General features: G+C 54.4%; 49 protein-coding genes (2 of these 49 running past the window's edge). 28 read left to right on the forward strand and 21 right to left on the reverse strand.

All coding sequences use genetic code 11. The features are described 5' to 3' along the window. A protein-coding gene (locus J5069_RS15210) for a zinc-binding alcohol dehydrogenase family protein (RefSeq protein ID WP_264644674.1) crosses the window boundary here: on the reverse strand, positions 1-495 show its beginning. It extends 519 nt beyond the left edge of the window; 495 of the gene's 1014 nt are visible here — the first part of the coding sequence; its start codon is at positions 493-495; its stop codon lies beyond the left edge, outside the window. Between the two features lie 151 nt (positions 496-646). Here J5069_RS15210 and J5069_RS15215 point away from each other — a divergent pair, with 151 nt between their 5' ends. Next, positions 647-1567 carry a GntR family transcriptional regulator gene (locus J5069_RS15215; RefSeq protein WP_264644675.1) on the forward strand — a complete coding sequence of 307 codons (921 nt, stop codon included), beginning with the start codon at positions 647-649 and terminating at the stop codon, positions 1565-1567. 84 nt (positions 1568-1651) lie between these two features. Here J5069_RS15215 and J5069_RS15220 read toward each other — a convergent pair whose 3' ends face one another. Then, positions 1652-3148: a M12 family metallo-peptidase gene (locus J5069_RS15220; RefSeq protein ID WP_264644676.1), complete on the reverse strand. Its 1497-nt coding sequence runs from the start codon at positions 3146-3148 to the stop codon at positions 1652-1654. Positions 3149-4144: 996 nt separating this feature from the next. Here J5069_RS15220 and nsrR point away from each other — a divergent pair. The 3 genes from nsrR (at position 4145) to rlmB (ending at position 7871) form a co-directional block, all read left to right on the forward strand. Then, positions 4145-4570 (forward strand): nitric oxide-sensing transcriptional repressor NsrR, encoded by a 426-nt coding sequence (nsrR, locus tag J5069_RS15225; RefSeq protein ID WP_264644677.1) that lies wholly within the window; start codon positions 4145-4147, stop codon positions 4568-4570. 41 nt (positions 4571-4611) lie between these two features. Beyond that, the gene (gene rnr, locus J5069_RS15230) at positions 4612-7074 is read left to right on the forward strand and encodes a ribonuclease R (RefSeq protein ID WP_264644678.1); all 2463 of its coding nucleotides are present in this window, start codon (positions 4612-4614) and stop codon (positions 7072-7074) included. Positions 7075-7136: 62 nt separating this feature from the next. Continuing rightward, positions 7137-7871 (forward strand): 23S rRNA (guanosine(2251)-2'-O)-methyltransferase RlmB, encoded by a 735-nt coding sequence (rlmB, locus tag J5069_RS15235; RefSeq protein WP_264644679.1) that lies wholly within the window; start codon positions 7137-7139, stop codon positions 7869-7871. Positions 7872-7902: 31 nt separating this feature from the next. On the opposite strand, the gene bsmA is transcribed toward rlmB, so the two are convergent. Next, positions 7903-8211 carry a biofilm peroxide resistance protein BsmA gene (gene bsmA / locus J5069_RS15240; RefSeq protein WP_264644680.1) on the reverse strand — a complete coding sequence of 103 codons (309 nt, stop codon included), beginning with the start codon at positions 8209-8211 and terminating at the stop codon, positions 7903-7905. A 99-nt stretch (positions 8212-8310) separates the two neighbouring features. Continuing rightward, entirely contained in the window at positions 8311-8694 is a 384-nt protein-coding gene (locus J5069_RS15245) for a YgiW/YdeI family stress tolerance OB fold protein (RefSeq protein ID WP_264644777.1), read from the reverse strand. Between the two features lie 265 nt (positions 8695-8959). Here J5069_RS15245 and J5069_RS15250 point away from each other — a divergent pair, with 265 nt between their 5' ends. Continuing rightward, positions 8960-12091 (forward strand): putative adhesin, encoded by a 3132-nt coding sequence (locus J5069_RS15250; protein ID WP_264644681.1) that lies wholly within the window; start codon positions 8960-8962, stop codon positions 12089-12091. 55 nt (positions 12092-12146) lie between these two features. Here the strand turns inward: J5069_RS15250 and J5069_RS15255 are convergent, their stop codons facing one another. Further along, positions 12147-14123: a methyl-accepting chemotaxis protein gene (locus J5069_RS15255; protein WP_264644682.1), complete on the reverse strand. Its 1977-nt coding sequence runs from the start codon at positions 14121-14123 to the stop codon at positions 12147-12149. Positions 14124-14388: 265 nt separating this feature from the next. On the opposite strand from J5069_RS15255, the gene yjfP reads away from it, so the two are divergent. Beyond that, entirely contained in the window at positions 14389-15168 is a 780-nt protein-coding gene (yjfP, locus tag J5069_RS15260; protein WP_264644683.1) for an esterase, read from the forward strand. Between the two features lie 13 nt (positions 15169-15181). On the opposite strand, the gene J5069_RS15265 is transcribed toward yjfP, so the two are convergent. Next, on the reverse strand, positions 15182-16657 hold the full coding sequence (locus J5069_RS15265; protein ID WP_413542237.1) for a glycoside hydrolase family 32 protein: 1476 nt from the start codon (positions 16655-16657) through the stop codon (positions 15182-15184). Positions 16658-17022: 365 nt separating this feature from the next. On the opposite strand from J5069_RS15265, the gene rpsF reads away from it, so the two are divergent. The 5 genes from rpsF (at position 17023) to J5069_RS15290 (ending at position 18988) form a co-directional block, all read left to right on the forward strand. Then, positions 17023-17415 (forward strand): 30S ribosomal protein S6, encoded by a 393-nt coding sequence (gene rpsF / locus J5069_RS15270; RefSeq protein WP_195312177.1) that lies wholly within the window; start codon positions 17023-17025, stop codon positions 17413-17415. Positions 17416-17420: 5 nt separating this feature from the next. Next, positions 17421-17741 (forward strand): primosomal replication protein N, encoded by a 321-nt coding sequence (gene priB / locus J5069_RS15275; RefSeq protein ID WP_222158074.1) that lies wholly within the window; start codon positions 17421-17423, stop codon positions 17739-17741. Positions 17742-17745: 4 nt separating this feature from the next. Further along, positions 17746-17973, forward strand: coding sequence for a 30S ribosomal protein S18 (gene rpsR, locus J5069_RS15280; RefSeq protein WP_000135199.1), 228 nt, complete (start codon positions 17746-17748; stop codon positions 17971-17973). A 41-nt stretch (positions 17974-18014) separates the two neighbouring features. Then, entirely contained in the window at positions 18015-18464 is a 450-nt protein-coding gene (rplI, locus tag J5069_RS15285) for a 50S ribosomal protein L9 (protein ID WP_264644684.1), read from the forward strand. Positions 18465-18610: 146 nt separating this feature from the next. Next, the gene (locus tag J5069_RS15290; RefSeq protein WP_264644685.1) at positions 18611-18988 is read left to right on the forward strand and encodes a DUF488 domain-containing protein; all 378 of its coding nucleotides are present in this window, start codon (positions 18611-18613) and stop codon (positions 18986-18988) included. 6 nt (positions 18989-18994) lie between these two features. Here J5069_RS15290 and J5069_RS15295 read toward each other — a convergent pair whose 3' ends face one another. Beyond that, positions 18995-19660: a LysM-like peptidoglycan-binding domain-containing protein gene (locus J5069_RS15295; protein ID WP_264644686.1), complete on the reverse strand. Its 666-nt coding sequence runs from the start codon at positions 19658-19660 to the stop codon at positions 18995-18997. A 322-nt stretch (positions 19661-19982) separates the two neighbouring features. On the opposite strand from J5069_RS15295, the gene fklB reads away from it, so the two are divergent. Continuing rightward, the gene (gene fklB, locus J5069_RS15300; RefSeq protein WP_264644687.1) at positions 19983-20603 is read left to right on the forward strand and encodes an FKBP-type peptidyl-prolyl cis-trans isomerase; all 621 of its coding nucleotides are present in this window, start codon (positions 19983-19985) and stop codon (positions 20601-20603) included. Positions 20604-20819: 216 nt separating this feature from the next. Here the strand turns inward: fklB and ytfE are convergent, their stop codons facing one another. From ytfE to J5069_RS15315, 3 genes are all read right to left on the reverse strand, one after another. Further along, entirely contained in the window at positions 20820-21485 is a 666-nt protein-coding gene (gene ytfE / locus J5069_RS15305; RefSeq protein ID WP_264644688.1) for an iron-sulfur cluster repair protein YtfE, read from the reverse strand. A 91-nt stretch (positions 21486-21576) separates the two neighbouring features. Further along, entirely contained in the window at positions 21577-22287 is a 711-nt protein-coding gene (locus tag J5069_RS15310; protein WP_264644689.1) for a hypothetical protein, read from the reverse strand. Between the two features lie 319 nt (positions 22288-22606). Further along, complete coding sequence (locus J5069_RS15315) at positions 22607-24556, reverse strand: bifunctional 2',3'-cyclic-nucleotide 2'-phosphodiesterase/3'-nucleotidase (protein ID WP_264644690.1); 1950 nt, start codon at positions 24554-24556, stop codon at positions 22607-22609. A gap of 185 nt (positions 24557-24741) precedes the next feature. Between J5069_RS15315 and cysQ the strand changes: the two genes are divergently transcribed. Continuing rightward, positions 24742-25482 carry a 3'(2'),5'-bisphosphate nucleotidase CysQ gene (cysQ, locus tag J5069_RS15320; RefSeq protein ID WP_264644691.1) on the forward strand — a complete coding sequence of 247 codons (741 nt, stop codon included), beginning with the start codon at positions 24742-24744 and terminating at the stop codon, positions 25480-25482. A 66-nt stretch (positions 25483-25548) separates the two neighbouring features. On the opposite strand, the gene J5069_RS15325 is transcribed toward cysQ, so the two are convergent. Continuing rightward, positions 25549-26130 carry a YtfJ family protein gene (locus J5069_RS15325; protein WP_264644692.1) on the reverse strand — a complete coding sequence of 194 codons (582 nt, stop codon included), beginning with the start codon at positions 26128-26130 and terminating at the stop codon, positions 25549-25551. Between the two features lie 312 nt (positions 26131-26442). On the opposite strand from J5069_RS15325, the gene J5069_RS15330 reads away from it, so the two are divergent. Further along, a complete protein-coding gene (locus tag J5069_RS15330; protein WP_264644693.1) occupies positions 26443-26649 on the forward strand; it encodes a DUF1107 domain-containing protein in 207 nt (68 codons plus the stop codon). A 79-nt stretch (positions 26650-26728) separates the two neighbouring features. Here J5069_RS15330 and J5069_RS15335 read toward each other — a convergent pair whose 3' ends face one another. Both J5069_RS15335 and msrA read right to left on the reverse strand, forming a co-directional pair. Continuing rightward, entirely contained in the window at positions 26729-28069 is a 1341-nt protein-coding gene (locus tag J5069_RS15335) for a hemolysin family protein (protein WP_264644694.1), read from the reverse strand. A gap of 175 nt (positions 28070-28244) precedes the next feature. After that, positions 28245-28886, reverse strand: coding sequence for a peptide-methionine (S)-S-oxide reductase MsrA (gene msrA / locus J5069_RS15340; protein WP_264644695.1), 642 nt, complete (start codon positions 28884-28886; stop codon positions 28245-28247). Positions 28887-29122: 236 nt separating this feature from the next. Here msrA and tamA point away from each other — a divergent pair, with 236 nt between their 5' ends. From tamA to J5069_RS15360, 4 genes are all read left to right on the forward strand, one after another. Continuing rightward, positions 29123-30859: an autotransporter assembly complex protein TamA gene (gene tamA / locus J5069_RS15345; RefSeq protein WP_264644696.1), complete on the forward strand. Its 1737-nt coding sequence runs from the start codon at positions 29123-29125 to the stop codon at positions 30857-30859. Next, complete coding sequence (gene tamB / locus J5069_RS15350; protein WP_264644697.1) at positions 30856-34725, forward strand: autotransporter assembly complex protein TamB; 3870 nt, start codon at positions 30856-30858, stop codon at positions 34723-34725. The genes tamA and tamB overlap by 4 nt, the downstream gene beginning before the upstream one ends. Positions 34726-34727: 2 nt before the next feature. Further along, complete coding sequence (locus tag J5069_RS15355) at positions 34728-35069, forward strand: gamma-glutamylcyclotransferase (protein ID WP_264644698.1); 342 nt, start codon at positions 34728-34730, stop codon at positions 35067-35069. 187 nt (positions 35070-35256) lie between these two features. Further along, entirely contained in the window at positions 35257-36165 is a 909-nt protein-coding gene (locus J5069_RS15360) for a siderophore-interacting protein (RefSeq protein ID WP_264644699.1), read from the forward strand. 175 nt (positions 36166-36340) lie between these two features. Here J5069_RS15360 and ppa read toward each other — a convergent pair whose 3' ends face one another. Beyond that, complete coding sequence (ppa, locus tag J5069_RS15365) at positions 36341-36868, reverse strand: inorganic diphosphatase (RefSeq protein WP_222158056.1); 528 nt, start codon at positions 36866-36868, stop codon at positions 36341-36343. A gap of 94 nt (positions 36869-36962) precedes the next feature. Beyond that, complete coding sequence (gene plsY, locus J5069_RS15370) at positions 36963-37589, reverse strand: glycerol-3-phosphate 1-O-acyltransferase PlsY (RefSeq protein ID WP_264644700.1); 627 nt, start codon at positions 37587-37589, stop codon at positions 36963-36965. 107 nt (positions 37590-37696) lie between these two features. Between plsY and folB the strand changes: the two genes are divergently transcribed. Together folB and bacA are read left to right on the forward strand one after the other, a co-directional pair. Next, positions 37697-38050, forward strand: a complete 354-nt coding sequence (folB, locus tag J5069_RS15375) for a bifunctional dihydroneopterin aldolase/7,8-dihydroneopterin epimerase (RefSeq protein ID WP_264644701.1) — start codon at positions 37697-37699, stop codon at positions 38048-38050. Positions 38051-38201: 151 nt separating this feature from the next. Continuing rightward, positions 38202-39020 carry an undecaprenyl-diphosphate phosphatase gene (bacA, locus tag J5069_RS15380; RefSeq protein ID WP_264626368.1) on the forward strand — a complete coding sequence of 273 codons (819 nt, stop codon included), beginning with the start codon at positions 38202-38204 and terminating at the stop codon, positions 39018-39020. Position 39021: 1 nt separating this feature from the next. Here bacA and J5069_RS15385 read toward each other — a convergent pair whose 3' ends face one another. After that, positions 39022-39750 (reverse strand): Crp/Fnr family transcriptional regulator, encoded by a 729-nt coding sequence (locus tag J5069_RS15385; RefSeq protein ID WP_264644702.1) that lies wholly within the window; start codon positions 39748-39750, stop codon positions 39022-39024. A gap of 111 nt (positions 39751-39861) precedes the next feature. On the opposite strand from J5069_RS15385, the gene J5069_RS15390 reads away from it, so the two are divergent. Next, positions 39862-40617 carry an SAM-dependent methyltransferase gene (locus J5069_RS15390; protein WP_264644703.1) on the forward strand — a complete coding sequence of 252 codons (756 nt, stop codon included), beginning with the start codon at positions 39862-39864 and terminating at the stop codon, positions 40615-40617. Between the two features lie 5 nt (positions 40618-40622). Here the strand turns inward: J5069_RS15390 and J5069_RS15395 are convergent, their stop codons facing one another. Both J5069_RS15395 and J5069_RS15400 read right to left on the reverse strand, forming a co-directional pair. After that, positions 40623-41864, reverse strand: a complete 1242-nt coding sequence (locus J5069_RS15395) for a multifunctional CCA addition/repair protein (protein ID WP_264644704.1) — start codon at positions 41862-41864, stop codon at positions 40623-40625. A 140-nt stretch (positions 41865-42004) separates the two neighbouring features. Next, positions 42005-42625 carry a TIGR04211 family SH3 domain-containing protein gene (locus J5069_RS15400; RefSeq protein WP_264644705.1) on the reverse strand — a complete coding sequence of 207 codons (621 nt, stop codon included), beginning with the start codon at positions 42623-42625 and terminating at the stop codon, positions 42005-42007. Between the two features lie 251 nt (positions 42626-42876). Here J5069_RS15400 and J5069_RS15405 point away from each other — a divergent pair, with 251 nt between their 5' ends. From J5069_RS15405 to J5069_RS15425, 5 genes are all read left to right on the forward strand, one after another. Then, positions 42877-44208: an inorganic triphosphatase gene (locus J5069_RS15405; protein ID WP_264644706.1), complete on the forward strand. Its 1332-nt coding sequence runs from the start codon at positions 42877-42879 to the stop codon at positions 44206-44208. A gap of 44 nt (positions 44209-44252) precedes the next feature. Further along, a complete protein-coding gene (glnE, locus tag J5069_RS15410) occupies positions 44253-47120 on the forward strand; it encodes a bifunctional [glutamate--ammonia ligase]-adenylyl-L-tyrosine phosphorylase/[glutamate--ammonia-ligase] adenylyltransferase (protein ID WP_264644707.1) in 2868 nt (955 codons plus the stop codon). Between the two features lie 85 nt (positions 47121-47205). Next, entirely contained in the window at positions 47206-48639 is a 1434-nt protein-coding gene (gene hldE, locus J5069_RS15415) for a bifunctional D-glycero-beta-D-manno-heptose-7-phosphate kinase/D-glycero-beta-D-manno-heptose 1-phosphate adenylyltransferase HldE (RefSeq protein ID WP_264644708.1), read from the forward strand. A gap of 26 nt (positions 48640-48665) precedes the next feature. Continuing rightward, positions 48666-50696: an NAD-dependent DNA ligase LigA gene (ligA, locus tag J5069_RS15420; protein ID WP_264644709.1), complete on the forward strand. Its 2031-nt coding sequence runs from the start codon at positions 48666-48668 to the stop codon at positions 50694-50696. A 3-nt stretch (positions 50697-50699) separates the two neighbouring features. Beyond that, positions 50700-50915: a DUF3820 family protein gene (locus tag J5069_RS15425; protein WP_222158046.1), complete on the forward strand. Its 216-nt coding sequence runs from the start codon at positions 50700-50702 to the stop codon at positions 50913-50915. Between the two features lie 42 nt (positions 50916-50957). Here the strand turns inward: J5069_RS15425 and J5069_RS15430 are convergent, their stop codons facing one another. The 3 genes from J5069_RS15430 to garD form a co-directional block, all read right to left on the reverse strand. Then, positions 50958-51305, reverse strand: a complete 348-nt coding sequence (locus tag J5069_RS15430) for a FlxA-like family protein (protein WP_264628479.1) — start codon at positions 51303-51305, stop codon at positions 50958-50960. Positions 51306-51561: 256 nt separating this feature from the next. After that, positions 51562-53097: a methyl-accepting chemotaxis protein gene (locus J5069_RS15435; protein WP_264644710.1), complete on the reverse strand. Its 1536-nt coding sequence runs from the start codon at positions 53095-53097 to the stop codon at positions 51562-51564. Between the two features lie 540 nt (positions 53098-53637). Continuing rightward, entirely contained in the window at positions 53638-55212 is a 1575-nt protein-coding gene (gene garD, locus J5069_RS15440; protein WP_264644711.1) for a galactarate dehydratase, read from the reverse strand. 561 nt (positions 55213-55773) lie between these two features. On the opposite strand from garD, the gene J5069_RS15445 reads away from it, so the two are divergent. After that, complete coding sequence (locus tag J5069_RS15445; RefSeq protein ID WP_264644712.1) at positions 55774-57123, forward strand: MFS transporter; 1350 nt, start codon at positions 55774-55776, stop codon at positions 57121-57123. Between the two features lie 507 nt (positions 57124-57630). Further along, positions 57631-57671, forward strand: partial view of an enolase C-terminal domain-like protein gene (locus J5069_RS15450; protein WP_413542238.1) — the beginning only. The gene runs 1300 nt beyond the window's last position; 41 of the gene's 1341 nt are visible here — the first part of the coding sequence; its start codon is at positions 57631-57633; the stop codon falls past the right edge of the window.

Here is a 57671-nt window from a genome sequence, read left to right on the forward strand (position 1 = left end):
CACCAGTACGCTGTCGCCCGGTACACATTCAGCGCGACGGACGGCGTGAGCGCTGATGGCAAAGGGTTCAATCAGCGCAGCAGCGGCCGGATCGATACCTTCTGCCAGCAGCACGTTGCTTTCCGGCACAGCGATATATTCCACCATGCCGCCGTCCTGATGTACGCCGATAACCGAGATATTTTCGCAGCAATTCGGACGATGATTTAAACAGGCACTGCACGTGTTACAAGAGAGATAAGGAATAACCGCAGCCTGCTGGCCAATATGAAAACGAGTGACATTATTTCCTATGGAAACAATATCACCGCAAATTTCATGACCGAGTACGCGAGGATAATTAAAAAAAGGCTGCTTCCCCGCCCAGGCATGAATGTCGGTGCCGCATATGCCGACCGTTTTGACTTTTAATAATACTTCGTTTTCCGCTGGTGTTGGCACGGGTCGTTCTTTATATTCAAATTGTGTTGGTTGTCGGCATATAAGACTTTTCATTTTTTATTCTCTACATCAATTTCACCTGGTGCCGTTATCTTTTCCTAAAACAGGGCCCCATGTTGCAGAGAGTTTTCAGTAATGTGATAAATCACACTGACTTTGGCTCTTAATCGGTTTTTAATGAATAAAAAACCAAATAAGGTCCTGTATGAGTCGTACACCCACCTTACGCCAGCATGTGATTAACCAGTTTATCGATGCGATAAATCAGGCTTCGCTGGTCTCTCCTCTGCCTTCGCAGGCGGTGCTGGCGGAGATGTTCAATATCAGTCGCACGACGGTGATGCATACGCTGGATTACCTGGCCGAGCGCGGCATCGTGGTGCGCGAAGGCGGCAAATATCACATTGCGCGCGTGCCGGAGAACAATGACGGTTTTGATGTGATCGCCGAAACGCTGGAGGAACAGACCGCACTGTTCGAAAAGCGCTTTTATCACATGATCAACCAGCGCCAGATTGTGCCGGGCGATGCCTTTACCGAACTGCAACTGGCACGCCGGTGCCACGTCCGGCCGATGGTGGTGCGCGAGTTTCTGCTGCGCTTCTCACGTTACGATCTGATCGAGAGCCTGCGCCGGGGTTATTGGCGCATGAAACAGTTCGATCAGGCCTATGCCGAAAAACTGTTCGAACTGCGGGAGATGCTGGAAACGCATGCGCTGAACGCCTTTATGAACTTGCCTGACCGCGATCCGCGTTGGATCACGGTGAAAGAGTTGCTGGAGAGCCATCGTGAACTGCGTAACCATATTCAGGAATACTATCGCCTGTTTTCGCCGCTGGATCAGCAACTGCACCAACTGATTATTTCTGCTGCGGATAATCCGTTTTTCGATCAGATGAGCGAGATAATCTCGGTAGTGTTCCACTTTCACTATCAGTGGGACGAGCGTTCGCTCAAACAGCGCAATACGCTGGCGGTGGAGGAGCATTTGGCGCTGCTGAGCGCGATGCTGTGTCGCAACGATCTGCTCGCGATGCGTGAGCTGCGCCGCCATTTGGACACCGCGAAGCAGTCGATGATTGACTCGATGGAGCGGCAAATGCCCGCCAACGCGGCGTCCTGAATACCGCGTTGGCGGGAGGGGGTTATGCCGGATGGAACTCGCAGGTAGATAACAAGGGGCTATAACAAATAGCTCCAGCAGTTATCACCGTAGTATCCACGCCTGTGGCCAACTTGCACCGAAACCTGGCTCAAATTGTGGGGAAGCTGGCGACCATTGCCTACAAAAGCCCTCATTGGGGAATGGACGGCACTCGTAGATAAGGTTATTTCTGGGCTGTAAAACACGTGTTCCTGCTCGGTAGGTGGATAGACCGCTTGGAAACACATGGTCGTAGTTGCCTGTGGGATAACCAGGATCTACAGGATATTCGGGATCGACAGGACCACCAGGATCTTTTGGAAAAACCAGCGCGGCATTGTGGCGTGTTTGATCGACCACTCGCCGGTTATCTTCCATTGTGGTTCCCATGGGGCGACCATTAGGTGCTAATAACGGGCTGGAAAACATATTGATTCTGCTGCAACCGTTGCAACTTGTCATCACTGTGCTAAACCCAGGAACCACTGCCGTATCCCGAAAACCAAATCCCCACGGGAAAAAGCGGTTTTGTTCGGTGTTTCGGTCATGCATGGCACCATAATTATGACCGAATTCATGTACATGGGTAAAATTATCGACGCATCTGTGCCAGACGGTGCTAAACCCCCAATACCTAAAGTGGTGTAAGGAGCCGTCCAAGTGGTTTCCTAACCCACAAACGCCATTATAGGCGACGACTAATTGAACCAGGTCTGCCCGTGCACGGTTACGTTGGTATGCTGCAAATTGACCCAACTCGTTATTGGGGGTCTGCATAGCCGCGAGTAATTGGTGCTGGTTTCGACCTCTCTCTGCGATATTGGTGACGATATCACTGACGGTATATCGTATTCTGAGATTGGTGTTAAGGGCATTTTGTTGCAATGTCTTGGCTGCCATGCTGATAAATCCCCTATAATTAGCTTCACCTATTTGATTAAAAGCTTCAGGGGTTGTGATCATTAAGATATTAATTTCGCTTGTTGCATTGGGGTTAAAAGGTGTTTGTGCTAAGTCTGTGGGTGGCGCTACTGGACTGGTCTCTGTGTCAGGGACATTTATAGGCTCACCCTCATCAGGGAACTTGCTGCTGTCCAGAGTGATAATTGCAACTCTATATTCATCTAATGGCTTGATTGTATATATTTTCCCTCTGATAGAGATCATTCCGGTGAGTCTGTTGTCTGCCCTAATCAGAGTCACAAAGCTGTCTACTGAATTTTGAAATACATTATCAATGTAACCTCCTTTGTTGACTTTTACAATTCTGCCTTGCCAAACGGCGGCCTGTGCATCTGTTGTTTCAAAACTGATAAGTTCTGAGCTAACCACCAAGTTAGTGTTTATGGGTATTTCTAGTTTTTTTATTTCATTGTTTAGCTGATAAATATTTAATTTCGCGACGACTAACTCTTGAGTGGTCGGCTCTCCCAGTAATATTTTTAGACTTTCTACAGAACTACCCTCATCATCAATATTATACAGATATACAGCGTAACTATTTGAGCTGAATGAAAATAATGATATGATTAATATCACTATGGCTTTATAGGCTTGCATACATACCTCTCTATAAATAAAATGAGACTGCTCATTATTTATGTTGGTAACAGATAGAATAACACGTTGATTTCACCTTGATAATTAACAGGTTAAGGTTTTTTGATTCTAAATTATTGTTTTATTTTGTGGTCTTTTTCTTATTTCTCTCTCTGGTTTTTTTAAGGCCCAGAGTTATATTCAGTATAATCTTGTTGTTAGTTTTTGTAGGGGGTTTTATCTATGATTGTTTTGTTATTGATGAATATAAGTTGTTAGGTATTGAATTATTTTTTTATTTATAGGTAGCCTTCAATTTATTTTTAAAGTGGTTTTTGACAATATTCATTGTTTATCAACAAAGTAATAATTAAGAAGTGTGATGTAATGATTAGATGCCTTGACAATATTTTTTCCAGGCTACATTGCGCTTCATTTTGTTTTCAGACATTCAGTAAAAATTTGCACTTAACGATAGCTAAGTAACCAATTGATAGCATAGGAAATTGACAAAGGGAGATAATTGATCGCTTGTCAAGTGTACGATAGATTGTCATTTAAAATGTAAATTCATGTTTACCTCTTTGTTGGCGGTTTGCTTTGCAAGTAGAGCGTTTATCTATGGTAACCGTTTGCTTGCTCGTATCACCCGACTGCTGAGCAGGGATGTCAAGTGAGTGTGTCACGAGGCTCTGAATCTCTCCTCCCGTCAGGTATGAAGTCCCAACCTATGGCAATTCACCGATGTAAGGAAGCAATCAATGCGTAAACCCAGCGAATATGCTAAATAATTCGCCGGATCATTCGCGACTGGTTTATTATTGCTAGTAAATCTAGCTCTTATGTGATTTATCGTCCGTGTTAGCCTCACTTTTGCTTCCTTTGGCTGTGATGCCTTGGTAGTGCAAAACAAGCGAGGGAGTGCTGCCAGCATGGGTTTTGATGATTTGACGAACGTTGATGCGATGAGCATGGTTGCGACGTTCTTACCGATACCCGAGGGTATCCGAGGTTTCTGTGCAGTTAACCAGTTTTACGGATTACGGATTACGCGCGCTTATCTACATGGCATCACTGCCTGAAGGCAAGATGACGAATATTACTGAAGTGACGCAAGTGTATGGCGTCTCTCGTAATCATATGGTCAAAATTATCAATCAACTTAGTCGGGCTGGCTTTGTGATGGCGGTGCGCGGAAAAAATGGCGGCATCCGTTTGGGCAAGCCCGCGGAAACCATCCGCATAGGCGATGTGGTGCGCGCGCTGGAGCCGCTGTCTCTGGTGAACTGCAACCATGAGTTTTGCCACATCACGCCGGCATGCCGGTTAAAACTGGTGCTGCAACAGGGCGTTCAGCGCTTTCTCTCCGAACTGGACCAACATACGTTGGCCGATATGGTGAAAGAGAACCCGCCGCTTTATAAATTATTGTTGGTTGAATGAAGTCCGTTCAGCCTTCTGCTGAAGACAACGGAGGAACCGCAATGTCCCAAGATCCATTCCTGGAACGTGAAGCAGAAAAATACGAATCACCCATCCCCAGTCGCGAATACATTCTGGCCCACATCGAAAAACGCAATACGCCCATCAGCCGTGACGAACTGGCAACCGATTTGGCATTGACGACGGAAGAGCAGCAAGAAGCGCTGCGCCGCCGTTTGCGCGCGATGGAGCGTGATGGTCAACTGGTGTTTACCCGCCGCCAATGCTATGCGCTGCCGGAAAAACTGGATTTGCTGCGCGGCACGGTCCTTGGCCACCGCGACGGCTTTGGTTTCCTGCGCGTAGAAGGGCGCAAGGACGACCTGTACCTGTCGGCTGAAGAGATGAAACGCACCATGCATGGCGACGTGGTGCTGGCGCAACCGCTGGGTGCCGATCGCAAAGGGCGGCGCGAAGGCCGTATCGTGCGGGTACTGGAACCGCGTACCGGGCAGATTGTCGGTCGCTACTTCCTCGATGCCGGTATGGGGTTTGTGGTGCCGGATGACAGCCGCCTGAGCTTCGACATCCTTATCCCGCAAGAGAACATCAACGGCGCTCGCATGGGCTACATGGTGGTGGTGGAGTTAACCCAGCGCCCAACGCGTCGCACCAAAGCCATCGGGAAGATTGTCGAGATCCTGGGCGATAAAATGGGCACCGGCATGGCGGTGGATATCGCGCTGCGCACCCACGATATCCCGCACACCTGGTCGAAACAGGTCGAAGAACAGATCAAAGATTTCAACGAACAGGTGCCGGAAAGTGCGAAAAAAGGGCGCGTTGATCTGCGCTCGCTGCCGCTGGTAACGATTGACGGTGAAGACGCGCGCGATTTTGACGATGCGGTCTACTGCGAGAAAAAACGCGGTGGTGGCTGGCGTCTGTGGGTTGCGATTGCCGATGTCAGCTATTACGTGCGCCCCAATACGCCGCTGGATCATGAAGCGCGGGCGCGCGGTACCTCGGTTTATTTCCCTTCGCAAGTGGTGCCGATGCTGCCGGAAGTGCTGTCTAACGGCCTGTGTTCGTTGAACCCGGACGTGGATCGGCTGTGTATGGTGTGCGAGATGACCATTTCTGCCACCGGCAAGCTGACGACCTACAAATTCTACGAAGCCGTGATGCGTTCCCATGCGCGCCTGACCTACACCAAGGTGTGGCATATGTTGCAAGGCGATGCGGAGCTGCGAGCGCATTACCAGCCGCTGGTAGGCGGATTGGAAGAGTTGCACAAGATGTATCAGGTGCTGGAAAAAGCGCGCGAAGAGCGCGGCGGCATTGCCTTTGAAACCGAAGAAGCGAAGTTTATTTTTAACGCGGAACGCCGTATCGAACGCGTGGAATCGATGGTGCGCAACGATGCGCACAAACTGATTGAAGAGTGCATGATCCTGGCTAACATCTCGGCGGCCCGGTTCGTTGAGAAAAATCAGGAGCCTGCGCTGTTCCGGGTGCACGATCGCCCGAGTGAAGACCATGTGCTGGCGTTGCGTAGCGTGCTGGGTGAGCTTGGGTTGACGCTGAAAGGCGGTATGAAACCGGAGCCCAAAGACTACGCCGAACTGATGACGCTGGTGGCGGAACGCCCCGATCATGAAATGCTGCAAACCATGATGCTGCGCTCGATGAAGCAGGCGATTTACGATCCGGAAAACCGCGGCCACTTTGGTCTGGCGCTGACGTCATACGGTCACTTTACGTCTCCGATTCGCCGCTATCCCGATCTGTCACTGCACCGCGGCATCAAGTATTTGTTGAGCGATCGCCGTGAACGCTGGACGCCGACCGGCGGCTGGCACAGCGATCTGAATGAGATGCTGCAACTGGGCATGCACTGTTCTTTGACCGAGCGACGTGCGGATGAAGCGACACGCGATGTCGCCGACTGGCTGAAGTGTGACTTTATGCAGGACCACGTGGGAGAATCCTTTACCGGGATCATCGCCAGCGTCACCGGCTTTGGCTTCTTCGTCCGCCTCAACGATCTGTTTATCGACGGTCTGGTGCATGTCTCCACGTTGGATAACGACTACTACCGTTATGACAATATAGGTCAACGCTTGATCGGTGAATCGAGCGGGCAAGTCTATCGTCTCGGTGACGAAGTCGAAATTCGCGTGGAAGCGGTCAATATGGACGAACGCAATATCGATTTCTCTCTGCTCTCCAGCACCCGTAAAGTGCGCGGTGAAGGCAAGACCGCACGCGACAAGGCGAAAAAACCTGTCCGCCGTGAGGCTCGGCCCCCACGTCGCGGTGGTAAGAAGCCGGCCAATTTTGAACCTGATAGCGCGTTCCGCAAGGACGAAAGCGCAGGGAAAAAGGCGGCGCCCGATAAGGTGAAAGCCAAGGCCAAAGCGAAGAAAAAGACCGACAAGACGCAGAAAAACGTCGAAAAAACGCGTAAGATCGCCGCCGCCACCAAGGCGAAACGCGCCAGTAAAAAGAACGCGGCACAGTAAATGCCCGCAGCGAACGGCGGAGTTTCCGCCGTTCGTTAACACACCACGTTTGAAGAGTATCAATGAGCGAAATTATTTACGGTATCCACGCAGTCAACGCCCTGTTAGAACGCGATCCGCAGCGTTTTCTGGAAGTGTTCATCCTGAAAGGGCGTGAAGATCGCCGCTTGCAACCGGTGATCGCCGCCCTGGAAGCCAATGGCATCGTGATTCAGGTGGCGAATCGTCAATGGCTGGATAGCAAGGTTGAAGGGGCGGTGCATCAGGGGATCGTGGCGCGGGTTAAAGAGGGGCGCCAGTATCAGGAAAACGATCTGCCGGCTCTGCTGGCAAGCGTAGCACAGCCGTTTTTATTGGTACTGGATGGTGTTACCGATCCTCACAACCTCGGTGCGTGCTTGCGTAACGCGGATGCCGCCGGGGTGCATGCGATCATTGTGCCGCGCGATCGTTCTGCGCAACTCAATGCCACCGCAAAAAAAGTGGCCTGCGGGGCCGCGGAAAATGTTCCGTTGATCCGCGTGACCAATCTGGCGCGCACGCTGCGCGTGTTGCAGGAAAATCAGGTGTGGATCGTTGGGACGGCGGGTGAAGCCGATCATACGCTCTACCAAAGCAAGCTGACTGGCCCGCTGGCGCTGGTAATGGGCGCGGAAGGGGAAGGGATGCGCCGCTTGACGCGTGAACACTGCGATGAGTTGATCAGTATCCCGATGGCCGGTAGCGTCTCGTCGCTTAACGTTTCCGTCGCGACCGGCGTTTGTCTGTTTGAGGCGGTCAGGCAGCGTCTGGCGTAACCACGCCGCTTTTGTACATCAGCGCGCTTGTTTAGCGGTACAGCACGGCGCGTGATGTCCACATGTTGGTCAATGCGTGCTCTTGCTTCAACGTGATGGTGTAATAGCGTGCGCCGTAAGCGTCCGCTTTTTGTTGAATGGCGCGATCGGCGTCGTCGGTACTGCCTCGCACGGTAACCGATATCGAACCCATTTTCTCTAAGGTGCCGGTTTGGGCATAGACGATAAGCTGCGCATGCGGTGTTGGCGGTGGCAGCGGCATGGGTTTGCCTTGAAAAGCGCTACAGGCGTACAGTAGCGTCGTGAGGGAAAGGGCGGTTAACCGCTTGAGCGCAGTCATAAGTTCCTTGCAACAATAAAAAAGGGCGCATGATGTTGCGCAGTGTAGCGCGGCGTGCCCTGAGTGAACAGGGGCGTTAAGCCCCTTTATGGTGACGCGTTATTTTACCAGATGAACGGATTTAACGTCGATTTCAACGCTATTCCAGTCTTTATCCACTTCGCCTTCAATGCGGATTTTGTCGTTGGGTGTGACCGTTTGCCCTGCCCAGCGCTTGTCATCGATATCAACATGGACGGTGCCAGAGCTGTCGCGGAACTCGTACAGTTCATGACCTAACTGCCGTACCAGATGACCTTCCAATACCACCCAGGCATCGTCCCTGAGTGTTTTAGCCTGTTCTACGGTGGTCAAACCGGGCACCGGGCCCTTAAATCCTCCCGAGGTAGCGCCTGCGCTGTTCGGCGCGACAAATCCCCCTTGTTGCGCCATCGCACCAACAGAAACCGCACCCAATAACAGGGCGATAAACGTTCTCTTCATCATGATGTCCTTAAGGGTTATGGCCTGAGGTAAATTGTGGACGGTTATGCTCTTATTCTCAAGAAATGAAACGCTTTATCCTGTCTGTTGCCGGTTTTGTTGTGTCTTATAGCAAGGGTGTTTTCTGTAACATGCTGTTTATTATTTGATTTATCATCCCGCCTTTTTTTCACTCTCTCTTTTGGCGTTTACTTGAGAAAGGTATCTTGTCATGACGTTGTTACTTCCTGTTTCGGGCTCGTCTTGCAGCCCGATGTGTTCTGTAATGTCACCGTCAGCGTGTAAAACCCCACATAAAACGGTCCATGGCGATCTCAAACCGTTACGGCACAAGCTACGTGCGGTTTCGGCTTCCCCACTGACGCTGATGTCCAGCGCTGAAACCTGTTGCACCGCACCCAAACCCGACAATAAGAGGGGGAACAAAGCGACGTCGCGCGTTAAAAAGACGCTGCTATTGGGCGGATTATTGCTGCTGGGCGGCATGGCGTGGCGTGGGGGAACGGCGGGGATCGGCATGCTCCGTTCACGATACCAGGATGAACCGGGGATGATCCCTCACGGTTTTTATCCTGGCAATGAGAGCGTGGCTGCGTTTTATCCCTATTTGCCGCCCTCTGGACATGCCGTTAGCGTGCCGGACCGTTTACCGCTAGCGCCAGAGGCAAGGGAACGCGCCAGCGCACCTGCTAAGGTGGAGAACGGGACGGATGCGCATCGGCATCTCGAGGTGCTATCAGACACAGAGCATGCTGCGCTGGCAGCGTATTTGCGGCAGTTTATGACCCTGGGAGGATGGCACCCGGATAAGGGGGCACGATTCCAGCGCGGTACGGAGAACCTACCTTCACCGGCTTCACGTTTTAGCCAGATGTACGACCGCGCTAAATTACCGGCAGCCGATAAGCCCCATATCATTGCGACATTGAGCGATGAATTTTTGCGTTTTCCGCCGCAAGAGATAAAAGCACGAGAGCCTGCGTACGCCTGGATGGTTCTCGATATGTTATTGCTGGGGTTGGGAGAGAAAGAGACGCCGTTTCGCCTCAGCTATCAAAAGCTGGGACGCGCCTCCCGGCGGCGGCTGACGAAATTCAGTCATATCCGCTACGTCAAACAGTATCTGGATGAAACGCCCCCGCATTTTGCACCGCGCCGCAAGACTGCCTTAGCGCAACAATTGATGAAAAAATATGCGTCAGTGTCGCGCCAGCATGCTATTCAGCACTCCGCTTACTGGCAGGCAAATGCGGCCGGTCTGAACCCGGTGATAACGGGCATCTATGATAAATACTATGCGCAACTGGCGGAGCATTTCCCACCTCCGGCGTTAAATCAATCTCATGACGTGATGCTTGGCCGCCGGATGCTCAACGGGCAGAGGCTCTACCTGCCCGTGCAGTTTACCACCAAAGAAATCTATCTGGGCGTTCACGCGCGCGAAGCCCTTGCCATGGGCGATCCCTCATTTTACTTCCCGCCCAACATCGACCACTTTGTACATCTGGTCAGTGTGGAGAAACCCAATATTGCAGATCGTATTTCCACTGAACTTGGCGCGTTGCTCAGTGAACTGAAGGTCAATGTAAAATTTCAGCGCTTGTTTGAGGCAACGCTCGATTTTCGCGCTATTGGTATTGTGATCCATGCGCTTGAAACGCTTCCTTCATCGGATATTCCCCCTGCCATTCGCTATTTCCTTGACGGGAAACTCAACCCACAACTGGTGACCATGAAGAATAACGTTGTCCCGCATCTTCTCGCCCTGTCTACGGTGCTTGATTCGCGCGTGGTGTATATTTCTCTAGCCCATTCAGAGGTGAAAATCGCCGATCGTTATGCGTTTGATGCTGAATGTGAAGCGTTCATCCGTAAGCATCTTTCGGTCTTTGATGAACAACGTCTGACCGCGGGGGAATTAAAACCCACGCTGATGTGTAATCCGGATATTTACCGGGGTATGGCATTGCCTGACTATTGCCTGCGACCCGCGTTGCAGTTGGAATATCGACCGCATTATCAGCATCAGCTTTATCAGGCGCTGGTGGATCAGTTAGCCAAGAACATTGATGCGGTGGTGTATACCCCTGATGAGTTTAGCCGCGATAAGCAGCTGATGTTTTACAAGCGGGTGTTGGCGACCACGGGCACTATTGCAGGCATACTGCTGATGGCCGTGACCGGGCCTGCGGGCGCTGCGGTTTGGGCGACCGTTGGGCTTTCCTCTGGTATCGGTGAAATTGCCGTCAATCTGCATCAGGCAGCCAGTACTGATAACGGCGTAGTGTATAAAAATGCGCTCTGCGAAGCCCAGATCGGCGCGTGGTTTCTGGCTTTCGGCACCCTGAGCGATGTCATCGGTGTCGGTCGTTTGAGTGTCAAACAAATACAGGCGCGCCAGGCGATGGCCTTTGCGGGCAAGCGTAAACCGCTGGTGCGTACATCTGCCCGAATAAAAGGCAACAAAATCAGGGGGGAGCGGCGCCACGGCGGCAAGCGGCTGTATAAAAACAGCCCCGATTTTACCTCCATCAATATACGCAACGCGCGCGACATTGGCACCGTCGGGTATCGCACTCTGGCGGATAACCATTATGTGCAGTTTTTTACCAGAAACCCCAAAGGGGCCAGGCAACAAGGGAGCAAAACCCTGGTGATTTCCGCCCATGGCGGATACGTCGATAGCGATATGACTCAGCCCAGCATTATGCTTCCCTCGGATATCACGTTGAAGATGCTCTCTCCGCATGGCACCTTTCTTGAGGATCCCGGTCTGGATGCCGTTATGAATGACGAGGCCGGTTTCCGGGCATTTTTAACGGTCAGAGGGAAAAAGCAGGAGACGCATTTTATCCCCCAGCACCACGATGAGTGGCGCTATGCCGACGATTATCAGCCTCACAGGGCAAAGAACAGCATGGGACGCTCGGAGGGGTTGCAAAATTATCGCCATTTCCATTATGAAGGTGACACAAAATGGAAGATCGGTCAGGCGTTGGTGAAAAATCGGCGACTGGCAGCGGAACACAAGGCCACGTTAAGCGATGTGCTGATCGTGAACACCGGGATCAAACTTGAAGTTGATACCGATCCGCTGTTGGCAAGCGTTCAGCGCGTAATTGATCTCGACCGGGAAGGGCAACTGCGCAATATGAAAGGAGAGCGCTATAACACGCTGGTGTTCTCCCATTGCCGCTGTAATTTTGCACTGCCTGAGGAACAGATATCGACGTACCGGTTGACGTATCCGCGACCGCCGAGCCTGACTGAGGGGCAGAGCCTGGTCAGGGTAACACGCACAACCTTGACGCGCGAACACGCGGGTCTGCCCTTCACGCGTAATGATACCGATCTGGGCGACGCCGCGTTATCGTTTAGCACATTACCTGTCGTGTAAACACCACCGGCCTCACGCTGCCTGAACGCAGCGGAGGCCAGGATGATGCCTGCGGTTAGCGTAACTGCGTCAGCGAATGGGTGGCCTCGTTAATCTGAAACACGCTAACCAGTTCGGTAAGATGATGGCCTTTCTGGCGCAATCCTTGTGCGGTGTATTCCGAATTACTCACCAACTCAGTGCTTTTCTGCGTCGCCTGACCAATCTGCACCACGGCGATATTGACCTGTTCGATGCCGGTTGATTGCTCGCGTGAGGCGGTGTCAATTTCATTGATGATGGTGCTGAGCTGATGAATACGTTGCAGCAAATCGTCCATCGCCGACTGGGTTTTGGCGGAGATACGGTAGCCCGCTTCAATTTTTTCCAGCGATTCGTTAATCAGCGTTTCAATTTCCTTGACCGCGGTTGCGCTGCGCTGTGCCAGTGCGCGCACTTCGGCGGCAACCACGGCGAAACCTTTACCGTGTTCCCCGGCGCGAGCCGCTTCTACCGCCGCGTTCAGTGCCAGAATATTGGTCTGAAACGCGATGGACTCGATCACCGAGGTGATGTCGGAAATGCGTTGCGATGAATCCTTGATGTCGCTCATGGTCGAGACGCTGTCGCTCACGCGCTCGCTGCCGTGCTGTGCGGCGTTTGCGCTCTCTTCCGCCAACTGGCGCACGCTGGAAACGTTGTCCGCATTCTGCCTCACCGTCGCTGAAATTTGCTCCATGCTGGCAGAGGTTTCCTCCACGCTGCTGGCCTGGCGGCTGATCTGCTCGCTGATGTTTTCACTATCCTGCGCCAGCGCATCGGTACTGGCGCTGATCTCTTCTGCGGAGGCACGCACCTGTGCGACGATGCGCGTCAGTCCTTGTCCGATGCCGTTAATGGCACCGATCAAGCGGCCCACTTCATCATTGCGTTGCGTGGTCAGCGTGGCTTGCAGGTTCCCGGCAGAGAACTGTTCCGCCACTTTCACCACGTCTTCCAGCGGTCGGCTGAGCCATTGGCGCGTCAGTAACATAAAGAACACGGCGAATATCAGCGTCAATAAGGCACCGCCTGCCAGAAACAGATTGCGCGTGTGAGTGATGTTAGCCAGCAGGCTGCTTTTGCTCAGCGTACCGACGATCACCCATCCCCACTGCGGCACTGCCTGAAACACCATCACTTGTTCCTGTTCGTTCGGCGACACGCTGTTATCTCGGTACTCCAGCGTACCGTCATGGGCGCCCAGAATGCGGTTCAGTGTGCCTTCAGACCAATCAGGACGCTGGTTAGCGCGCGTTGCGTGGTAGAGGTAATTACCAAGTTCGTTGCCTTTTTTCGCATTAATCACGAAGAAATGGCCATCTTCACCGATGCGCTTTTCCAAAATGCGTTGCTGCATCAGCGTGAATTCACGGGTGATATCGATGCCGACAAACTGGATACCGATAATCTGGCCTGACGTATCCTTGATAGGGGTGTATTGGGTGATGTACTGCTTGCCGAACAGCGGAGCCAGTCCGCTATAGGTTCCACCCTTCATAATGCTGGCGTAGGCGGCACTTTCTCTGTCGAGTCGGGTGCCGATGGCGCGGGTGCCATCCTCTTTTTTCAATGAGGTTGTGGTGCGCACAAAGTCATCACCATCACGCACAAACAGCGTTGAAATGGCGCCGGTGCGGCTGAGAAAATCATCCACGATGGCAGTATTCGCGTTCAACTGTGTGTCACCCGCTTTCAGCGTGGGCTGTGAACCCTCGCCGAACGGCACCCGTTGTGTGGTATCAATGCTGTATTGGGTAGGGAGGAAGCTGGCGAACAGCGTACTGTAGTTGCCCACTTCCGCTTGTAACCCGGCATCGTACATAGTGATCATGTCTGTTACACCGGTCACCTGGCTTTGCATATCGTGCAGCGTCAGCGCTTTTAACTGATCGCCCGCAGAACGCGTCAGTGACAGTGTGAAAACCAAAAACAGCACGGCCACACTCAGCGAGGCGATCGCTGAGAGCTTGATGCCTAAACCCCAGTGTCGAAAAGAAGAAAATTGCAGCATGCTATGTCTCTTTTATTAGTGCAATCCGTGCTGGAAAATGACCCATGATGTTGTCAACCGCCGGACCGCCAAGCGCCAGCAGTTAACGCCAGTAACGGCAGAGTAAGTAAATAATTCATCTGATTTGTGTAACTTTACATTGCAGTCTTGGTTATAAATCATTGCGAATTTGTATTTAAAAAAAATTTATTTTTGGTGATAGGGTGTTAGGCAACCCGAGTTTATGCTTAACGATGTGCGGAAAGAAAAAAGAGAGAGAACCCACATGGTAGAAATTTCGCCAGATACGCTGAACGGGATTAATGTCTTGCATGCAACCCCTAGCGGTAAGCAGGAGTATCCGTTACCGACGATATTCTTTTTTCATGGCTATACCTCGTCCAAGGAAGTATACGCCTATTTTGGCTATGCGTTAGCACAAGTGGGGTTTCGTGTTATTTTGCCTGACGCGGCGATGCACGGTGCGCGTTATGATGGCGATGAGGCCCGCCGTTTACGCCATTTCTGGGATATTCTGCAGTTTAACGTGCAGGAATTGCCGGGGTTGGTGGATGCCGCGCGCCAACGCGGATGGATTGCGGATGAGAAAATCGGCGTCGCGGGCGCATCGCTCGGTGGCATGACCGCGTTGGCCAGCATGGCACGCTATCCGTGGATTTCAGCCGTCGCGGCGTTTATGGGGTCCGGGTATTTTTCTGCGCTGTCGCGCTCGCTTTTCCCTCCGGTTCCCGTTGGGAGTCCGGGGTCTGACGATCTGTTGCGCCAGTTGGCGCAAACGCTGGTCAATTATGATGTCACCGATCGGCTGTCTGCGTTGGCAAATCGCCCGTTATTGCTGTGGCATGGCGATGCGGATGATGTGGTGCCCGCCGCCGATAGCGCGCGCTTGTATGAGGCACTGAAAGCGGATAATCAGCATCATAACGTCACCTACCTGACTGAACGTGACGTGGGGCACCGTATCACTCCGGTGGCGCTGACGGCGGGCAGCCGCTTCTTTACCCGGCATTTTGCCTCCGTGCCGCTGCCTGACGTATCCCATTGATGCAGTTTGGTTATTATTCAGGGTAGATGGATGCCATCTGCCAGTGGTTGAAGGCCAGGCAGTACGCCTCTCCATTTTCGGCATAAAGCGCGATACCGCGCCCTTCTGTTGGCGGATAAATGCGGCTGGTGAGACAGGTTTCCCCTTGATTGACAAAGACTTCCACCGAGGAGCGGTCGATAAAAATCCGCAGATCAAGCGTGTCACCGTCGGGCAGTGCCACACTGCGATAGCCGCCGACGCCCAGCCCCGATTGACTGCGATCCAACACCAAACGACGAGACTGGGTATCGACATAAAACCGGGTGATGTAGCGCCGATCGTCGCTAATGGCAATCTCGATGCCGAAGCGCTCCGCCTGGCTTTTTTTAATGTCCCACGTCAGGTGAATTTCTGCCTGAAGTGCGCTGATCCCCAGCCTGCGCCGCTGGTTATTCAGGGAGAAGGCGGGCAGTGAGTGTGCTTCTCGGCGCAGTGCTTCCAGTTCCCGCACCGGCACCATTCTGACGCGCCCTTGCGCATCCAGCGTCAGTTCACGTGGTAACGTGAGGCATCCGGCCCAACCGTCGGCCTGGGTTGGCCTATCGGACTCCCACATATCCATCCAGCCGAACAGCAAGCGGCGTCCATCGGCAGCCACGAAAGATTGTGGCGCATAGAAATCGTGCCCGGCATCCAATTCCTGAAAATGCTGCTCAAGCGTAAAGGGATGGTCCGGTTGCCAGCGCCCTAGAAGATAGCCGCTCTGAAAGCGATTACGGTAGCGATAGCCTTCAGGCGTCATGCCCTGTGGTGAAAACATCAGCAGGTATTTGTCGCCCAGCGGGAAGAAATCCGGGCATTCCCACATATAGCCCAACCAGCGATCGGCTTTAGCCAACACCCCTTCCAGACGCCATTGGAATAGCGAGGTGCCGCTGTAGAGCAAGACCTGACCAACATCATTGGCATCACGTGCGCCGACCACCATAAACCAGCGGCCATGCTGCTTCCAGACCTTGGGATCGCGGAAATGCATGATGCCGTCGGGCGGGGTGGCAATCACGCCGTGTTTGGTGAAATGGAGGCCATCTTCGCTGGTGGCAATGCATTGTACCTGGCGGATCGCGCCGTCATTGCCGACACCCTGTAACCATACGTGGCCGGTATAGATGAGCGTAAGAAGGCCATTGTCATTCACGGCGCAGCCTGAAAAACACCCGTCCCTATCGAACGCATCGCCAGGTGCCAGCGCAATGGGTTGATGCTGCCAGTACACCAAATCGTGGCTGGTCATGTGCCCCCAATGCATTGGGCCCCCGTGTTCATCATAAGGATGGTGTTGATAAAACACATGATAGAGACCATCACAGTACGCCAGCCCGTTCGGATCGTTCATCCAGCCCGTGGGTGGGGCGAGATGGAAAGCCGGGTAAAAACGCGCTTTTCGCTGCTTTTCCAGCAGGCGCTGAGCCTTGCTGTCATCGTGAAGCATTTGGTTTTTTATCATGGCATGCACCTGTCATCGTTGCTGAACAACGGTTCCACTGGAGAGAGCCGCCCGGATTGGATGATAAAAATTGTTGACGTTAACACTGAGGCTGGCAAACGGTCGTATCGGGTAACTGGGAGATATATCACGATTACTGGCGATAACTCGTTAATAATACGTGATTTGTATTGATTTTTGTAAGTTTGGTTTCCTAAAAGCGGCGCAGAAGCCATGACGAAACGGCGAGAGAACGTCTTGCGCTTATTAACAGGGATAAGTATACTGACGCGTCATTTTTTCAGCCGCATACACACACGTTCCTTGCTTCCATGGGCCGCGGCTGACCCTGACAGGAGGCTGAAAAATCCGTAAGGAGCTATTCGATGCGTCATTACGAAATCGTATTTATGGTCCATCCTGACCAAAGCGAACAGGTTCCGGGCATGATCGAGCGCTACACTGGTGCTATCACTGGTGCAGAAGGCAAGATCCACCGTCTGGAAGACTGGGGCCGCCGTCAGCTGGCTTACCCGATCAACAAACTGCACAAGGCTCACTACGTTCTGCTGAACGTTGAAGCACCGCAGGAAGTGATCGATGAGCTGGAAACTAACTTCCGCTTCAACGATGCCGTTATCCGCAGCATGGTTATGCGTACCAAACACGCTGTAACTGAAGCGTCTCCAATGGTGAAAGCGAAAGACGAACGCCGTGAGCGTCGTGATGAATACGCTGAAGCCGGTGATGATGCTGAAGCTGGGGATTCTGAAGAGTAATTGCCGTGGCGACCGCTAATCGTCTGGAACTGTCTGGCATGATATGCAAGGCACCGGTACGAAAGGTCAGCCCGTCGGGCATTCCTCACTGCCAGTTTGTGCTTGAGCACCGCTCGGTACAGGAGGAAGCCGGACTCCGTCGGCAAGCGTGGTGTCGTATGCCCGTGATTGTCAGCGGACGTGAGTCGCAAGCAATTACCCACAGTATAACGGTCGGTATGCACATCAGGGTTCAAGGCTTTATTTGCAGCCATCAAGGTCGCAATGGGCTGAACAAACTGGTGTTACATGCCGAGCAGATTGAATTGATAGATTCTGGAGACTAGCCAAATGGCACGTTATTTCCGTCGTCGCAAGTTCTGCCGTTTCACCGCGGAAGGCGTTCAAGAGATCGACTATAAAGATATCGCAACGCTGAAAAACTACATCACTGAAAGTGGTAAAATTGTCCCGAGCCGTATCACCGGTACTCGTGCCAAATATCAGCGTCAACTGGCCCGTGCTATCAAGCGCGCGCGCTACCTGTCTTTGTTGCCGTACACTGATCGTCATCAGTAATCGGCCACAGTCCACTAACGAGACTTTGAGAGGATAAGGTAATGCAAGTTATTCTGCTTGATAAAGTAGCAAATCTGGGCAGCCTGGGTGATCAGGTAAACGTTAAAGCGGGCTATGCTCGTAACTTCCTGGTTCCGCAGGGCAAAGCTGTGCCGGCAACCAAGAAAAACGTTGAGTTCTTCGAAGCGCGTCGCGCAGAACTGGAAGCCAAACTGGCTGACGTTCTGGCTGCTGCTCAAGCGCGTGCTACGCAACTGACTGAACTGGGTACCGTTACCCTCGCGTCCAAAGCGGGCGACGAAGGCAAACTGTTCGGTTCTATCGGTACGCGTGACATCGCTGATGCTGTTACCGCTGCTGGCGTTGCTATCGCAAAAAGCGAAGTTCGCCTGCCAAACGGTGTACTGCGTACGCTGGGCGACCACGAAGTGAGCTTCCAGGTTCACAGCGATGTGTTCGCTACGCTGAACGTGCTGGTAGTTGCTGAATAAGCAATGCCACTGTGCCTTCGGGCGCTGAGCGTTATGCGTGAAACGCCGACCTTCGGGTCGGCGTTTTGCATTTTATGGATTATGGGTAAGCACAATAAAGGCATTTGGGCGTATGCTAACCCGGTTTATGACGGGAGGTTATCGCTATGTCCGCAGCCGTTGATGTGCCGCGTATTCATTTACAGCGAGTTTATGATGCGCAATTGCCCTTTGCACACCCCGCGTTTCTGGTGGATAGACTCTGGCCGCGCGGCGTTCGAAAAGAGCGCCTGGAAGGCGCGCAGTGGCTTAAAGAGGTTGCGCCCAGCACTGCACTGCGTCAGGCATTCCACGCAGCGCCAGACGGGTGGGACGCGTTTGTTGCGCACTATCGTGCCGAACTGGCGCAGCAAAGCAGTTGGCAGATGATTACGTCGGCGTTAGCCTGCTCGGGTGAAGTCACATTGCTCTATGCCAGCAAAGACCCGCAGCGCAATCATGCGCAGGTACTGCGGGATTTTCTGCTCGCGCAATGCAATGCCTGAAGGATCTTAACGCGTGCGGAGAAATACGCCGTCGGATTGGCGCGTGAAGTGCACCCGTTGGCCATCTGCCGTTTCAATCTCCAGTTCAGACACCATTCCCTGCGCATTGAGCCGCAGCTTGACCTGTTGCCCGGCACGCAGGTTGCTCAGCGGTTTGTCCCTTCCTTCCACCTGAGCCATCGCAAAGACATCATTGACGGGCAGGTTGTTGTCCCTGAACAGTTGCGCCAGCGTTTGCCCTGCGGCAATCGGATAGGTCTGCCAGGCCGGTGCGGCTGTTTCAACCGGCGCTGGCGTGCTATCAGCGAGGTTGGCGTGCATCGGCGCCGATTCATTCAGTGCGATGGGTGTGGCTGATGGCGGAGTGCGTGATGTTGGCGGCGAATAGGGCCACAGCAGCGCAATCAGCAGCAGTGCAAAGGCAATCAGAATCGCACGGCGGTGGAAGGCTGGCAGCGGATCCATCCAGTGGTAGCTGTCAGGGTGATGCCACAGGCTTCTCAATTTATCCCGCACGCGCTCACGCTGTGCTGACAGGATGAGAGAGGGCGCATTACGCTGTTTTTCGGCCCGAGCCAAAGGCAAACGCGGCAGAACGCGTAGAACGCTGCGAATCAGCGCTTGATAATCCCTTGCGGGGGCTACTCGTTTCCTGGGCGCGATTCTGCCCATGGTGACCTCTCTTGCAACGATAGCAACCTGTAAAGCTGCCCAGTATATAGGTAACGCGCCAACGAAAGTAATACAAGAGTCATAATCGCTAACGTGTTGATGCTTAAGGTAACAAATTTGAGAGAAAGTGGAACCCTTAGTATAGAATAGGGCGTGGTATTCGCTCGCCTTTCATACTGGCAGAGCCGGTTTTCTTCGCTGTGCGCCGACTTTCGCGCTAGCCGCGCGCCGCGGACAAGATAACGATCGCACAGAAGATTTTACCCTGCCGTCCAGCGCTGTTATGCTGCGTTTTCATTTTTTTACACAATGAGGAACATCCATGAGCACCCCTTCTTACGAGAGCGTTGAGGCGCAGGCCAGTTACGGTATTGGTTTGCAGGTTGGCCAACAGTTGCAAGAATCTGGCCTGGAAGGGCTAATCCCTGAAGCGTTGGTGGCCGGTCTGCGTGATGCACTGGCAGGCAATGCGCCCGCCGTGCCTGTGGATGTTGTACATCGTGCGCTGCGTGAAATTCATGAACGTGCTGATGCGGTGCGCCGTGAGCGCCAGCAAGCGTTGGCCGTTGAAGGACAACATTTCCTGGCTGACAATGCCGGTAAAGACGGCGTCAACCAGACGGAGTCTGGTTTGCAATTCCGCGTGCTGACTCAGGGTGAAGGGGCGATCCCTGCACGACAAGATCGCGTGCGTGTGCACTACACCGGCCGCCTGATCGATGGCAGCGTGTTCGACAGCTCCGTGCAGCGCGGGCAGCCGGCAGAGTTTCCAGTAAGCGGTGTTATTCCTGGCTGGATTGAAGCGCTGACGCTGATGCCGGTCGGTTCCAAATGGGAACTCTATATTCCGCACGATCTGGCCTATGGCGAACGTGGTGCTGGTGCATCCATTCCGCCGTTCAGCGCGCTGATTTTCGAAGTCGAGCTGCTGGAAATCCTCTAATGCAGGCGCAGGGGGCATTGAATGATGCTCCCTGCAAATGCTGATCAAGACAGTTCAAACGGGCGGATTCACTGCCAGGTGCGACATGATATCGCCGACGGCTTCACCCGGCGTTGATCAACGCCGGAGAGTGTAACGCTGGCAACAAAGACAATGACGCAGGGAACGCTGTGCAGCCTATTACCCGACCGCACAGTGTAATACCGCGATTCTGCGTTATTCGCCGCGCAGCGCCCGGGGGAACAGGATGTTGTTCTCCAGATGGATATGTTCCATCAGGTCGCTGATAAACACGTTGATACCGGCGTACAGCGCGCGCCAGGTGTTGCAGGCGTTTTCCGGCGGAGTCACGTTGTTGGTCAGGTTTTTCACCACTTCCAACTGTTGTCCCGCGTCATCATGCTCATGTTCCATCACCGAGATTGGGCCAGAGGCTTGTGCGCCCATACCCGCCTGAATCATCGGGAACAGAATGCGCTCTTCTTTCATCATGTGCTGCGACAGATCGTCAAGGATCAAGGTTAACTGCGCGGACAGTCCGCGCGGGCACGCCGATTTTTCATGGTGAACGCGCTCCACTTTTTCAGCCATCAGGATCAATTCCGGTAACTGCTCGCGGTGACGATCGTGATAACGCTGGATGATGTGGGGAATGATGTCGCCCAGCGGTGCTGAAGGCCAGTGGGTTTCTGTTGAAGGTTGCTCCGCCAGAGCGCTCAGGCGCGCTTCCAGTGCCTCAATGTCCAGCTCCAGCTTGTTGGCGGCACGCAGCAGCGTTTGCTTGCCGCCGCAGCAAAAATCGAGATTAAATTCACGGAAAAGTACAGTAGCGCGAGGAATGGCAATAGCCAATTCCCCCAGCGTACGATCGCGGTAATGCATGATAAGGCCCTCAGCGGTGAAAACATTAAGATGTATTTTAAATGCATCTTATGGCGATGGATATAACTAAAAAGAGGTACGGTGAGGGGGGTTACTGAGGTTTAAATTTAACCGGGTGATACCCAGACCAGAGCTGTCGCTTTTCCGGTTCCTTGGGTAGCGTTTTCCGCACAAAACTCCTGCCCGTATTGGTGAGCAAGCGGTTCAGATCAATAGGGGTATTGCCTTCGCTTTTGAACGCGCGGTCAAACTTTTTTTCTTTAATCGATTCTGGACTTAACGAGTCGACATAACCAGAAAACGCTTTTGTCTCCCGTTTGAAAGCATTGGCAATTTGTTGGCCCAAAGGGTTCGAACCATCTGCTGAGTAACAAGAAATGACTCTGATGTGCTGATAAAACGCCAGCGTTTCTGCTCGGTAATGATAGTCATACATGTACTTTAGGTCTGCACCATCAACCCTATCCGGTTTTCCCTCTAGTAACAGACTCATTTCTCCCTTGCCGTTGTCGTTAATGCGCCCATGGCCGAGGATGTTTAACCGTTTGGTACCTTTATACGTATCGTCGAACCAATAAATATGGCGTTCGTTTGGGTTGGTTTTTAAGTCACGAAAATCATGGCCCCAGCGGACATAGCGATCGTCCGACTTATCAGTGCTAAGCAGATTAACGTCCGAATCATGCACAATGGAGGCTAAGTTTTGCAAAAAAGACGGCGTAAGTGGTTCTTTGGGAAGCGATGATCGCGTTCCAGATGGCACGTTCATTAGCTGGAGGGGGGGGAATGGCGTAATCGGCATCGTAAATCAATGGTAATCACCTGATGTAAACATGTGTACATTTTGACAGGAGGGTAGTTAGTTAATCATCCATAAACAGATTGCTGGGCTACTGCGCCGTACTCCACGTGGTAATGGGCGAACTCTGCTACATCAATCCGATCGTTGACGCCGTCGATCGCATCAACATGATAGGAGAGAAGGCTGCTCCAATTAAGCAAGGATGAGAGGTAATGCTTTCTTTCTGTGGGAGCTCCTCCGCCTGTGCGGAGGATGCTGTGGGTAGAGTGACGTTGTCAGCAGGTTGAGAACGCCGCATTGAGCGGCGTTCTGTAGCCGATTACTGTTTTTGCAGGTCGAGGCGGTATAACGCAAAGCCCACGTCATCATGACCGAGGGATGTCATCGGGTATTGCGCTTTCTCTTTGATAAAGGCGGCTGCCTTCGCTGATGGCGCGGTTTCCACGCGGATATCCAGCGGCGTGTCACTGTTGATCGGCGCCAAACGCCAGTTGTTGTCCGCTTGAGGTTTCACCTCGCCCTGTTTTTGCGTTTCCGCGCTGATATAGGCAGCCAATACGGAACGGTTTTCATCCGGCGACGCGAAGGCCACGTACTTTTCTCCGGTTCCGGCAAATTTCTCGCCGTAGGCGCGGTAGTTATTGGTGGCAATCAGGAACGTCATCTTGGGATCGATAGGTTTGCCCTGATAGGTCAGATTAACGATCCGCTCGGCGTTGGGGTTCCGCGGCGCACACTCTCCGTCGTAACGGGCAGGCTGCGTCACATCGATCTGGTAGCTGACACCGTCAATCACATCAAAGTTATAGGTGCGGAAACCGTCCCAGTTGATCAGGGATTGCGGTGCCTTGCTGTGTACATCGATTTGATTGAATTGGCCCGCCGAGCACTCCAGCCACTCTTTCACCTGCTGTCCGTTCACTTTCACCACCACCAGCGTGTTGGGGTAGAGATAGAGATCGGCGGCGTTACGGAACGTCAGCTCACCCTTTTCCACTTCCACATAGCTGTTAGGATCGTTCTTTCTGCCGCCCGCTTTAAACGGTGCAGCGGCGGAAAGCACCGGGATATCCGCCAGATCGGGGTCGCCTTGAATAAAGTGCTGCACATAGGCGCGCTGCGCGTTATTGACGATCTGCACGGTGGGGTCATCCTGCACCAGTGACAGATAGCTGTACATGTTGTCAGCGGCTTTACCGATGGGTTTGCCGACAAAGGTGCGCGTTTGCTGATGCGCATCGGACAGCACGTTGACCAATTCTTTATCCGCGTCGGCACGCGATTGTTTTTGTGCCTTGTCGAAAATGGGGCGCGCTTGCGCTTTCCCCTGCGTCACCTGCCATTGGCCGCTGTCATTGTTAACCACCAAATCGACAATGCCCAGATGATCGCCCCATTGGCCGGGCATCACGGCGGGAACACCGTTCAAGGTGCCCTGCGCGATATCACTGCCGGGAATGGCGGCAAAATCTTTGCTGGGGAACACGGCGTGAGCATGGCCGAACAGAATGGCATTGATGCCCGGTATCTGGCTCAGGTAGTACACCGAGTTTTCCGCCATGGCCTTGTATGGCTCACCAGAAAGGCCGGAGTGGGGAATGACGACCACAATATCCGCCCCTTTCTGCCGCATTTCGGGCACCCACTTCTTCGCAGTTTCGGTAATGTCGGCTACGGTGACTTTGCCGCTCAGGTTGGCCTTATCCCACACCATGATCTGTGGCGGTACAAAACCGATATAGCCGATGCGTAACGTATGGGTCTTGCCATCGCGATCTTTTACCGGCGTGTCCTTGATCAGATAAGGCGTGAACAGCGGCTTGCCGGTTTTCGCGTCGAGCACGTTGGCGTTTACATACGGGAAAGCCGCACCGGACAGCGCTTTATGCAGATAATCCAGACCGTAGTTGAATTCATGGTTGCCGATGTTACCGACCGCATAGTCGAGACGGTTCATGGCGAGATAAACCGGATGCACCTCGCCCTGTTGCAGCCCCTTGGCCGCCATGTAATCGCCCAGCGGGCTGCCCTGGATCAGGTCGCCGTTATCCACCAGAACGCTGTTGGTGGCCTCCTGACGCGCACCGTGAATCAAACTGGCGGTGCGTACCAGACCGAATTTATCGGTGGGAGTATCTTTGTAATAATCGAAATCCATCATATTGCTGTGCAGATCGGTGGTTTCCAAAATACGCAGATCGACGGTGGCAGCGTGCAGTGAGGTGGTAACGAACAAGGCCACTAAACCTGGCGCGAGCGCGTGCTTCATATTGCCTGACTCCTTCATGTTGGCGTTGCACTTGGATTTGATACTCGTAAAGTATCCTACCAAAGGAAGTAAATTGGCATAGAATCATGACAGGTCAGTGGCGCACCTCACTCTTTTGACAAACAATAGGTCCGCTACTGCGTTGTAGGGTATACACCACGGGCACCAGAAAGACGAGGTTCATTATGTTGGAACAAATTTGCCAGTTGGCGCGCGACGCCGGTGCCGCCATCATGCAGGTGTATCAGGGCGAACGCCCGGTCGATGTCGCACATAAAAAAGATGCGTCTCCTGTGACCGCAGCGGATTTGGCGGCGCATCACATCATCAAGCAGGGGTTGGCGCAGCTGTTTGCTGATATTCCCTTGCTGTCGGAAGAAGATCCGCCCGCCTGGGACGTGCGCCAGCACTGGCAGCGCTACTGGCTGGTGGACCCGCTGGATGGTACCAAAGAGTTTCTTAACCGTAACGGCGAGTTCACCGTGAATATCGCGCTGATTGAAAACGGCGCGCCGGTGTTAGGCGTGGTGTATGTGCCGGTTACCGGTGTGATGTACGCGGCAGCGGGGGGGAAAGCCTGGAAAGAGGTGGACGGCGTGCGCCGTTTGATCCGTGTGAACCATGCGCATCCGCCGCTGGTGGTGGTGAGCCGTTCTCATCTGGACGCTGAGTTAAAAGATTATTTGCTTCAGCTTGGTGAACACCAGACGGTCGCGATTGGGTCCTCGCTCAAGTTTTGTCTGGTGGCGGAAGGCAAGGCCCAACTGTATCCCCGTTTCGGACCGACCAACGTATGGGACACCGCCGCCGGGCACGCCGTCGCTGCGGCTGCGGGGGCACAGGTGCATGACTGGCAGGGTAAAACCCTCAATTACGTGCCGCGTGAATCCTTTCTTAATCCCGGATTTCGCGTGTCGTTATTTTGATGTGTGCCGCAGTGTGAGCGAGACCGGCGTGGTGTGATGAGCGCCCACGCCGGTTATCTGCCGAGATTACTCTTTCAATAACTGTGGCAGCAGGCCCATCACCTGCTGCACGTCTTGCGCACTGAGCGCCCCGTCTTTGACATAGCGCACCTGCCCGCGCTTATCCAGCACCACGATTGCTGAACTTTTCGGTTCCAACTGCCAGGCTTTGCGGACGTTGCCGTTGCTGTCGACGATAAACTGCGACCAGGGAAAGGTTTTTTTACTCTCTTCAAGGCTGCTGCGAACAAACGGGCCGGTACCGATAATGGCGTCGTCGGTATTGACGATTGTCGTCGTTTGGTAATATTCACGCGCTAGATTAGCGGCCTTGATGGCACTTATCAGCGGATCGTTCATCTCTTTGGCCGATGTTCTACCGGCAATGTGCTGGATGACGCGCACCTTTCCCGCGAGCTGTGCGCTGTTCCAGTTCTGGTAGCTAAACTGCTGGTTTTGATACATCAGTTCCCCTTTATCGGCAACGCCGGTCGGGGGCAGAGTGTTGTTGAGCGTAAGGTTGTGCGCCATGCCGGGCAGCGCCAACAGGGTACACAGGCTAAACAAGGCTATTCGCAGACGCAGCGTCGAGGTGTGGCGGGCAGTCATAAAGTGTCCTCTGGTAGAGAGCAGCGAAGGTTACGCGAAACCGTTGCTTAAGCGTAGAGGAGGATATCTGGTCTGTCCTGTCTAAAATGTGATCGAGCTTCACAATTTTTGTTACGTAAAGGTAAAAATAAAACTATGCTGATCGATAACGGAACTATCTTATAACAGTCTGAAAACCCCGTGAATTATGCTGTTTTTTTGTGTGGAACTAAATGCCATCTGGCGACACTAATAGTTAGGCGTTCTATTAACGCGTTATTTTATACCCCGGTTTGGGGACAAGAGAAAAATGAAAACGGGAGGAGAGATACAATGCGGATCTTCGAACGTTACAACCCGTTAAAAGTCGCGAAGTACGTGAAAACGCTGTTTCGTGGCCGGTTGTATATCAGAGGCATCGGTGCTTTCGAGTTTGATTACGGCAAAATATTACTGCCGAAAACCCAAGACAAACAGCATTTGCTGGTGATGTCTGAGGTGAACCGTCAGGTGATACGACTACAAGCCGACATGGGCTAACGGTTCAAGAGGAACGCTGCTGCCGCCAGTGATGGGCAGCAGCAATGGGCCAGCGGTTCGGGCTGGCGCAGATCGAGGATTAGTTTTTGGGTTCTGCCGTGGATTCTGTATCGGCAATGGACGTTGACGCTGTGTTCTTCTCTTCAAGACGGGTGACCAGCAACTGGTCAATCTTGTAGCTGTCGATATCCACCACTTCAAATTTATAGCCAGCAAAGCGGACATAATCGGTGCGTTTCGGAATCTTGCGCAGCGTATACATCATAAAGCCGCCGATGGTTTCGTAATTGTCCGAATGGGGAAAATCGTCGATATCCAGCGCACGCATCACATCTTCAATCGGCGTACCGCCATCGATCAGCCACGAGTTTTCATCACGCGCCACAATCTGCTCTTCCTGCCCCTGACCGACCAGATCGCCCATCAGCGTGGTCATCACATCGTTCAGGGTGATGATGCCGACCACCAGCGCATATTCATTGAGGATCACCGCGAAATCTTCGCCCGCCGCTTTAAAACTCTCCAGCGCTTCCGAGAGTGTCAGCGTATCGGGCACGATCAGTGCGGTGCGGATTTGAATGCCGCCATTGAGCGCCAGGCTCTGGTTAGCCAATACCCGGTTAAGCAGATCCTTGGAGTCGACATAGCCTACGATCTGATCGATGTTGCCGTTACACACCAGAAACTTGGAGTGCGGCTGCTGGGCAATTTTCTCTTTAATTTGCGCTTCATCTTCGTGCAGATCGAAAAACACTACGCTTTCCCGCGATGTCATCGACGACGGCACGGTGCGTGATTCCAGCTCAAAGACGTTTTCAATCAATTCATGTTCCTGCTTACGCAGCACGCCCGCCAGCGCCCCGGCTTCCACCACTGCATAAATATCGTCGGAGGTGATGTCGTCGTTGCGTACCATCGGCAGTTTGAGCAAACGAAAAATCACATTCGACAGGCCGTTAAAAAACCATACCAACGGACGGAAAAAGAACAGGCAGAAGCGCATGGGATTGATAATCCGGATAGCGACCGCTTCCGGTGTCGTCATGCCAATGCGTTTCGGCGTTAAATCGCCCAACAGAATAAACAGGCTGGTCACCAGCACAAAGGAACAGGCAAAGCTGACGGTATCGGCCATTTCTGGCGCCATAAAGCGTTGGAAGAACAGGGTGAAATAGGGGGAGAATGCTTGATCGCCAATAATACCGGCCAGAATGGCCACGGCGTTAATGCCGATTTGAATAACGGTAAAAAAGATACCGGGCGTTTCCTGGAGTTTGAGCACCATAGCGGCGTTAAGGTTGCCCTCATCGGCCATCTGTTTAAGTTTTATTTTGCGTGAAGCGGCCAGCGATATCTCGGACAACGAGAAAAACGCACTGAGCGCGATCAGAAGAACTATCAGTAATAAACTGTTTAACATATGTTTTCCGGCCGTCGTGGCCAGATCCTCAGGAAGGTCATGAATGCATGAATAGTAATAATCGCATTAGATGACAGAATGAATAACGCCGCCGTAACGGATGTCAGGCGGCGCAAGCATTATAACGGTGTTGATAGGCCATTTGGCAAGCATGGCGTAAAATATGAGCAATTTATCAGGCGTTGGGCGGTAAACACAGGCCGATGCCCGCCAATCCGCAATAGCCGCCGGGATTCTTGTGCAGGTATTGCTGGTGTTCATCTTCCGCGTAATAAAAGGGGCTGGCCTGAACGATTTCGGTGCTGATGGTGCGCGCATCACCGCTGGCGCGCATGACTTGCTGGAAACGCGCCAGACTGGCCTGCGCCAACGTCATCTGTTCTGCGGTGAGCGTGTAGATGGCTGAGCGATACTGGGTACCAAGATCGTTACCCTGCCGCATGCCTTGCGCCGGATCGTGGTTTTCCCAAAACAGTTGTAGCAGGCGCTCGTAGCTGATGACGGCTGGATCGTAGACGATGCGCACCGCTTCAGCATGATCGGTCAGGCCACTACAGACTTCACGGTAGGTTGGGTTCGGCGTAAAACCACCGGTGTAGCCCGCTGCGGTGCTGTAGACGCCTTCCTGCTGCCAGAACAAGCGTTCCACGCCCCAAAAACAGCCCATGGCGAACAGCGCAACGTCCATATTATCAGGAACGTGCGTCATGGAGTGTTGGCTGACAACGTGCAGGCGTGCCAGCGGCATCGGGGTGCCTCGCCCGGGCAGCGCGTCTGATTGACGGATACGTTGGTTTTTATCACTGTGCTGTGCCACGTTGTTACTCCCGCGATAATCCATGTTATTCATAGGTAGCAGAATAACTAAGAAAGTTCACGCTGTCTTTATGGTTAAAGCCCGTTTAAGGTTAAGGTGTTGCGCAACCTGCATTTTTGAAATTACTCATTACACTTTAGAGTGGGTGTAGATGAGGATGTTGAGTGGGATTGTTTTTGACATGATTTTCAACACACGCCTGTGTAGAACAATATAAACGAACGTGGGGAGTTGGCGTGTCACGATACCGTACTTTGCTTTTTGTGTGCCTGCTGGTAACTGCATCGTCCTATGCAGCGAATGTGCGCTTGCAAGTGGTGGGATTGGAAGGGGAACTACAGCGCAACGTGCGTGCGCGGTTATCGACCATCGGCCCTGATGAGGTCAGCGCCGACGGGCGCTTTCGTGCCCGGGTTGATGATGCGATCCGGCGTGGGTTGCGGGCGCTGGGGTATTACGATCCGCAAATCAATTTCGAATACCGCCCGGCAGAAAACGGTGGACGCCCACTGCTGCTGGTGACGGTGACGCCGGGCGAGCCAGTCAACATCGCGGGCACCCATGTTCTGCTGCGCGGCGATGCCAGCAGCGACAGCGATTTCCTCCAACTGCGCCGCCGCAGCCTGCCTGCGATAGGCAGCGTGCTGAACCACGGCGACTATGATGATTTCAAACGGTCATTGAATAACCTGGCGTTGCGTAAAGGGTATTTTGATGCGCACTACGACAAAAGCCAGTTGGGTGTGATCCGCGAAACGCGGGAAGCATTCTGGGATATTGATTATGACGGCGGCACTCGCTACCGTTTTGGCGACGTGCACTTTCAGGGCAGCCAAATCGATGAAGCCTATCTGCGCAATCTGATCCCGTTTAAGCAGGGCGATGAGTACACCAGCGAAGATCTGGGCGAATTTAACCGACGTTTGTCCGCCACCGGGTGGTTTACCTCGGCGGTGGTCTCCCCCAATTTCACGGCGGGAAAAACCGATAAAATGTTGCCACTGGATGCGGTCGTCACGCCGCGTGCGCGCAATTTACTGGAAACTGGGGTAGGCTTCTCCACCGACGTGGGGCCGCGCTTTCAGACCACGTGGCGGAGACCGTGGATCAACGACCGTGGACACAGTCTGGAAAGCAGCCTGAGCGTTTCGGCACCGGAACAGTCGCTGGATTTCAGTTACAAAATCCCCTTGCTGAGAAGCCCGTTGGAGCAGTTCTATTTGCTGCAAGCCGGTTTTAAACGCGAAGACCTGAATGACACCAAATCAGACGGCACCATGCTGAACGTGGCGCGCTTCTGGACGCTTAATCGCGGTTGGCAGCGCTCCATCAACCTGCGCTGGAGTCTCGATCACTTTACCCAAGGCAGTGTCACCGATACCACCATGCTGCTCTATCCCGGCCTGACGCTGAACCGCACGCGGCAGCGCGGCGGGACCATGCCCACCTGGGGCGATTCACAGCGCTATTCGCTGGATATCTCGGACACCACCTGGGGCTCGGATATCGATTTTGCGGTGATACAGGCGCAGAACGTCTGGATCCGCACGCTGGAGGATAAGCACCGTTTTGTCGCGCGTGGCAACGTCGGTTGGATTGAAACCAACAGCTTCTCCCGCGTGCCGCCGTCATTGCGCTTCTTCGCCGGGGGCGATCGCAGCATTCGCGGCTATAAATTCCGCTCCATCTCACCGCGCGATGATGAAGGCAAATTGACCGGTGCGTCAAAATTGCTGACTGGTTCTCTGGAATACCAGTACAACTTTACCGGGCGCTGGTGGGGAGCCGTGTTTGTCGATACCGGTGATGCGGTAAACGATCTCAAGATCAATGACCTGAAAACCGGTGCCGGTGTCGGGATCCGCTGGGCCTCGCCGGTGGGACCGGTCAAATTCGATTTTGCCGTTCCGGTGAACGATTCCGAGAAACGTAACGATCTCCAGTTTTATATTGGTTTGGGGCCTGAGCTATGAGCCTGATAAAGAAAATAGCCATTGGGGCCATCGCATTGTTGTTGCTGTTGCTGATCACGCTGGCAGGATTACTGTTTACCACGCCGGGGCTACATCTGTTGCTCAATGGCGCGGCGCGCTGGGTGCCGGGCTTGGAGATCGCCGAGGTGCAAGGCGGTTGGCGCGATCTGACACTGCGCGGTGTCGGGTATCAAACGCCGGGTATCACGCTTAACGCCGGTGAACTGCACCTCGCGCTTGAGCTGGGCTGCCTGGCGCGCAGCCAGATTTGTATCAATGATATTGCGCTACGCGATCTCGATGTTGTGATCGACAGCAGCGCCATGCCGCCGCCCGCAGAGGCTCCGGCCCCGAGTGCGCCGGTGGGGGAGCTCAAGGCACCGTTCCCGATACGCCTTAGCCAACTGACGCTGAACAATATCCGCGTCACGCTGGATGATACGGCGGTCTCGCTGGGCGAACTGCGCACCGGCATGCACTGGGAAGGACGCGCGTTGACCTTGCTGCCAACGCAAATCAATGCGCTGCTGGTGGCATTGCTGAAAACCAAACCAGCAGCGGATGTCGTAGAAAGTACGCTGGCTGCCACCGAGGATGGCAAAGTCACCGCATCGGAAGTGGGCGATATCGCCTCCGCCACGGCACAGGCCGCTGCCTCACCGCCGGTGGAAGCAACGCCGTCCACACCGGAAAAAGTGGCAATGCCACCCGCATTGGGCGAGCAGCTACAGGCGCTGTTTGCCAAGCCGCTGCTGCCGGCGTTGCCCGAGTTCACGCTGCCGCTTGATATAGACATTAGCGAGTTACGTGGGGAACAACTGCGGCTGACGGGCGATCAAGACATCACCCTCACCACGTTGCAATTGAAAGCCGCCACCCAACAGCAACACATTAAACTGGAAAAACTGGCAATCCAGTCGCCGCAAGGTGCCCTGCACGCGGCGGGCGAGGCCACGCTGAGTGATAACTGGCCGCTGTCGTTTGTTCTGAACGGGGTGGTGAATACCGCGCCGTTGAAAGGCGAGAAGATCAAACTGACGGTAGAGGGCAGCCTGCATGACTGGCTGAACACCACGCTTAACCTGTCCGGGCCGCAGCGTGCGCTGCTCACCCTGAAAGCGCAGTTGGCCCAGCCTGAATTGCCGTTGGCGTTGACCGTGCAGTCTGAACGTCTCGCCTGGCCGTTAACCGGAGAAGCGGAGTATCAGGCCAATAATCTGGCGTTAAGTCTGACCGGGAAAGCCACCGATTATGCCTTAAAGATCAACGGTGATATTCGCGGTAGCGCCGTGCCGCCCGCCACGCTGGCATTGGAAGGCAAAGGCAATTTACAGCAGTTTGATATCAGCCCGCTGCGACTCTCTGCGTTGCAAGGCACCACCGAATTGCGCGCGCTGGTGGACTGGAGCAAGGCCATCAGTTGGCGCAGCGAGCTGGTGCTGGATGGCATTAATACGGCGAAACAATGGCCGGAATGGCCGGCGCGCATTGATGGCAAGGTAAGCACGCGCGGCAGTTTCTACGGCGGTAACTGGCAGGTGGCGGTCACCGAACTGCGCCTGAACGGCAATATCAAGCAAAACAAACTGACGGCGCAAGGCTCGTTGAATGGCAATGCGGCGGGACAGTGGCACATTCCCGGCATCAACCTGGCGTTGGGGCGGAACCAGCTGAACGTCAAAGGCGATTTAGGTCAGCAATGGCAACTGGACGGCGTCATTGATGCGCCTGCGTTAAACGGTGCGTTGCCGGGGCTGGCGGGTCGCGTTGCCGGTACGGTACGGCTGCGTGGCAACCACACCGCACCGCAGCTGTTGGCAGATCTCAATGCCACAGGGCTGCGCTGGCAGGGCTTATCGATCAACCGCCTGACGCTGGAAAGCGATGTGCGCTCGGAGGCGCAAGTGAATGGCCGCATGGCGTTGCGCGTTGAGCAATTGCAGCAGGAAGGGCTGAAGGTTTCTCTGCTGACGCTGAACGCTCAGGGTAATGAGCAGCAGCATCAGTTGCGCTTGAACGTGGAGGGGGAACCCGTCGCCGGACAACTGACATTGACCGGGCATTTCGACCGGGCGCAGCAGCGCTGGCGCGGCACGCTGGATCAAACCCAGTTCACTACGCCGGTGGGAGAATGGCGTTTGTCGCCCTCAATGTCGCTGGATTACCAGCAAGCGCTGGCGCGCATCACGCTCGGTGCACACTGTTGGCAAAACCCAAATGCGGAGCTGTGCGTGCCGCGAGCCGTCGATATTGGTCCCAGCGGCCAGGCCAGCGTGGTGTTGAACCGTTTTGATTTGAAGATGCTGGAACCGTTTTTGGGCGCAGACACTGCGCTGAGCGGGGTATTTACCGGCCGAGCCGACGTTGCCTGGCAACCGGGCGGCGGGCTGCCGCAGGCAAAAGTCGCGCTCACCGGAAACAAGGTTGCGCTGCGCCAGCAGATGAACGGCAACACGCTGCCTGTCGATTTTGACACTTTCACGCTGAATGCGGACCTCGATCGCGGCCGTGCAGCGCTGGGGTGGCGTATCGCCATTCACAATAACGGCCAGTTCCGCGGTGATATTCAGGTGACGGACCCGCAGGGGCGACGCCAACTGGGGGGCGATATTGCCATCGACAAGATCTCCCTTGCGCTGCTGAATCCAGCGCTGAGTCGGGGAGAAAAAGCGGCGGGTATGCTGAACGGCGCGTTGCGCGTTGGCGGTAATGTGCGTCAGCCGCAGTTAAACGGACAGCTGGCACTGGAAGGGCTGGACATCGACGGTCACTGGATGCCGGTGGATCTGACCGATGGCCGTTTGGCTGTGAGCTTTAACGGCATGAGCTCTACGCTACAGGGCTTTCTGAAAACCACGCAAGGGCAGCTTAATCTCAACGGTGATGCGGATTGGCATCAGCCGGAGGCGTGGCGGGCACGTATTGCAGCGAAGGGCGACCGCGTTCGTGTCACGCTGCCGCCGACGGTGCGGCTGGATGTTTCGCCGGATATCGAGTTTGTCGCCACGCCGCAGCTCTTCACGCTCAATGGTTCGGTCAGGGTGCCTTGGGCGCGTATTACCGTACAACAGATGCCGGAAAATGCGGTGGATGTCTCCTCCGATGAAGTGCTGTTGGATGAACAGCGCCAGCCTTTAACGCGCAACACCGCAGCGATCCCCATCAACAGTAACCTGACCATTCGCGTGGGGGACGATGTACGCCTTGATGCCTTTGGCCTGCGAGCCAGTTTGCAAGGCGATCTGAAAATGGTGCAGGACGAGCGCGGTTTGGGGCTGAACGGCCAGATCAACATCCCTACCGGACGTTTCAAGGCCTACGGGCAGGATTTGATTGTGCAAAAAGGGATTCTGGTGTTCTCCGGGCCGCCAGCCGAACCGAATTTGAACATCGAAGCGGTGCGCAATCCTGATAATACGGCGGATGGTGTGACGGCGGGTGTGCGCATCACCGGCGCGGCCAGCGCGCCGCACATCGAGGTGTTTTCCACCCCGACATTATCGCAACAAGAAGCATTATCTTACCTGTTACGAGGTCAAGGGCTGGACAGCACCGGTTCAGACAGTAATATGATGACCTCGGCCTTAGTAGGGTTAGGGGTTGCACAAAGTGGTCAAGTTGTGGGTAAAATCGGCGAGGCCTTTGGCGTAAGTGATTTAGCTCTGGATACACAGGGCGCTGGCGACGACTCTCAGGTTGTGGTCAGCGGTTACGTCCTCCCAGGCCTTCAGGTCAGATACGGCATTGGCATATTTGACTCTTTAGCAACGTTGACGTTGCGTTATCGGTTAATGCCAAGACTCTATTTGGAAGCGGTGTCAGGTCTTGATCAGGCACTGAATGTGCTCTATCAGTTCGAGTTTTAGCGATGCGAATTATTGTTTATGGCAGTTTACGACGCAAACAGGGAAACAGTCACTGGATGACGAACGCACAGTGGCTAGGGGATTGTCAGCTCGGTGGTTACGAGATGTATGACCTTGGCCATTATCCTGCGGTGGTAGTCGGGGAGGGGGAAATTTTTTGCGAAGTATATCGCATAAGCTCATCCATCCTGACGGAACTCGATGCGCTAAAGCGTGATGGTCACGATTATAAGCGCGAGTTGATCAACACCCCGCTCGGGAGCGCGTGGATCTATCTGTATCAACACTCGGTAACAGGGTTGCCGCGTATCGACAATGGTGATTGGTTGACGCGCGAGCAGTAATGATACCACGTAGTGTGTAAATACCATCGTAACCGGCGCGGTGTCGGTTACGGTTCACGCCATTTCGTTATCCTTCTATTAACAATAATGTTTCTCATTATCAATCCCGAATGCTAAGGTAAACGCCCCCTTTTGGGCCGGCGCGGGGCCATTCTGGCTGCCCCAGCGGAATAAGATGAGAAAGGTCATGGCAGAAAAACAAAGATACCGCATTTTTAACGTCGTGCTGGCGCGCAAGGTGTACCTGACGCCTTCGCTGATGCGCTGCGTATTTTCCGGCGAATCGGTGCGTCAGATGAAAATGGATGCACCGGATCAACGCATCAAGCTGCTGCTTCCTCCCGCCGAGGGCGTTTACCCCGATTTGCCAGATAGTGATGACTGGTATCGTCAGTGGTTGGCGCTGCCCAAGGCACAGCGGCCGGTGATGCGTACTTACACCCTGCGCGAGGTGGATGCGGCTAACGGTGAAATGGCGGTAGAGTTTGTGGTTCATGGCACCGAGGGCCCGGCGTCTGCCTGGGCAATACAGGCGCAAGCGGGGGATGCATTGCGCATCGTTGCGCCGTGCGTGGGAGAGTATGAAGGTGACAGCGGTGGCTATGAGTGGCTGCCGCCAGCGGAGATGACCCACGCCTTGCTGATTGGCGATGAAACCGCGTTACCTGCTATCAAGGGCATTCTGGAACAGTTGGCGCAGTATACTACCCCCGTGCAGGTGCAGGCGTTTATCGAAGTGCCGCTGGAAGCCGACTGTGTAGATATGAGCGCGTTTGCCTTTGCCGAGGTACACTGGCTGCCGCGTAAGCCGCAGGGAACCTCTTACGGCGAGCGACTGCTGCACAGCGTGCGAACGCATGTGAGTTTGCCGGAGAGGCGCCCAGAAGCAGAAACTACCGAATTGCATGACGTGGCAGAAGGCGAGTTGCTGTGGGAGTCGGCCAGTCAGACGCACGGCCAATTTTTTGGCTGGGTGGCGGCGGAGTCATCGGTGGTGAAAAACCTGCGACGTTACCTATCCGGTGAACGTCAGGTGCCACGCGACATCATCACGTTTATGGCTTACTGGAGCCGCGAACGGCAGCGCGATGTTTGACAGATTGCTGAAAACAAAACGGCGAGGAGAGCCCTCGCCGTCAGACTGATGACACAGTCGCTTTACCTCGTCATCCTCGGCGTAAGCCGGGGATCTTTGCCAGAAGAAACGCGTTTCACCTGCAAGAGATTCCCGCCTTCGCGGGAATGACGGTGGAAGTAGATGCGTTGCGCAATTATTTCTTCGCGCGTTCGAAGGAGGCAACGATCTCGGCTTTGGCCGCTTCCACGTCTTCCCAACCTTCAACTTTCACCCATTTGCCTTTTTCCAGCGCTTTGTATTGCTCGAAGAAGTGGGCAATTTGGCCACGCAGCAGTTCCGGCAGATCGTTCACATCCTTGATGTGATCGTATTCTTTGCTCAGTTTGGTGTGCGGCACCGCAACCACTTTGGCATCTTCACCGGATTCGTCGGTCATTTTCAACACGCCAACCGGACGGCAGCGGATCACTGAACCGGGTTGCAGCGGGTAAGGGGTCGGCACCAGCACGTCAACCGGGTCACCGTCCAGAGACAGGGTGTTGTTGATGTAGCCGTAGTTGCACGGGTAGAACATGGCGGTCGCCATGAAACGGTCTACAAACAGGGCGCCGGTTTCTTTATCGACTTCGTACTTGATGGGGTCAGCGTTGGCTGGGATCTCAATCACTACATAGATATCATCCGGCAGTGATTTGCCCGCCGGGACGTTGATCAAACTCATGTCTGTTTCCTTTTTTCTAACGTCAGAAATGGAGTGGCGGCCATTATAGCCAACCCATTTATAAAGTGCTGCGGTTTTTCAATCTCAGCGGCGTTTAGTCAGCGTCATCGTTCGGCGGGGTTTCTTGTTTGCCACGGCGCTTCCAAATTTTGCCTTCCTGCCCGCGCCACAGACGTTGAATATTGTCGTGATGCCGCATCAGGATCAGGCAAGAGAGCATGGCTACCGGAAAGGTAAACTGAGGTTTGAACCACCACACGTAAAAGGGCGCGATCAGGGCACTCACAATGGCACCGAGGGAGGAATAGCCGCTAAGCAGTACGGTAAGCAGCCAGGTGACGGTCATCACACCGGTCAGATCCCAGCCGACGGGCGCAATGGCACCAAACGCGGTCGCCACGCCTTTTCCACCGCGAAAACGGAAAAATACCGGATAGATATGGCCCAGACAGGCGGCAATGGCGGTGAGACCGAGATAGAGGGGCGGGACGCCAAGCGCATAGGCGCCCCAGACCGGTAACATGCCTTTCAGCACGTCAAACACCAATACGGTAGCGGCGGCGGCTTTGCCACCGATACGCAATACGTTGGTCGCGCCGGGATTTCCTGAACCATGCTGGCGTGGATCGGGCAGACCCGCGATGCGGCACACCAGAATCGCACTGGAGATGGAGCCGCACAGATACGCGAAAATTATCATGCCAAGCGCGGTAGCACTCATAACGCGGTTCCGTTGAATAAAGGTCGTTTTACAGTTGCCATCCGTGGATAATACGCATATTCCGGCGGAAGTGATACCAAACAGCGCCAAAAACAGAGAATGACGTGATGGATATTGTATTTATAGAAGAACTTACCGTGATTGCCACTATCGGCGTTTACGACTGGGAACAAACCATTTCGCAAAAGCTGGTGCTCGATATCGAAATGGGCTGGGATAACCGCAAGGCGGCCGTAAGCGACGATGTTAACGACTGCCTCAGCTATGCCGATGTCAGTGACGCGGTGATTGCCCATGTCTCCAGTCAGCCGTTCGCTCTGGTTGAACGCGTGGCAGAAGAAGTGGCGCAACTGCTGATGCAGCGTTTTGCCATTCCCTGGCTGCGTATCAAAGTGAGCAAGCCGGGTGCGGTTGCGCAGGCACGCCAAGTGGGCGTTGTCATCGAGCGTGGTACTCGCTAGTCCATTTTTTTATGAATCTTTTTTGTCAGTGAAACTAACTCTGCGTTTTTTAGTCTATTGTGGTGGTGTTTAAAGTGGCATTCGCGAGCAGCGTAGCCACTTTTTTTATGGGTGCTTCTTTTATTTCGGTTCGGAAAGGCAGGGCGCGAGCATGGCAGATCTCCACACGCTGGTGGTGGCATTTATTCTTGGGGTTGTTGAAGGGTTAACGGAGTTTTTGCCCGTGTCGTCGACGGGGCACATGATTATCGTTGGCAGTTGGTTGGGGTTTGATGATGAGAAGGCGAAAACCTTTGAAGTCATTATCCAACTGGGTTCTATCCTGGCGGTCGTCGTGATGTTTTGGCGTCGCCTGTTTGGGCTGATCGGCATCCATTTTGGTGCCGTTCCTCATGAAGGACGCGGTAAAGATCGTCTGAAGCTGGGGCATATTCTGCTGGCGATGATCCCGGCGGTGGTGCTGGGGCTGGTGTTTCACAGCACTATCAAGTCGTTGTTTACTCCCCAGAATGTGATGTACGCCCTGATTGTCGGCGGTTTCCTGCTGCTGGCGGCGGAATGGCTGAAACCGAAAACGCCGCGTGCTTCCGGGCTGGATGATATCACCTATCGTCAGGCATTTATGATTGGCTGTTTTCAATGTCTGGCGCTGTGGCCAGGGTTCTCCCGTTCGGGCGCGACCATCTCCGGTGGGATGCTGGTGGGCGTCAGTCGCTACGCCGCCTCCGAGTTCTCCTTTATTTTGGCGGTGCCGATGATGATGGGAGCGACGGTGCTGGATCTGTATAAAAGCTGGCATTTCCTGTCGCTGGCCGATGTGCCGATGTTCGCCGTGGGCTTTATCACCGCGTTTCTGGTTGCGCTGGTCGCTATCAAAACCTTCCTGAAACTGATCAAACGCATCTCGTTTGTCCCGTTCGCGATTTACCGCTTCTTCGTGGCGGGCGTCGTCTATCTGGTGTTCTTCTAACTCAGAAGGGACGCTGAGCTTGCGCGGCCAACGCGCGCAGGTAGTCCAGATTGCATAACGTGATGTAACTGGCACGGCAGGTGATGTAACCCTGCCGCTGCCACTCCGCCATCAGGCGGCTCAAGGTCTCCGGGCGAATACCCAACTGTGTTGCCAACTGTCCGCGATTGAGCGGTAACCGAACCTGCGCGTTTGGCTGGGTGTCTTGCTGGGTACGATGCAGCCGCAGCAGGTAATCCGCCAGCCGTTCACCTGCCGAACTGGAGGTGAGCCAGTCAATCTGGTTGATGGTGGCGTAAAGCTTCTGGCTGAGGTTGCCCAACAGTTGCAGTGCCAGCGTGGGGCGTTGCAGGCAAAACTGATGCAGCGTCTCTCGTGGAATCAACATTGCCTGTCCGGCGCTGAGTGCACGAATGTTCATCGGGAAGCGGCCGTGCTCCATAAACACGGCGGCGAGCGCCACCCATTCGCCGCGAGCAAACTGCCCGAATACCTTGTCATCTCCCTGATAGGTATGGCGAAACGCCTGTATCTCACCCTGTTCCACCAGCGGACAGTAGCGCATCTTATCCCCTTCGCGAAACAGTATTTCCCCAGCCTGAAAGTGGATACGACAGCACGCGCGTTGCAAGGCGAGCACCACCTCTTCAGGTTCGTTACGCAGCCACTGATGGGAAAACAGCACCTCGCAATGTTCCTCTGTCGGTATGGGTATTTTGACAAACGTCATTGGCGTCTCACTCACGGGGTTCTACAGTGTCGGGTAATCAAACAGAAATAATAATCATTTGCTTGTTTTCAGCAAGCTCCTGAGCACGGTAATCGCGAAGAGGACGTAAGCATGTCAGAGAAACTGGCGGGACATAAATTTCTGGCGCGGTTGGGTAAAAAACGCCTGCGCCCCGGCGGGCGTGCAGCCACCGAGTGGTTGATGCAGCAGGGCGCGCTGACGCCATCGACCCGCGTACTGGAGGTGGCGTGCAATATGGGCACCACCGCCATCGAGATGGCGCAGCGTTATGGCTGCACTATCGTCGGGGTGGATATGGATAAAGCGGCGTTACAGCAAGCACGGCACAACATTCTGGCCGCTGGCGTCGAAGGGCGCGTGACGGTGATGGAAGCGAATGCGTTGGCGTTACCGTTCCCCGATAACCACTTTGACGTGGTGATTAACGAAGCAATGCTCACCATGTACGCCGACAAAGCCAAACGTCCGCTGATTCAGGAATATTTACGCGTGCTAAAACCCGGTGGGCGATTGCTGACCCATGACATCATGCTGCTGCCGCAGGCATCGGGTGACGTTACAGCGCAGATGCGCGCGGCAATCAATGTTAACGTTCAGCCGTTAACGCTGGCAGGGTGGCGTAACCTGTTTCTTGAAGGGGGATTCAGCCAGGTGGAAAACGCGCAGGGTGCGATGACGCTGATGACGCCGTCTGGCATGATTTACGATGAAGGCTGGGGCGGCGCGGCAAAAATTGTGCGCAATGCGCTGAAGGTGGAAAACCGCGCAACCTTCCTTCGGCTGTTTCGCACCTTCCGCCGCTACCGGCACCAGCTTAACTATATTGCGGTTTGTAGCACTAAATAAGCCGCTTACGGGGTTGAAGCGGGAATTTTCTGCGCTTTCCACGCGGTAAGCGCAGCGATACGTCGCCGGTGCAGCTCATCGCGAACGCCAATGCCCTGAAAACCGTCGGCCACGACGGCGCTACTGGTGACCGCGCTGGCAACGGTGAAGGCCTCGCGCAGGTAGTCGCCTTGTGGATAGGGCGACTCCTCAAACCCGGTGCGACCACGGGCATCCGCTTCACTGGTGAGCACCAGTTTTTCCAGCCGTTCCGGCTTGCGCCACACGTCCAGCGCATCAAACAGCTTCATCAGCGTTTTGGGCTGCAACACCGTTACGGTATGCGCCAGGTCATGATATTCCGCCACCAGCTTAGCCAAGTCGCGCAGCGCATTAGGTACGCGCAGGCGCTGGCACAGTTGTTCCACCAGCTTCACGCCCGCCGGGCCGTGTCCGTGGTGGCGCGGCCACAGGGCGGGCGGCGTCAGCGCTTTTCCCACATCGTGGCACAGCGTGGCAAAACGCACATCGATCTCGGGGGTGAGGCGAGCGGCAATCATCAGGGTCATCAGGGTATGAACGCCGCTGTCAATTTCCGGGTGCCATTGCGCCGGAGCAGGCACGCCGTAAAGATTGTCGATTTCAGGAAACAACACCGCCAGCGCACCGCAGTCGCGCAGCACCTGAAAATAGACGTGCGGCGAACGGGTTGCCAGCGCCTTTTCCGTCTCTTTCCACACCCGTTCCGGCGTCAGAAAAGCCAGTTCGCCAGCGCGCGTCATAAATTGCATCAGCGCCAGCGTTTCCTCAGCAATTTGAAAACCGAGATGGGCAAAACGCGCGGCAAAGCGCGCCACGCGCAGTACGCGCAGCGGATCTTCCTGAAAGGCCGGAGAAACATGGCGTAACAGACGCTGTTGCAGATCGTACCGACCGTGATAGGGATCGATCAGTTCACCATCTTCGGTTTGGGCGATGGCGTTGATGGTCAAATCGCGCCGCAGCAGATCCGCTTCCAGCGTAACATCGGGGGCAGCATGGCAAATAAAGCCGGTATAGCCGTTACCGGATTTGCGTTCAGTACGCGCCAGCGCATACTCTTCCTTGCTTTCCGGGTGCAAAAACACGGGAAAATCCCGCCCAACCTGTTGGTAGCCAAGCGCTAACATCTGTCCCGGCGTGGCACCCACCACCACCCAATCTCGTTCTGAAACCGGGAGGTCAAGCAGGGTGTCCCGCACTGCGCCGCCAACCAGATAACTCTTCAATACACACTCCTGGCTTTACCCACCCGGTCATTCCCGCGTAAACGGGAGCACTACGTTAACATAAGGTTAATAGTTACATACCCGTCGGCCTGCCGCAATCAGTGCCGCAGGCCAATGTGATTCATGACGTGGCTTACGCCTTAGCGCATCCAGCGATCGTTTTTCTTTCTGCTGGGGATCAGGTGTGGCAGCAGCAAACCGATCAGCAAGCCAATGCCCGCCACGCCGCCGCCGTACAGGAACCATTGCAAAATGATTTCCCGTTGCTTGTCATCCAGTTGCACATTGGCAGCATCGACCTTCTTTTGCGCGACAATCAGCTGATTTTTTAAATCCTGATTTTCGTTACGCAGCGCGGTGATGATATTGTCGCTGGCAGACACTTTCTGCTGCATATCGGCGGTGCGTTGGTTCCATTCCTGATCGATATTGCCTAACCGCGCAGTAAGATCGGAAACCTTTTTTTCCAGTTCCGGCACGCGCAGGCGCAGGCTGGGGGTTTGGCTCAGCTGATTCAGCGGCAACCAACTGGTGCGATCTTTGGCATCGCGAATTTGGGCATAACCGGCGTTTTCATTCACGCTGAGCACGGTGACTTCCTCACCGGCATTGAGCGTGCCAATGATGCGATACTGGGTGCCAGGTCCGGTATGAACATAGGTCGATAGCTCATCGGAGATGTAGCGTTTATCTTCTGCATGACTCGCCCAACTGAATGTGAGGCTGGCAAAGGTGAAACAAACGAGGCCTAATTTCTTCATAATTTCATCATGTTGCGCGAATGGTTGGGTGATAGTAGAGGCATAAGTCTGACGAGGCAATGGGTAAACCGAAATGAGAACACTCCTATTACCCATGCTGCTTTACCTGACATTACTGCCCGGTGCGTTTTTTCTGCCGCAGATGTTACGGGTAAGGTGGTGTAATATAGCAAGTATCCGTATTTTCCGTCGCTGATGAAGGGTTGTCAGCATCCGACCCGCAGGGTCATGCTTTTTAGATTGAAATGATGATGAGTGAAGAGATCGAACTGAAGTTTATTGTGCACCCGGACATGGCCGCCACGCTGCCGCGCAAGCTGACGGCCTGGCAAACCGACTACAGCCACAGCGAGCATCTGGAAGGGCGGTTGCTCAGCAACACCTACTATGAAACGGCGGATAACACCTTGCGTCAGCTCGGTATGGGGCTGCGTGTGCGCGGTGAAAACGGCCAGCACGAAATGACGCTGAAAACCGCAGGTACGGTGATTGGCGGGTTGCACCAGCATCCGGAATATAATGTGCCGATGGCGGATGCCAATCTGGATATCCGCTTGCTGCCCGCAGACGTTTGGCCGCCTGAGTGCGATGTCGACGCGCTGGCGCAGGCGCTGCATCCGTTGTTCAGCACCCATTTCCAGCGTGAGAAATGGGTTATCGCTTATCACCAAAGCCTGATTGAAATTGCCTTTGACCAGGGCGATGTGGTTGCCGGTGAGCTGAGCGAGCCCATTCTGGAACTGGAGATGGAGCTGAAATCCGGGCAAACCGACGATCTGCTGGCGCTGTCGCAAGAGCTGGCCGAGTGGGGCGGAATGCGCCAGGGAAGCCTGAGCAAAGCGGCCCGAGGTTATCATTTGGCCCAAGGCGCGGTGCCGCGCGAGTGCCGTGCGCTGCGCATGCTGGCTCTGCCTGCCAAGAGCACCATCGATCAGGCTATTGGCGCTGCGCTGGAGCATGCGCTGGCCCACTGGCAATACCATGAAGAGTTGTGGGCTCGCGGTGAACGTAAGGCGCGTTTACAACTGCTGGAAGCCGGTGCTCTGATGCGTGAAATGCTGGTGCTGGTGGGCGGCGTGGTGCCGCGCAAAGTGACCACGCTGTTCCGCGCTGCACTCACCCATCTGGAAGAGCAGGTTGAACGTGAAACTGACGCCGAGAAGGTGTGTTATGACGCCAACTACCTGAATAGTAAGTTAGTGCTCACCTCATGGCTGATTAACAGCAGTTGGCGTGAGCATATGGATAACAAAAGCCGCATGCGCTTAATGGGCTCTTATAAACGCTTTTGTGACGTGATGCTGGATCGCGCCATGGCGGAATTGCGCTCCGTATTTAGTCACCCGCTGGATGCGGATCACTACCAGCAACAGTTGGCGCGTTTGCAACGCAACATCAATGCGTTCCTGCTGCTCTCCTGTGCCTATCCGGAAGCCACCGTCGAGTCCTTTATCGCGTCGTGGCGCGCGGTAGAGCACGGTATCAGGCACCTTCCTGCTTCGGGCGTGGACAGTGTGCTGGAAACTACGCGCCGCCAGGCGGTGGAACAAACGGCGTACTGGCTAAGCAGCGCCAGCGCGTAACGTGTTATTGCTTCCCGGCACGCCGGGATTATCTGGGAGTTGCCATGTCGAATTCGCCCTTCTCCTCTGCGTTGCCGCCGCTGCTGGCGGAGCAGGCGCAGCGTGTGTTATCCCGCCTGCAAGAGACCATGACGCTCCCCGCGTCCATCGCGTCAGAGGATCTGGCCGTATTGGCCTCCAGTGACTTTGTCAGCGAGGCGCTGGCGCGCTACCCCGACTGGTGGGAGGCATTGCACCAGCAGTCGCCGCAGCCGGAGGAGTGGCAACACTACGGGCAATGGCTGGCACAGGCGCTGGAGGAGGTAGGCGATGAGGCGACGCTGATGCGCGTGTTGCGTGAGTTTCGTCGCCGGATGCTGGTGCGTATTGCCTGGTCGCAGGCGCTCGCCACCAGCACCACGCCGCAAACGCTGCGTCAACTGAGCGAATTGGCCGAGACATTGATTGTGGCGGCGCGCGGCTGGCTGTATGACGCTTGCTGCCGCGAGTGGGGCACGCCCAGTAACGCGCAAGGAGAGCCGCAGCCACTGCTGATATTGGGCATGGGCAAGCTGGGGGGCGGTGAGCTGAACTTCTCCTCTGATATCGACCTGATTTTTGTCTATCCGGAAAACGGCCAAACGCGCGGGGGACGGCGCGAGCTGGATAACGGGCAATTCTTTACCCGGCTCGGGCAGCGTCTGATTAAAGCGCTGGATCAGATGACCGTGGACGGCTTTGTCTACCGTGTCGATATGCGTTTACGGCCGTTTGGCGACAGCGGTCCGCTGGTGCTCAGTTTCGCCGCGATGGAAGAGTATTATCAGGAGCAGGGGCGCGATTGGGAACGCTATGCGATGGTGAAAGCGCGTCTGATGGGCGGCATGGAGGATGCCTACAGCCAGGAGCTGCGCGCGCTGCTGCGCCCGTTTGTGTTCCGCCGCTACATCGATTTCAGCGTGATCCAATCGCTGCGTAACATGAAGGGCATGATTGCCCGCGAAGTGCGGCGACGCGACCTGCGTAACAACATCAAGCTGGGCGCGGGCGGTATTCGCGAAATTGAGTTTATCACCCAGGTTTTCCAACTGATCCGCGGTGGACGTGAACCGGGGCTGCAAGGCCGGGAACTGCTGCCGACGTTGCAGCACACCGGTAGCCTAGGCCTGCTCTCGCCGCAGCAGGTGGACGAACTGAGCAATGCCTATCTGTTTTTGCGGCGGCTGGAAAACCTGTTGCAGGCGATTGCCGATGAGCAGACGCAAACCTTGCCGCAAGAGGCGTTGAATCAGCAGCGTCTGGCGTGGGGCATGGGGTTTAATGGTTGGGATACACTGTATGATGCCTTACAAAACCATATGCTGGCGGTGCGCCGGGTGTTTAACGACCTGATTGGCGATGATGCGCAGGACGGGCAGGATGCACCGGAGTGCAGCGGTTACAACAGCGTATGGTTGGACGCGCCCGATGAGGTAGATATGGGCGCGTTGATGCCGACGCTCAGCGACGGTGCGCGTAATGCGTTGCTGCGCGCCATCACCGATTTTCGTCATGATTTGGTCAAACGCACCATTGGCCCACGCGGGCGTGATGTGCTCGATCACCTTATGCCGCTGCTGCTGGCTGAAGTGTGTGCTCACAAGCAGGCGGAACATATTTTGCCGCGCCTGACGCCGTTGTTGCTCGGCATCGTGACGCGCACCACCTATCTGGAGCTGTTGCTGGAATCGCGCCCCGCGTTGATTCAATTGGTACGCCTGTGCGCCGCGTCGCCGATGGTGGCGAGCCAGTTGGCGCGTTATCCGCTGCTGCTGGATGAACTGCTCGACCCGGCGACGCTCTATCACCCGCTCGCGCCGGAAGCCTATCACGATGAACTGCGCCAATACCTGATGCGCGTGCCAGAGGAAGACGAAGAGCAGCAACTGGAAGCGGTGCGGCAGTTCAAACAGGCGCAGCAGTTGCGCATTGCCGCAGGCGACATCGCGGGCGTGCTGCCGGTGATGAAAGTGAGCGATCACTTAACCTATCTGGCGGAAGCCATCATCGCCGCCGTGGTGCAACAAGCCTGGACGCAAATGGTGGCGCGCTATGGGCAACCGACGCATCTGCACCAGCGCGAAGGACGCGGCTTTGCGGTGATTGGTTACGGCAAACTGGGCGGCTGGGAGTTGGGCTACAGCTCCGATCTCGATCTGGTGTTTCTGCTGGACTGTCCGGATGAGGTAATGACCGACGGTGAACGCAGTATCGATGGCCGCCAGTTCTACCTCCGTCTGGCGCAGCGTGTGATGCACCTGTTTAGCACGCGTACCTCATCGGGCATCCTGTACGAGGTTGATGCCCGCCTGCGCCCGTCTGGAGCGGCGGGAATGCTGGTCAGCACCGTCGGCGCTTTCGGCGATTATCAACAACATGAAGCCTGGACCTGGGAACATCAGGCGCTGGTGCGTGCGCGCATGGTGTATGGCGAGCATGGCGTACAGGCGCAGTTTGAGGCGATACGGCGTCAGATTTTATGTCAGGAACGGGAACCGGAGACGCTGCGAGCAGAAGTGCGCGAAATGCGCGAGAAGATGCGCCAGCATCTGGCCAATAAAGACCCTGCGCTGTTTGATCTCAAAACCGACGAGGGCGGTATCACCGATATCGAATTTATCGTGCAGTATCTGGTGCTACGTTATGCGGCACAAGAGCCGCGTCTGACACGCTGGTCTGATAACGTGCGGATTCTGGAACTGATGGCCCAGAGCGGCGTGATGGACGAGGAAGAAGCGCGGGCTTTGACGCTGGCATATATCACCCTGCGCGACGAGTTGCACCATCTGGCGTTGCAGGAACAGTCGGCTCGTGTCAGCGTTGAAAGCTTTTTGACCGAGCGTCAACAGGTGAAAACCAGCTGGGAAAAATGGCTCGGTGCCGGGGCACAGTAGGCAACGAATGTTGTTTCGAAGGGCTGCGGGGGCTGTGCTATTATCGCGGCCAACTGTATGACAAAAAACATCTTGGAGTAGGTGCATGAAAGTTTCATTACCTGATTTTCGTCAGGCTGGCGTGCTGGTGGTTGGGGATGTGATGCTGGATCGCTACTGGTACGGCCCTACCAGCCGTATTTCGCCAGAAGCGCCTGTACCGGTAGTCAAAGTCGATACCATTGAAGAACGTCCCGGCGGTGCTGCCAACGTTGCCATGAATATTGCGGCGCTGGGTGCCAACTCCCGTCTGGTCGGGCTGACGGGCATTGATGACGCCGCGCGCGCGCTGAGCGCCAAGCTGAGCGACGTGAACGTCAAATGTGATTTTGTTTCGGTGCCGACGCACCCGACCATCACCAAGCTGCGCGTGCTGTCGCGCAACCAGCAGTTGATTCGCCTGGATTTCGAAGAAGGCTTTGACGGGGTTGATCCGCAGCCGATGTTGGAGCGTATTGCCCAGGCGTTGCCGAAAATCGGCGCGCTGGTGCTGTCTGACTACGCAAAAGGCGCACTGGCCCATGTGCAGGCGATGATCCAAACCGCCAACGCGGCGGGCGTGCCGGTACTGATTGACCCGAAAGGGACCGATTTTGCGCGCTATCGCGGTGCCACCTTGCTGACCCCGAACCTGTCCGAGTTCGAAGCGGTTGCCGGACGCAGTAAAACCGAAGAAGAGCTGGTGGCGCGCGGCGAGAAAATGATTGCCGATTTTGCCCTTTCCGCCCTGCTGATCACCCGTTCCGAACAGGGTATGACGCTGCTTCAGCCGGGCAAAGCGCCGCTGAATCTGCCGACGCAGGCGCAGGAAGTCTACGATGTGACCGGCGCGGGCGATACCGTGATTGGCGTATTGGCGGCGGCGCTGGCGGCGGGCAATTCACTGGAAGATGCCTGTTTCCTGGCAAACGCCGCGGCCGGTGTGGTAGTGGGCAAGTTGGGAACCTCTACCGTTACGCCCATCGAGCTGGAAAATGCCATTCGTGGCCGCGCTGACAGCGGTTTTGGTGCGATGGATGAAGCGCAACTGAAAGCAGCCGTCGCGCAGGCGCGTCTGCGCGGTGAAAAAATTGTCATGACCAACGGCGTGTTCGATATTCTGCATGCCGGTCACGTCTCTTATCTGGCGAACGCGCGCAAACTGGGCGATCGCTTGATTGTGGCGGTAAACAGCGATGACTCCACCAGCCGCTTAAAAGGCCCTACGCGTCCGGTCAATGCCCTGGCGCAACGTATGGCGGTGTTAAGTGCGCTCGGCGCAGTGGACTGGGTGGTGCCGTTTGAAGAAGATACTCCGCAGCGCCTGATCGCTGGCATTCTGCCGGATATTCTGGTCAAAGGCGGTGACTACAAGCCGGAAGATATCGCTGGCAGTAAAGAAGTGTGGGCCAACGGTGGTGACGTACAGGTGCTGAACTTTGAAGATGGCTGTTCTACCACTAACATTATTAATGCCATCAAAGCGAATACGCCGCGATAAACCAAAAGAGTACGGGTAACCATCCAGTGACAGTTGAACATCTGACATCGCGTGTGGCTGAGCTGCACGCGCAATTGCGCCACCACGAATACCTCTATCACGTTGAAGATGCGCCGGAAATTCCCGACGTGGAATACGATCGCCTGATGAATGAGCTTAAGGCGATCGAAGCGGATCATCCTGAGCTGATTACGTCGGATTCACCGACGCAGCGCGTTGGTGCGGCACCGTTATCGGCGTTCGACACCGTGCGCCATGAGGTGCCAATGCTGTCGTTGGATAATGTGTTCGATGATGAAAGCTATCTGGCGTTCTACAAACGCGTGCAGGATCGCCTGAAAAGCGGTGAGGAACTGACCTTCTGCTGTGAGCTGAAGCTCGATGGGTTGGCGGTAAGCCTGCTGTATGAAAACGGCCTGTTGGTGCAGGCGGCCACGCGCGGCGATGGCAGTACTGGGGAAAACATTACCGCCAATATCCGTACCATCGCTGCCATTCCGCTGCGGTTGCACGGTGACAACATTCCTGCACGCGTAGAAGTGCGCGGCGAAGTGTTTATGAAACACCGCGGCTTTGAAAAGATGAATGATGAAGCGCGACGTACCGGCGGCAAGATTTTTGCCAATCCGCGCAATGCGGCAGCGGGATCGTTGCGTCAGCTCGATCCGCGTATTACGGCCAAACGTCCCCTGACCTTTTTCTGCTACGGCGTTGGCCTATTGGAAGGCGGAACTCTGCCAGACAGCCATTTGGCACGCCTGAAGCAATTTAAAGCCTGGGGATTGCCGGTCAGCGATCGTATTCGTTTATGCACTGGCAGTGCGGACGTGCTGGCATTTTATCGTCAGGTAGAACAGGAACGCGCTACGCTCGGCTTCGATATTGACGGCGTGGTGGTCAAAGTTGACGATCTGGCATTGCAAGAGCGACTCGGGTTTGTGGCGCGCGCGCCGCGCTGGGCGGTAGCCTTTAAATTCCCGGCGCAGGAACAACTGACCTGGCTGCACGGCGTTGATTTCCAGGTAGGGCGCACCGGTGCCATTACGCCGGTGGCGCGCCTTGAGCCGGTTGCCGTTGCCGGGGTGATGGTAAGCAATGCCACCTTGCACAACCGCGATGAAATTGAACGTCTTGGCATCCAGATTGGCGATCGCGTTATCGTGCGCCGCGCAGGCGATGTGATTCCGCAGATTGTTGGCGTGGTGGAAGCAGAGCGACCTGCCGATGCGCGTCCTATCGATTTTCCTGAGCAATGCCCAGTGTGCGGTTCCGACGTGGAGCGCGTTGAAGGGGAAGTCGTGACGCGCTGTACCGGCGGCTTGATTTGTGGTGCTCAGCGTAAGGAAGCGTTAAAGCACTTTGTTTCCCGCCGTGCGCTGGACGTGGAAGGCATGGGCGACAAAGTTATCGATCAACTGGTGGAAAAAGAGTACGTCAAAACGCCTGCCGACCTGTTCACCCTCACGGCTGGCATCCTGACCGGGCTGGATCGTATGGGGCCGAAATCGGCGCAGAATCTGGTCAATGCGCTGCAAAAAGCCAAATTTACCACCTTTGCCCGTTTCCTGTTTGCGTTGGGTATTCGTGACGTGGGCGAAGCGACGGCGGCCAACCTGGCGCAGCATTTTGCCACGCTGGAGAACCTGTTAGCGGCGGATGAAGACGCGCTGCTGGAGGTGGCGGATGTGGGACCGGTGGTGGCGAAGCATGTGCGCCATTTCTTGCAGGAAGCGCACAATCAGCAAGTGATTCGCGAGCTTATCGATCCTGAGGGCATCAATATTCACTGGCCGGCAATCGAAAAGGTGGATGTCGCCACGCTCGATAACCCGTTTGCCGGCAAGACCATTGTGCTGACGGGGTCGCTGAGCCAGCTATCCCGTGATGAAGCCAAGGATCGCCTGACGGCGTTGGGGGCGAAAGTGAGCGGCAGCGTGTCCAAGAAAACCGATATGGTGATTGCCGGGGAAGCGGCGGGCTCCAAGCTGGCCAAAGCACAAGAACTGAATATCCCGGTGATTGATGAAGCTGAGATGATCCGCCTGCTCGGAGTCTGACCGATGGAAAAAGAGGATTTGATCGCTATTGCCACCCAACAGATGCCGTTTGGCAAGTATCAGGGCCGTGTACTGATCGATTTGCCCGAGGAGTATTTGCTGTGGTTTGCCCGCAAGGATTCGTTTCCCAAAGGGCGGCTGGGCGATTTGATGCAACTGACGCTGACTATCAAGATTGAAGGGCTGCAAGGGCTGGTAACGCCGCTCAAGCAGCGTTAGAAGCAGCACCGCGCTTGCGGTGCTGCGCGTGTGACTAAACGGCTACACGTAGATGTTGATTTTATTCTCTGCGGTTGGCTTGTTAACGCCTTCCTCTTTGGCAGTAGACGTGGATACCGCCTGCTGCTGTTTACTCTCCGATGACTCGTTCTGCAACTGGGCAATTTGCGCTTGAAGTGCCTGAATCTGTGACTGAATCAATTGCTGCTGCTTTTGCAGGCTGGCTTTTTCTTCATCCGTAGAGGCTTTCTCTGCGGAGGAAGAGAGCTCTTTGGACTGCTGCGTCAGCTTTTGAATCTGCTGATTGAGACGGGAAATTTGCTGCTCGTTGCTTGAACCTGAACTCGCGCTGCTGCTCGTAGCAGACGACACTGCGCTGATACTGGTCATTTTTTCTCCTTGTCATTGCGGCACTGAGTGTGCCCATAGAGTATCGACGTCTATCTCCCCTTGCTTCACAGGCTTTTTGTTTGGATACAGAACGATAGGATCAGGTTTGTTACAGTAAATGTAACCAAATATGTTTTTGCCGGTTTGGACGACAAAATGAGGGGATTTGGGCGAAAAATAAAGAAGGGGGAGGTGGGCGCACGGCGAGGGAATTATCCTTATTCCCGGCCGTATGCTGACGATAAAACGCGGTTAATCAACTGCCATACACATTGATGGCGTTGGTGAGTCGCTGAGCCTGACGGTTTAAACTTTCTGCCGTATCAGTCGATTGCACCACCATTTCGGTATTGCTTTGGGTCATGATTTCGATTTGGGCGATGGATTGGTTAATCAATCCCAACGCCTGCGTTTGCTCTTGCGTGGCGTTGCTGATCTCTTTGATCATGGTAGAGACTTGCAGCACTTCGCTGACGATATCCGCAATGTGTTTGCCCGCGTTTTCCACCATTTTACCGCCTGACTCCACGCTTGCGACGTTGGCATCGATCAGCGTTTTGATCTCTTTGGCGGCGGATGCGGAGTGTTGGGCCAGGTTGCGTACTTCGGCAGCGACCACGGCAAAACCGCGCCCTTGCACACCCGCTCTAGCGGCTTCTACCGCCGCGTTGAGTGCGAGGATATTGGTTTGAAACGCAATGCTGTCGATCACGCCGATAATATCGACGATCTTATCGCTCGCCTTGGAGATGGATTCCATCATACCAATGGTTTCGCCCATGATATCACCGCCTTTTTGCGCCGTTTGGCTGGCAGCTTCCGCCATGCCGGTGGCCTGAATCGCGGTTTCGGCGCTTTGCTGTACCGCAACGGTGATTTCTTCAATCGCAGCAGCAGTTTGTTGCAGGTTGGCTGAGGTCTCTTCGGTACGGGCATTGAGTGATGCATTGTTCTCTGTCAGGCGCTGACTCACGTCGGTCATGCCTTGCACCTGCGTACCAACGTCATCCACCAGCGAGTGAAGATTGAGGCCAAACTGGTTAATGGAACGCATCAACAGGCCTATCTCATCCACGCGGTTAAAATGAACGTGTGATGTCTTGCGCCCGGAAACCACATTCTGCGCTTGTCTCTGCATGGTTTTCAGCGGGCGACTGATTTGGCTTTGTAAAAAGGCATCCATCAATAGAAACAGGATGACCGCCGCCAGCGCTGACCAGACCGGATCGAGGCCGAGATAGGCGAGCAGAACGGGTGCCAGCGCCGCGATAAACAGCGGGCAACGGATGCGCCAGCGCACGGAGATTTTTTGCAGCACGGAGAGCGGGGAAAATAACCCGGTGCGAACCACCAATCCCTTATAAAAAGCGCGGCTGCCTGCCTGCTTTTGCTGTACGGCTTCGTACAGGGGTTCGACAAATTTGATCTCTTCCGCGCTGGGCGTGTTGCGCACGGAAATATAGCCGCTCAACTGATTGTTATGATAAACCGGCGTGACGTTGGCGCGAACCCAGTAATGGTCGCCGTTTTTACGTCGGTTTTTTACCAGCCCGGTCCAGCTATCGCCTTGTTGCAGGGTGTACCACATATCGGCAAACGCTTCGACGGGCATATCAGGGTGACGCACCACGTTGTGGGGCTGGGTGATAAGTTCATCTTCGGCGTAACCGCTGACGCGGATAAACGCGGAGTTGGCGTAGGTAATGTAACTTTGAGTATCAGTGGTGGACATCAAGGTTGTGTCCACGTCCAACAGATACTCCTGTTGCGTAACAGGCGTATTGACCCTCATTTGGAACCCCTGGTGCAATTATGGTGCTGTGTTAATAAATTCACGCCCGGTTAAAGGCATGCAAAATTAAAGGTTATTAATTTATGTCACTGCTCTAATGATCATAAAAATGTAATAACTTCACACTGATGACGTTTGCCACGTCACTGTGGGCGCGGGGTGCAACAATCCCGCGTTCGAATTTGAACACGAAGACATCAGAGCGTGTAAATTTATGATGTTGCTGAGGATGCTGTCAATTCATTCGTTTTTAAATAGCACTTTTTTAAATATAAAACCCAGTGAATATAATGAGTTAAAACATCCGGTTATAATAATTTCATGTGAAAGTATAGGATGGAATGAAAGGCTGAGTTGTTACCGTGGTTTGCAAATTTGTTCAAATTTGTAAATAAAATGAGGGCGCTATTCGTGGGAAAAATCTTATAATCCCTCGAAAGGGTTACAGGATAAACAGAAACAATGAGTGAACCATAGAATAAAAAAATAAACGCCGGGCAAGAATAAATCACCCGGCGGAATTTAAAAAAAGGTTATTTATCAAGTTACAGGCGCGGGATTGAATACCGCCAGTGCGTTGTGCAGGCCCCATTGATCTGACCAGGTTTTCTTTCTTCCGCTGGCAATATCAAGGATAAAATGGAACAGTTCCCAGCCAACCTGTTCGATGGTGGCATCGCCGGTGGCGATCGTGCCTGCATTGATGTCCATCAAATCATGCCATCTTTCCGCTAATGCGGTGCGGGTCGCCATTTTGATCACGGGCACGGCTAACAGGCCATACGGTGTGCCGCGACCAGTGGTGAAGACCTGCACGGTAATGCCTGAGGCTAACTGCTGGGTGCCACACACAAAATCGCTGGCTGGCGTTGCCGCGTAGATCAACCCGCGTTTGGTCGGGCGCTGCCCCGGAGAGAGCACTTCGGAAATGGCGCTTTGGCCCGATTTGGCGATGGAGCCGAGCGCTTTTTCGACCACGTTCGCCAGCCCGCCCTTTTTATTGCCGGGGGAGGGATTGGCGCTGCGATCGGTTTTACCGGTATCCAGATAATTGTCATACCAGGCCATCTCTTCAAGCAGACGACGACCCACTTCTTCGGTCGCGGCGCGCGGGGTGAGAAGGTGGATGGCATCGCGCACTTCGGTGACTTCCGAGAACATCACGGTAGCGCCACAGCGCACCAGCAAGTCTGAGGCATAACCCACCGCCGGGTTGGCTGTTACGCCGGAGAAGGCATCGCTGCCCCCGCACTGCATTCCCACCACCAGCTCAGAAGCCGGGCAGGTTTCCCGACGGCGCAGGTTGAGGCGTTGCAGGTGGCGATCCGCCATGGTGAGAATGTCATCGACCATCGACTGGAACCCCACATGATGCTCATCTTGCAAACGCACAATGCTGGTGTCATCCAGCGAGATGGCGTGCACATCGGGAGTGCCTTCCAGCAGACGTTCAGGTTGCAATTTTTCGCAGCCCAGTCCGACGATCAGCACTTCGCCGCCAAAATTGGGGTTCAACGCCAGATTGTGGATGGTACGAATGGGAACCACAGCGGCAGGCGCGTTAATGGCAACGCCGCAGCCGTAGAGATGGTTCAACGCCACCACACCGTCGACATTTGGATAACGGGGCAGCAGATCGCGTTCGATCAGTTTCACCACGTAGTCAACCACGCCTGCGACGCAGTGCACGCTGGTGGTGATGCCGAGCAGGTTTTTACTGCCCACGCTGCCATCGGGATTGCGATAACCCTCGAAGGTATAGCCTTCCAGCGGCGGTAACGGCGCGGGCACTTTGGTCGCCAGCGGCAGGGTGTCCAGCGGTGGTGCATCCGGTAATTCAACCAGAGATTCATCAATCCAACTGCCACGGGCAATCGGTCTTATTGCATAACCAATAATTTCGCCGTAACGAATAATGGCCTCTGCACTATTAATGTCACTCAGGGCAACTTTATGCCCTTGAGGAACATGTTCAATTAATTCAAGCCCGTCCGAAAAGCGGGTGCCAGCACGTAATCCATTATTATTGACGACAATAGCAACATTATCGGATTCGTGGACTTTAATATAAAGCGGTTTTTCCAGTGTGGAATCTGTCACTTTTTTATCTGACATGATGTAAGCCTTTATTCTCGATCTGTAAAATAACGTTCGTTACTATCGTTGTCGGCTAATTCTTCATTGCTCGTGAACGAGTATAAAGCCCCCACTCTGGGGTTGCATTATGCAAGTGACCTATTTTTTGCCGTCAATCCCGTTTTTTCTGTGGCGTTAGGACAAGAAGAGGTGAGTGCTATCACATATCGTCTCGTGAGGGTTATCGGGGGCGCGTGAGGAGGTTGTCAGCGATGTGACGCACCGCGCGAATCGCCGATTTTCGTGAAACACCTCCCAGTCGATAGGGCAACTGCACCAACATATTTAAAAAACGATTTTCAATGTTGTGCCTTTCGCTAGTGAGCCTGCAATTGACGGAATTTATAATCTTCTGGCGAGTGAATGATTCGGTTAACTATTCCAAAGTGACAACACTGAAGCGTTCGCAATATAAAGCCTAAAGGCTAAACAAGTAGTGATTTACCACACTTTCATTCTGATAACCCTACGGCATTTTGTTTCCAGGAATGCGTTATTGAGAATGAATGAACTAACCGTGATCGACAGCAGGAGTTCATCATGAATACAGTAAGCTCAGCAGCTGGCGCTATACAAAAGAGAACAAACGCCCGCTACTGGATTGTCGTGATGTTATTTATAGTCACGTCATTTAACTATGGCGACCGCGCCACCATCTCGATTGCTGGCTCCGCCATGTCCAAGGAAATTGGCCTGGATGCCGTGGGGATGGGGTATATTTTCTCTGCATTCTCTTGGGCCTATGTGATCGGCCAGATCCCCGGCGGCTGGCTGCTTGACCGTTTTGGTTCCAAACGCGTTTACTTCTGGAGTATTTTCACCTGGTCACTGTTCACCTTGCTGCAAGGCTTTGTTGACTTGTTCCAGGGGTCGGCCATCGTAGTCTCCTTGTTTGCACTGCGCTTTATGGTTGGCCTGTGCGAATCGCCCTCTTTCCCCGGTAACAGTCGTATCGTTGCTGCCTGGTTCCCGGCGCAAGAGCGTGGCACTGCCGTGGCGATCTTCAACTCTGCACAGTACTTTGCGACCGTGATCTTCGCCCCCATTATGGGCTGGCTGGTGCATGCGGTGGGTTGGGCGCACGTGTTCTGGTTCATGGGAGGTTTCGGTATTCTGATAAGCTTCCTGTGGCTGAAAATGATCCACGATCCAAAAGATCACCCTGGTATGAATCAGGCGGAGCTGGATTACATCGAAGCCGGTGGTGCACTGATCAATATGGACGCGGCGGCCAACAAAGCCAAAGTGCCTGGTAAAGAGAAGTGGTTCCAGATCAAGCAATTGTTGGGCTCTCGCATGATGATGGGGGTCTATCTCGGCCAGTACTGCATTAACGCATTGACCTACTTCTTTATCACCTGGTTCCCGGTGTATCTGGTACAGGCCAGAGGCATGTCCATTCTCAAAGCCGGTTTTGTTGCCTCGGTGCCGGCCATTTGCGGTTTCGTCGGCGGGGTGTTGGGCGGGGTGATCTCCGACTACCTGATGCGTCGTACCCAAAACCTGACGCTGGCGCGTAAAACGCCTATCGTGCTGGGTATGCTGCTCTCCATGTCGATGGTTATCTGTAACTATGTATCGACGGAGTGGGTGGTTATCGCGGTGATGGCGCTGGCGTTCTTCGGTAAAGGCATCGGCGCGCTCGGTTGGGCGGTGATGGCGGATACGGCACCGAAAGAGATCAGCGGTTTGAGCGGCGGTCTGTTTAATATGTTTGGTAATATTTCCGGTATCGTCACCCCCATTGCGATTGGTTATATTATTGGCATGACCGGTTCCTTTAACGGTGGCCTGATTTATGTGGGTATCCACGCGGCAGTGGCTATTATCAGCTACCTGTTTATTGTGCAGGATATCAAGCGTATCGAATTGAAACCTTTCAAAGGGTAATATATTCAGCAGGTCAGGCGAATAACGCCTGACCTGTACCGCTTCGGGCGCAATGTCCGCTCTGCGCGTTACGAGCACGCCCTGTGTGCTTAACCCCGTTACGTTACCTCCCATTTTACTCTTATCACCCACCTTATTTTTACGCGTATCTTTTGCTTCCTCTGGTTTCACTGTTTTTTGTTTTAGAAAAAATGAAATAATAACGACTGCGGCGATTAACCTATTCGCCTGCGCTATTTTTCACGTGCGTTAATCATTGGCGGTGTGCCATTTTTCATTTCCACTTCACATAAACGCTAATTTCGTGAATGACTTCGCAATGCGTTGTGCCGAGTTACCATTTAATCATTATCCTGAGACAAAATGTTGTGCACTCGCCCAATGAGCCGGCGCATGTCAGTCATTATAATTTGATGCAGTAGAGCAACGACGGTGCGCGGAGATACGTTGCCCTGTAGTGAGAATTTGTCTCTTCCGCGCTGACACTGACCTCGGCTGGAACACACGATGATAAATAACACCCAGAGTACCCCGGTCATTACCGACAT

The organism is Candidatus Symbiopectobacterium sp. NZEC127 (assembly GCF_025962675.1).
In the GTDB taxonomy this organism is placed as follows: domain Bacteria; phylum Pseudomonadota; class Gammaproteobacteria; order Enterobacterales; family Enterobacteriaceae; genus Symbiopectobacterium.

What these genes read in the sequence shown, in the direction of transcription:
- fklB (WP_264644687.1), top strand. Translation starts at nt 19,983, where the DNA reads ATGAGCACCCCTTCTTACGAGAGCGTTGAGGCGCAGGCCAGTTACGGT.
- J5069_RS15250 (WP_264644681.1), top strand. Translation starts at nt 8,960, where the DNA reads ATGTCACCGTCAGCGTGTAAAACCCCACATAAAACGGTCCATGGCGAT.
- rpsR (WP_000135199.1), top strand. Translation starts at nt 17,746, where the DNA reads ATGGCACGTTATTTCCGTCGTCGCAAGTTCTGCCGTTTCACCGCGGAA.
- J5069_RS15290 (WP_264644685.1), top strand. Translation starts at nt 18,611, where the DNA reads ATGTCCGCAGCCGTTGATGTGCCGCGTATTCATTTACAGCGAGTTTAT.
- J5069_RS15355 (WP_264644698.1), top strand. Translation starts at nt 34,728, where the DNA reads ATGCGAATTATTGTTTATGGCAGTTTACGACGCAAACAGGGAAACAGT.
- cysQ (WP_264644691.1), top strand. Translation starts at nt 24,742, where the DNA reads ATGTTGGAACAAATTTGCCAGTTGGCGCGCGACGCCGGTGCCGCCATC.
- plsY (WP_264644700.1), bottom strand. Translation starts at nt 37,589, where the DNA reads ATGAGTGCTACCGCGCTTGGCATGATAATTTTCGCGTATCTGTGCGGC.
- J5069_RS15435 (WP_264644710.1), bottom strand. Translation starts at nt 53,097, where the DNA reads ATGAGGGTCAATACGCCTGTTACGCAACAGGAGTATCTGTTGGACGTG.
- J5069_RS15265 (WP_413542237.1), bottom strand. Translation starts at nt 16,657, where the DNA reads ATGATAAAAAACCAAATGCTTCACGATGACAGCAAGGCTCAGCGCCTG.
- J5069_RS15390 (WP_264644703.1), top strand. Translation starts at nt 39,862, where the DNA reads ATGTCAGAGAAACTGGCGGGACATAAATTTCTGGCGCGGTTGGGTAAA.
- tamB (WP_264644697.1), top strand. Translation starts at nt 30,856, where the DNA reads ATGAGCCTGATAAAGAAAATAGCCATTGGGGCCATCGCATTGTTGTTG.
- J5069_RS15310 (WP_264644689.1), bottom strand. Translation starts at nt 22,287, where the DNA reads ATGCCGATTACGCCATTCCCCCCCCTCCAGCTAATGAACGTGCCATCT.
- hldE (WP_264644708.1), top strand. Translation starts at nt 47,206, where the DNA reads ATGAAAGTTTCATTACCTGATTTTCGTCAGGCTGGCGTGCTGGTGGTT.
- bsmA (WP_264644680.1), bottom strand. Translation starts at nt 8,211, where the DNA reads ATGACTGCGCTCAAGCGGTTAACCGCCCTTTCCCTCACGACGCTACTG.
- J5069_RS15335 (WP_264644694.1), bottom strand. Translation starts at nt 28,069, where the DNA reads ATGTTAAACAGTTTATTACTGATAGTTCTTCTGATCGCGCTCAGTGCG.
- garD (WP_264644711.1), bottom strand. Translation starts at nt 55,212, where the DNA reads ATGTCAGATAAAAAAGTGACAGATTCCACACTGGAAAAACCGCTTTAT.
- J5069_RS15215 (WP_264644675.1), top strand. Translation starts at nt 647, where the DNA reads ATGAGTCGTACACCCACCTTACGCCAGCATGTGATTAACCAGTTTATC.
- rlmB (WP_264644679.1), top strand. Translation starts at nt 7,137, where the DNA reads ATGAGCGAAATTATTTACGGTATCCACGCAGTCAACGCCCTGTTAGAA.
- ppa (WP_222158056.1), bottom strand. Translation starts at nt 36,868, where the DNA reads ATGAGTTTGATCAACGTCCCGGCGGGCAAATCACTGCCGGATGATATC.
- yjfP (WP_264644683.1), top strand. Translation starts at nt 14,389, where the DNA reads ATGGTAGAAATTTCGCCAGATACGCTGAACGGGATTAATGTCTTGCAT.
- J5069_RS15325 (WP_264644692.1), bottom strand. Translation starts at nt 26,130, where the DNA reads ATGACTGCCCGCCACACCTCGACGCTGCGTCTGCGAATAGCCTTGTTT.
- J5069_RS15245 (WP_264644777.1), bottom strand. Translation starts at nt 8,694, where the DNA reads ATGAAGAGAACGTTTATCGCCCTGTTATTGGGTGCGGTTTCTGTTGGT.
- folB (WP_264644701.1), top strand. Translation starts at nt 37,697, where the DNA reads ATGGATATTGTATTTATAGAAGAACTTACCGTGATTGCCACTATCGGC.
- J5069_RS15400 (WP_264644705.1), bottom strand. Translation starts at nt 42,625, where the DNA reads ATGAAGAAATTAGGCCTCGTTTGTTTCACCTTTGCCAGCCTCACATTC.
- J5069_RS15295 (WP_264644686.1), bottom strand. Translation starts at nt 19,660, where the DNA reads ATGGGCAGAATCGCGCCCAGGAAACGAGTAGCCCCCGCAAGGGATTAT.
- J5069_RS15445 (WP_264644712.1), top strand. Translation starts at nt 55,774, where the DNA reads ATGAATACAGTAAGCTCAGCAGCTGGCGCTATACAAAAGAGAACAAAC.
- ytfE (WP_264644688.1), bottom strand. Translation starts at nt 21,485, where the DNA reads ATGCATTACCGCGATCGTACGCTGGGGGAATTGGCTATTGCCATTCCT.
- J5069_RS15405 (WP_264644706.1), top strand. Translation starts at nt 42,877, where the DNA reads ATGAGTGAAGAGATCGAACTGAAGTTTATTGTGCACCCGGACATGGCC.
- J5069_RS15220 (WP_264644676.1), bottom strand. Translation starts at nt 3,148, where the DNA reads ATGCAAGCCTATAAAGCCATAGTGATATTAATCATATCATTATTTTCA.
- J5069_RS15430 (WP_264628479.1), bottom strand. Translation starts at nt 51,305, where the DNA reads ATGACCAGTATCAGCGCAGTGTCGTCTGCTACGAGCAGCAGCGCGAGT.
- J5069_RS15360 (WP_264644699.1), top strand. Translation starts at nt 35,257, where the DNA reads ATGGCAGAAAAACAAAGATACCGCATTTTTAACGTCGTGCTGGCGCGC.
- glnE (WP_264644707.1), top strand. Translation starts at nt 44,253, where the DNA reads ATGTCGAATTCGCCCTTCTCCTCTGCGTTGCCGCCGCTGCTGGCGGAG.
- J5069_RS15315 (WP_264644690.1), bottom strand. Translation starts at nt 24,556, where the DNA reads ATGAAGCACGCGCTCGCGCCAGGTTTAGTGGCCTTGTTCGTTACCACC.
- rpsF (WP_195312177.1), top strand. Translation starts at nt 17,023, where the DNA reads ATGCGTCATTACGAAATCGTATTTATGGTCCATCCTGACCAAAGCGAA.
- rnr (WP_264644678.1), top strand. Translation starts at nt 4,612, where the DNA reads ATGTCCCAAGATCCATTCCTGGAACGTGAAGCAGAAAAATACGAATCA.
- J5069_RS15330 (WP_264644693.1), top strand. Translation starts at nt 26,443, where the DNA reads ATGCGGATCTTCGAACGTTACAACCCGTTAAAAGTCGCGAAGTACGTG.
- J5069_RS15255 (WP_264644682.1), bottom strand. Translation starts at nt 14,123, where the DNA reads ATGCTGCAATTTTCTTCTTTTCGACACTGGGGTTTAGGCATCAAGCTC.
- J5069_RS15425 (WP_222158046.1), top strand. Translation starts at nt 50,700, where the DNA reads ATGGAAAAAGAGGATTTGATCGCTATTGCCACCCAACAGATGCCGTTT.
- J5069_RS15385 (WP_264644702.1), bottom strand. Translation starts at nt 39,750, where the DNA reads ATGACGTTTGTCAAAATACCCATACCGACAGAGGAACATTGCGAGGTG.
- bacA (WP_264626368.1), top strand. Translation starts at nt 38,202, where the DNA reads ATGGCAGATCTCCACACGCTGGTGGTGGCATTTATTCTTGGGGTTGTT.
- rplI (WP_264644684.1), top strand. Translation starts at nt 18,015, where the DNA reads ATGCAAGTTATTCTGCTTGATAAAGTAGCAAATCTGGGCAGCCTGGGT.